We start from the raw sequence: 56983 nt of genomic DNA, 5'->3' as shown, positions 1-56983 counted from the left end.
AAAGCTGGCCAGCTGATGAGCGCCCCCTCCGTCTCGCGCCCGGTAGCGGCGCCCGTCAAGGCGTCCCGACCTCCTGGACGCACCCGGCGGCGGTTCAGCCGCCGAGACCTCACCGCGTGGCTCATCACCGCGGGGCTGGCGGTGCTGTGCTTCTTCTGGGTGTACCCGTTCGGCTGGCTGCTCTCGGCGTCGTTGAAGACCCCGCTCGAGCTGTTCGGCAAGGGCCTGAACCTGATGCCGGATGCACCCCAATGGGAGAACTACGTCCGGGCCTGGACCGACGGCGGTTTCTCCGTCTACATGATCAACTCGATCATCGTGACCGTCGGGTCGGTGGCGCTGGTCGTGATCCGCAGTGCGCTCGCCGGCTACGTGCTCGGTCGGTTCAGCTTCATGGGCCGGAAGGTGATCATCGGCGTCCTGATCGCCACGTTCTTCCTGCCCGAGGGGTACACGATCATCTCGATCACCCAGATCACCGACTCGCTCGGGCTGCTCAACACGCACCTGGGGATGATCCTCGGGCTCGGCGCGGGCGGGCACGTGCCGGCCCTGCTGCTGTACGCCGCGTACTTCCGGTCTCTGCCCAGGGAGCTGGAGGAATCGGCCACGATCGACGGAGCCGGACCGATCCGGACGTTCTTCCAGATCATCCTGCCGCTGTGCAGGCCGGTCACCGCCACCGTGGCGCTACTGCAGTTCCTGACCGCCTGGAATGCGTTCCTGCTCCCCCTGGTCTTCACGCTGAGCCAGCCGGACCTGCGACCCCTGGCGGTCGGGATGGTCGGCTTCGTGAGCCAGAACTACACCGATCACACCGGTATGGCGGCCGCCGCGGTCATCTCCCTGGCCCCGCTGGTGATCGTCTTCATCGTGCTGCAGCGGCACTTCGTCGAAGCCGTCGCTGGGGCCGTCAAGCAATAAGTTCCAGAGAAACCTACCCACCATGGAGGTGTGGCAATGCGGCCACGACGAACGCAGGATCACTCGAGTCACCCCGTCGACGTTCCGTTCTCGCGGCGACGTCTGCTTCAACTCAGCGGCGCGGCGGCATCAGGCATCTGGATCGCCGGCAACACCACTGTGCCGGCCGCGGCCGAGACACCGGAGGATTTCGCGGGTGTGCGTTCGCGCTGGCGGGACATGCTCACCGGCGGGGACGAACTCGACCCGGAGCTGCCGGAGGTCCGCGTGGTGCTGGACCGGCTCGACCGAGCCGTCGAGCGACACCTCCCCAGCATGGACCGGTCGGCGGGTCGCACGTTCCTGTGGTCCGACCGCGACTTCACCGGGACGCCCCGGAGACAGTCCATCCACTTGCGGCAGACCTATGAACGGCTCCGGCAGCTGGCGCTCGCGTACGCGACCCGTGGAGCCGCCCGCCAGGGTGACCCCGAGCTGCTCGAGGCGATCGTCGACGGCCTGGACTGGATGTACGAGCACAAGTACAACGAATCCTTCGTACGGCCCCGGCCCGGCAATTGGTACAACTGGGAGATCGGTGCACCGCTGGCGTTGACCCCGGCGGTGCTGCTGATTCTCGACCAGCTCGACGCCGAGCGTCTCGGCAAGTACATGGGCGTGGTGGATTTCATGGTCCCCGAACCCACGATGACCGGTGCGAACCTGATCTGGCAGTGCCAGATCATCGCCACCCGGGCCGCGCTCGTCGAGGACAGCACGAAGCTGACCATGGCGCGGGACGCCGTCCCGGGCGCGCTGGAGATCGTCACCGCCGGTGACGGCTTCTACACCGACGGTTCCTTCATTCAGCATCGTCACCATCCGTACACGGGCGGCTACGGCCGGGCCATGCTGAAGTCGATGTCGCGTCTGCTGTTCCTGCTGGCCGACTCACCCTGGGCGTTGCGCGGGGAGGGCCTGGCCAACCTTCTGTGGTGGGTCGAGGACGGATTCGAGCCATGGTTGCACCTGGGCGCGTTCATGAGCGCAGTGCGTGGCCGCTCCATCTCCCGGCGGAGCAGCTCCGACCACGACGCGGGGCAGACCGCCTTGCTGTCGCTGATGTGGCTGGCCCACAGCGCCGACCCGGAGCGGGCAGAGCACCTGCGTGGCGTAGTGCGACACGCCATCGCCGAGGACCACGTGGGGAACCTGTTCGACACTACGGAGCTGAGCTCGATCACGGAGGCCGTCCGGATCGCCGATGATTCGACGATCAGGCCCGAAGCTCCGGTGATGCGGAACAAGCAGTACCCCAACATGGACCGGGTGGTGCACCGCCGGCCCGGTTTCACCTTCGCCTTGGCCATGTCGTCGTCGCGGATCTACACCTACGAGTCGATCAATGACGAGAACCTCCGCGGGTGGCACACCGGCAGCGGCATGCAGTACCTCTACAACGATGACCTCGCCCACTACGACGAGGGATTCTGGGCCACGGTCGATCACACGCGACTGCCGGGAACGACCGTCCCGGTCGGGGAACTTGCGCCGGGCTCCGGATCGAACCACCTCAGCGACAAGAGCCGGGTCGGGGGCGTGTCGATCGGGACCCTCGGGGTGTCCGGCATGGAGTTCCGTACGTTCTCCGAGTCGGACTGGCAGAGCGCACCCACCGGGATGAAGTCCTGGTTCATGTTCGACGACCAGATCGCGGTGCTCGGCGCCGGGATCACCTCCTCGTCGGGACAAGTGGTCGAGTCGATCGCGGAGAACCGCCGCCTGGTCGAAGCCGGACAACGCTTCGTGCTCGACGGCGCCGACCAGGGCACTGACGACTGGGAGACAGTGGTCGACAACCCGAGCTGGGCACACCTGACCGGCTCGACGGCCACCTCCGGGATCGGATACGTCTTCACCGACGCCAGCGCCGTGCACGCCAAACGGGAGTCCCGGATCGACTCCTGGGCCGCCGTCAACACGAACTCGTCCTACGTCGACGACACCCCGATCACTGACGAGTATCTGACGTTATGGTTCGATCACGGCACCGATCCGAGCGATGCGACCTACGCTTACACCCTCCTCCCCGGCGCCGACGCCGACACCGTGCGCCGGTACGCCCGCAGACCCGATCTGGAGGTGATCGCCAACACGGCGGACATTCAGGCGGTCCGGCGAGGTGGCACCTTGGGCGCGAACTTCTGGCATTCCGGTGCGCCCGCCGTCAACGGGGTGACGTGCACCGGATCGGCCTCGGTGCTGATCGTGCAGGACGGTTCGCAGATCACCGTCGCGGTGGCCGATCCGACCCATGGAGCGATCACCATCGACAACAGCGTCGCGGAGCTCGAGCCGCGAGCGTCCTGGAGAACATCAAGGCACCTGTCCGGCTACCACGGGCGCGATTACGCCTTCGCCGAGCCCGGCCAGGACGCTCCGGTGGCCCGTTGGAACCCCGGCTCCCTCGACCCCGGGTCATACACCGTCGAGGTGTGGCTACCCGAAGGGGACGACAAGCGCTCAGCCGCCGCGTCCTACCGGGTGCACCACGGCGGCCAGGTCACCACCTTCTCGATCGATCAGCAGGCAACGGGTGGTGCCTGGGTCACCGGCATCAGCGAACTGGCGTTCACCGGCGACGGTGCGGAGTACGTCGAGCTCGTGGTCAACGACGCCGAGGCCTCCGGTGCGGACCGGACCTTCGTCGTCGCAGACGCCGTGCGCTTGCGGCGAGTGCGGACCGGCGAGAGCACGATCCAGTTGAGGCTCCCCAGGGCCGCCCAACGCGTGATCGACACCGACGACCGCATCCGGGTCGAGAGCATGCAACCGATCACACTCGGAATCGACCTCGCCGAGACCGATGGATCCACCGTGCAGGCGGTGTTGGAGATGACCCCATAGAAGGAGTTGATGGCCCCCGCAGGTGGCGCCTGCGCCTTCAGAGTGACGGCGGCAGTGGGGTGCCGTCGTCGTCGCCCCGGGAACCGGTGTTCGGGTTCGGGAGAGTCCTGGACTGTGCCTACTCCGGTCTCGGTGCGTACATGATGACGGCGACCCCCACCAGGCACACCAGGGCGCCGATCACGTCGAACCGGTCTGGGCGGTAGCCGTCCATCACCATGCCCCAGGTGAGGGAGCCGGCGACGAACACGCCACCGTAGGCGGCGAGGATGCGCCCGAAGTGAGCGTCCGGTTGCAGGGTGGCGATCAGTCCGTACAGGCCGAGCGCGATCACGCCGGCACCGATCCAGATCCAACCGCGATGCTCGCGCACCCCTTGCCAGACGAGCCACGCCCCACCGATCTCGGCGAATGCGGCGGCCACGAACAGGGCGATCGACCGTAGCGTGTCCATAGGCGCCAGTCTGGCAGCAGCGCTGGGGCTGAGCCGGATGTCGGCGTACGCCGATACGCTCGCTTTGACTGGCACAGCACGGGAGCCACCCGGTTCCCACTGACGATGGGGTGGAGAGCATGCGCAAGACCGAGCTGGCTGGAGGAGCCGGATGAGCGACGGTATGGGGCAGAACGTCCACTTCCTCACCCTCGCCACGCGTGATCTGGATGCCGCCCGGCGTTTCTACGTCGACGGGCTCGGCTGGACTGCCGTGCTGGACGTGCCGGACGAGATCCTGTTCTTCCAGATCGCCCCGGGGCTCTTGCTCGGGCTGTTCGACGCGGAGAAGTTCGACGAGGACCTGCTGCGGGGCCGCACGGTGAGCGAACCGTCCGGTGTCACCCTGGCGCACAACGTCGGCAGTGAGGATGCGGTCCGTGAGACGGTCGCCACGATGCGCGCGGCCGGTGGTGAGGTGATCACCGAGCCCGAGCCTGGGGCGTTCGGCGGCATCTTCCACGCTCATGTGGTCGATCCGAACGGAGTGATCTGGGAGATCGCCCACAACCCGGGCTGGTCGGTGGACGCGGACGGGACCGTGCGCCTGGGCTGAGGCATCAGTCCCGGGTGGCCACCACGACCGTGCTCCCCCACTGCTCCGAGGGTCGCAGTCGGACTGCCCACCCGGCAGCCTCGAAGACAGCCCGTGCGGGGGCTTCCTGGGCTCCGGCGATCTCGGTGAGCACCGTGCCGCCCGGTACCACCCAGGAGTGGGCCGCGGCGGCGAGGCGCCGTTGCACGGCGAGACCGTCGGCGCCACCGTCAAGCGCGAACGCAGGCTCGTGGTCGCGCGCCTCCCTCGGCATCATGGCCAGCTCGTCTGTCGGGACGTACGGGGTGTTCGCCACCACGACGTCGAGACGGCCGCGATCGGCGGCTGGCAGAGGCTCCAACAAGTCACCGGTGTAGACCGGGACCGAGTCCAGGTTGCGCTGCGCGCACCGGGTGGCACGTGGATCGATATCTGCCGCACGGAGCCCCACGTCGGGGCGTCGCACCCGCAGCAGTGCCGCGACGGCCCCGATCCCGCAGCACACGTCCGCGACCTGGCCACCGCGTGGTGCCAGCGCGGCCGCCACCTCCACCAAGTACATGGTGCGCGCTCGAGGCACGAACACCCCGGGCGCCATGCTCAGCCGCAGGCCACCGAACTCCACCCAACCGAGCACGGTCTCCAGCGGTTCCCCACCGATGCGACGCCGCACCAGGCGTTCGAGCCTCTCCCCTGCGGCGGTCGCCACCAGCAGCGCGGCCTCGTCCTCGGCGAAGACGCACCCCGCTGCCCGCAGGCGGGCTACCAGTGGCACCTCGGCGCCGTCAGGCAGGGGCGATCTCCTCCAGCTCCACCAGATCCGCGGCCGTGGGCTCCCACTGCGCGGCGGCTACGTTGGACCGCACCTGATCAGGCCGGGAGGCACCGGCAATCACCGACGCCACCGCCGGCTGAGCCGCGAGCCACCCGATCGCCACCTGCAGCAGCGTGAGGTCACGAGCCGAGGCGAACGCCTCGAGTGCCTCGATCCGGTCGAAGTCAGCCGCCTCGATCCGTTCCGGACGGCGCTCCAACCGGGTGCCCGCCGGAGCGCCCGCACCACGGCGGTACTTCCCGGTAAGCAGCCCGGACGCGATCGGGTAGTACGGCAGGATCGAAGCGCCCACATTCTCGACGGCGGGCACCAGCTCGCGCTCGATCCCGCGGTTGAGCAGGTTGTACTCGTTCTGGGCCGACACCATCGGGGTGTAGCCGCCGGTGCGCGCGCTCCAATCGGCGTCCACCACCTGCCAGGCTGCGAAGTTGGAGGACCCGACGTAGCGCACCTTGCCCTCGGTGACCAGCTCGTGCAGTGCTGCGAGCGTTTCCTCGATCGGCGTGACGGGGTCCGGGGCGTGCATCTGGTACAGGTCGATGTGGTCGGTGCCGAGGCGTCGCAACGAGCCTTCCACCGCCTTGCGGATGTACCGGCGAGATCCGCGTACGCCCCAGTCCGGTCCGTTCAGCCCACCGGTGTCCATCCCGAACTTGGTGGCGATCACCACGTCGTCACGCCTGCCTGCCAGCGCCTGGCCGAGCAGTTCCTCGCTCCGACCCCGGGTATACACGTCTGCGGTGTCGAATAATGTGACACCGGCCTCAACGGCAGCATTCACTACGGACGGAACGTCCCCCGCGGCCACTGTTGCCCCTAGAGTGTTGCATCCGAGGCCGACCGTCGAGACGGTCAGGCCCGACGAACCGAGCTGGCGATACGACATGTTCGTGGTCACACAACCATTTGACCACGTTCTCCCTGCGCGAACTTCACATCACCTTCACGTGAATGGCGGAACAGGACAGAGCGTTCGCCCGTTGAACCTGGTGGAGACGACCACAAGTCACGAATGAGGAGGAGTCGCGATGGCTGAACGAGCACTGCGCGGCACGCGGATCGGCGCGAACAGCATGGAGACCGAGGAGAACGTCGAGTTCGCCCCTCGGATCGAGGCAGTCTACGACTGCCCGGACGGTCGCGTGATCGTCATTCCCTTCTCCGCGGACGCCGACGTTCCTCCGGTTTGGGAGGCCCCCGGCGGCGGTGAGGCACTGCTGCGCGATGCCGACCGGCCCGATCCCAAGCCCGGTAAGCCGGTCCGCACGCACTGGGACATGCTGCTCGAGCGCCGTACGGTTGCCGAGCTGGAGGACCTGCTCACCGAGCGCCTGCAGCTCCTGCGCAGCGGTCAGCTGCGCCGCCGCAGCGCCTGAGGAACCCTGCCCCACCACTGACGCCACTGCCTGGTGCGCCGCTCGGCGCCCCAGGCAGTGGTGCGCCAGAGGGCTTCGACGACGATCTGGCGGCTCATCTTCGACACGCCCTCGAGCCGCTCGGTGAAGGTGATCGGCACCTCCACGATGATCCCGTCAAGATCACGCACCCGCCGTGTCATGTCCACCTGGAAGCAGTACCCCTGCGAGTTCACCCGAGCCAGGTCGATGCGCTGAAGCATCGCGGCCGTGAACACCCGGAATCCCGCGGTCGCATCGCGGACGCCCAACCCGATCGCACCGTTGGCGTAGGCATTCGCACCGCGGCTCAGCAGCTGCCGGTACCAGGGCCAGTTCGCGGTACGCCCGCCGGCCACCCATCGCGACCCGATCGCCAGATCAGCACCGCCCGCCACAGCAGCCAGGAGACGGGGCAGGTCCTCCGGATGATGGGACCCGTCCGCATCCATCTCCGCGATGCGGTGATACCCCCTGTCCAGCGCCCAGGCGAATCCCGCCACATAGGCACGACCCAAGCCTGCCTTTCCGGGCCGGTGCAGCACATGCACGGCCTCGTCCGCCCCGGCGTACTCGTCCGCCCACGTGCCCGTGCCGTCCGGACTCCCGTCATCGACCACCAGCAGGTCCACGTCCGGGGCGGCAGCCCGGGTACGGGCCAGCGTGTCCGGGAGCGAGTGGCGTTCGTTGTACGTCGGAATGATCACCAGGTCCCGCGTCATCGGCCCCTCCGCACCCGTCCGGTCGCCACCCCGAGAGCGAAGGCCGCGGCCGCGAGCACGGTGCCCACGATGATCGGCCAGTCCCCGAGGCGGTCCGCGACCGTCAAAGTGGTCCGCAACGGGAGTTCGGCCGTCATCGCATCGGGGGTGAACAGCTCGGTGCGCTCGAGGACCGTACCGTCCGCGGCGATCACCCCGCTCACCCCCACCGTGGAGATCTGCACGGTGGCACGCCCATGCTCCACGGCGCGCAGCTGCGACATGGCCAGCTGTTGCTCACTCTCGGCGGTATAGCCGAACGAGGCATTGTTCGTGGGCACGAAGAGCACTTCGGCGCCGCCTTGGATGGCTTCGCGGATCACCGCGTCATAGGCCACCTCGAAGCAGATCACGGTGGCGACCTCAACGGTGCGCTCGAGGCGGGGAATTTCCACCGGCACCACCGCGATCTCCGTGCCCGGCGCGATGTCAGTGCGCACCAGGTCCACCGCTGGGGAGAACATGCGAGCGATGTCCCGAATCGGGATGTACTCGGCGAACGCTGCCGGGATCTGCTTGGAGTAGGAGAAGACCGCTCCTTCACCGGGCTGCCACAGCACCATGTCGTTGAACCGGGCCCGTTCGCCGTCGGCATCGAGACCATACGAGTCCGTACCGAGCAACAGCGGGGTACCGATAGCGGTGGCGGCCTCGTCGAGCAGTTCCGCAGCATCGGCGTCCTCGCGAGGGTTGATGTCCGTGGCGTTCTCCGGCCACAGCACCAGGTCGAGCGCTTCTGGACCGATCCTCTCGCTGAGCTCGATCGTGCCGCTGACATGGTTGTTCAGCACCTCCCGCGCGTTGGCGAAGGCACCCAACCCGGGTTCGGACACGTTCCCCTGCACCGCGCCGAGCCGGAGGGAACCGGACTCGGCGGTGGTCGGGGTCGGGATCAGCAGGCCCACCGCGAGCAACGCCACGATCCCAGCCAGGGCTCCGGCCACCGTGCGGCGCCCGCCTTGCGTATGCGTCCGTGGCGTGGTGCGGATGCGACCCACCAGCGCGATCACCACAACGCCCGTCCAGAAGCCGCCTAACGCCGTCACGAAGGAGACGGCCGGAGCGCCCGCGATGGCGGCGAACGGGAGTAGCGGGCCGTCAGTCTGGGAGAACGCCAGCCGGCCCCAGGGGAATCCTCCGAACGGCCACACCTGCCGCAGCTGCTCGGTGACCACCCAGATGAGCGCGAACACCACCCCGGGCACCAGGCGCCGTCCGCGCAGCCAGGAGGCCCGCCGCGCCCAGGTCCACACAGCAGCCCCGGCGGCGACGATCCCTGCCTCGGCGATGCTCAGCGCGGCCCACGGGATCACCCCGACCGCGGCGTTCGCCCACCAGATGTGCGGGAGGAAGAAGGCGAGGCCCCAGACCCACGCCACGAGCGCGTTCCACCGCGCCGAATCTCGCTGCAGGGCCACCACGAGCAGCGCGACACCGACGAAGGCGAGGGGCCACCAGGACCGCTGTGGGAACGCGGTGTCCGTCAGGAGCCCGCCGACGACCGCGATGAGCAGCGTGAGTGCTCGGGACGGGACCCGACTGCGCACCGAATCAGGCGCCGTCGGAGCGGCAGAGGCGACAGTTGCTGACACCTCCACAGGATACGGCGTGTCACGCAGTCAGAACTCCGTGAGGCGGGCACCCGACCACGCATCCTTGCGTCGTCGGGACCCAAGCCCCACCGACCGGCTCGCGCATCCTTCGGTCCGGAACCCCTGCTCGGTCAGCCCCGTTTTCTACTGAACGCGCGAGCCTTGTCGGTGACTGCAACCCCGTTTTCCAGGAGCAGTACGAGAAGTGAACATACCCGCGTCGTCGCCTCTCGCCAAGGAGGCAAAATCGCAGGTCAGAGGTGTATGCGCAGGTCAGAGGCACCAAGACTGCGCGAAGAAAATTGGGTTCTCTCGGCGTGTCGCTCTGTGGGTCGGATACCGAGTGTGCCGTTCGTCTTCGCGCTCGGCAGACATCGTCGCCACTGTCGCCAGTCCCACCAGCCTCAGCGTGCTCGTGAGGCACGCGACCGACGGTGGCGATGCTGCGATACTGGCGGCTCCCGCGTACCGGCAAGGGCAGGAGAACAGGTGCTGGCAGCTCAGCGACGCGCTCAGGTGCTGGAGGCCGTCCGCGCTCGTGGCGCAGTCAGCGTCACCGACCTCTCCGAGGCGCTTGGCGTGAGCGCCATGACGATCCGCCGGGACCTGGACGCGCTCGCCCGGGAGGGGCACCTGGACAAGGTCCATGGCGGTGCCACCACCCGCCGTAGTGCCAGTGCTGAGGAAGTCGGATTCGACCTCAAAGCGCGCCGCGAGCGTGCAGAGAAGGACGCCATCGCGGCCCTGGCCGCCGGTCTGGTGCATCCCGGGATGGCGATCGGGCTCTCCGCCGGGACCACCACCTGGGCGCTGGCCCGCCGGCTACGGACAATCCCGCGGCTGACCGTGGTGACGAACTCGCTGCGCATCGCTGACCTGCTGCACGGTCCACCGCTCCCCGGCGAGGTCGACCCCGCGGAGGTCGTGCTCACCGGTGGGGTGCGTACGGCTTCGGACGCACTGGTCGGACCGGTCGCGGTGTCCGCGCTGGAACAGCTGCACTGTGACCTCGTCTTTCTCGGCGTGCATGGGATGGACGCGCGCGCGGGACTGACCACCCCGAACCTGCTCGAAGCCCAGACCGACCGGGCGCTCGTGGCCAGCGGACGCTCCGCCGTCGTCCTGGCTGACCACACCAAGTGGGGCACGGTGGGGCTCACCAGGATCCTCCCGCTCGCGGAGGTGGATCACCTGATCACCGACGACGGTCTCGCTCCTGAGGCCGTCGCTGCCCTGCGCGAGGTGGTCGCCGAGGTGCACCTGGCTCCCCCGCCCGGCTGAGCAGCTCTGCGGCCGCTGTGTGGCCTCAGACAGTGCCGTGCGCCACGATCCCCCGACGCACCCCCGCGATCGCCTCACGGGCCGTCTGACGCAGTTCGTGGGTGGGTGCCGCGACCGCGACCTGGTCGAGCAGGTCCAGCACCTGGCGGCTCCACCGCACGAAGTCACCCGCGGCCAGGTCTCCGGCGTCCAGCACGCCCGAGAGCGATCCACCCCGAGCCCAGGCGTACATCGGGCGCACCAGCCCCAGGTCCACCGGGTCGGCCGGGCTGAGCCGATGCTCGCGCTCCAGGTTCTCCAGCCGTCGGGACGTGCGGGTGGTCTCGCGCACAGCGACGGCGAGCGGCCCGTCCGGAGGCCCCGGCGGCGTCGGTGGCACGGCGGGATCGTCTCCGCGGGACTGGTACAGCACGATCGAGGCCACGGCCGCCAAACCGGGGGCGTCCAGCTCCGCCCATGCGCCCGAACGCAGACACTCGGCGAGCACCAGATCCTTCTCGCAGTACAGTCGCCGCAACCATTGCCCCTGCTCGGTGACTGTGGCATCCGCACCGGCGCCGTCCAGGTAGCCGAGCGAGTCGAGCACCTGGCAGACCTTGTCGAAGTCGCGCGCGATGGATGCCGTGCGGCCTTCGATCCGCCGCAGCAACGCGCGGTGCTCCGACTCCAGCGTGGAGCGGCGCTTGGCCCACCGCGCATGATCCTCGCGGTCCGCGCAGCCGTGGCAGGGGTGGTGCCGCAAGGCATCGCGCAGCTCGTTCAGCGGGCCGTCCGTGGCGGCCGCCGAGGGCGGCTTGGACCGGGCTGGTGCGTCGTTCGCCTGCGCACCGAGCGCGTTGCGCATCGTGGACGCCAGGTCGCGCCGTTCGGCCGGGCGCCGGGCGTTGAAGTGCTTCGGGATACGCACCCGGGTGACGGCCTCCGTGCCATACGGCAGGTCCGTCGGAGGGAGCCGCACCAGGCGTGGCTCGGCCGTGAGCAGGCTCAGCGGAGGGCCGTCCAGGCCGGCCGGGGTCGGGTTCTCCAGCACGACGGCGAAACCGGCGCGGCGTCCGCTGGGGATCTGCACCACGTCACCGCGACGCAGGCCGGCGAGCAGCTTGTCCGTCGCCTCCCGAGCGCTCCGGGAACGGCTGCGGGAAAGTTCGCGCTCTCGGTCCCCGATCGCGGAGCGGATCTGCAGGTACTCCTCGATGTCCCCCAGGTGGCAGGTCATGGCGTCGGTGTACCCGTCCAGGGCCTCACTCATGGAGCGGGCCTGCCGAGCCAGCCCCACCACGCTGCGGTCGGCCTGGAACTGGGCGAAGGACGTCTCCAGCGTCTCCCGCGCGCGGGACCAGCCGCTGGTCGCGATGAGGTTCACGGCCATGTTGTAGGTGGGACGGAAGCTCGAGCGCAGTGGGTAGGTACGCCGGCTCGCGAGACCGGCCAGGGCGACCGGGTCGATCCCCGAGGCGTACAGCACGACGGCATGCCCCTCGACGTCGATGCCACGCCGCCCGGCACGGCCGGTGAGCTGGGTGTACTCCCCCGAGGTCACCTCCGCATGTCCGCGGCCGTCCCACTTCGTCAGCTTCTCCAGCACGACGGACCGGGCCGGCATGTTGATCCCGAGTGCCAAGGTCTCCGTGGCGAAGACCACCTTGACCAGGCCTGTGGCGAACAGCGCCTCCACGGTCTCCTTGAACACCGGCAGGAGCCCCGCGTGGTGGGCGGCCACCCCGCTCAGCAGCGCCTCCCGCCATGCCCAGAAGTCGAGCACCTGCAGATCTTCGGGCGGAAGGTTCGCACACCGGCGCTCCACCTCGGCATCGATCTGCGCACGCTCGGCTGGAGAGGTGAGCGCGATCCCCGATCGCGCCACCTGTTGCACGGCACCCTCGCAGCCCGCCCGGGAGAAGATGAACACGATCGCCGGGAGCAGCCCGGCCCGGTCCAGCTGGTCCACCACGAGGAACCGTGGCGGCACCCGCACCTGCTGGCGACGGTCGTTGCGGTAGCGCCCTCGCCCCTTCCGCCGGCCACCGCGCCCCGCGTTCCCCCGGGACGGACCGGACCGCTCGGCCACGCGGATGGCCTCCACCAGGTCCGGGTTGATCGGCGGGCTCACCCCGGGGTCGGTGGGGTCCACGTCCGAGCCATACAAATCCAGCACGTCCCGGCCGACCATCACGTGCTGCCACAGCGGCACCGGGCGCCGCTCGGAGACCACCACGGAGGTGTCCCCGCGCACTTCGGTCAGCCACTGCCCGAACTCCTCCGCGTTCGACACGGTGGCGGAGAGGGAGATTACCTGCACGTCCCGGGCCAGGTGCAGGATGACCTCTTCCCACACGGGCCCGCGGAACCGGTCGGCCAGGTAGTGCACTTCGTCCATCACCACGAAACCCAGGCCCTGCAGTGCCGGCGCCTCGTTGTAGAGCATGTTGCGCAGCACCTCGGTGGTCATCACCACCACCGGCGCGTCACCGTTGATCGTGGTGTCACCGGTGAGCAGCCCGACGGCGTCCGCTCCGTGCACCCGGCGCAGGTCCTGGAACTTCTGGTTGCTCAGGGCCTTGATGGGTGTGGTGTAGAACGCCTTCCGCCCCTGTTCCAGGGCCAGGGCGACCGCGAACTCCCCGACGACGGTCTTGCCGGCACCGGTAGGCGCTGCCACGAGCACACCGTGGCCGTCCTGCACGGCCCGGCACCCCTGCACCTGGAAGTCGTCGAGGGTGAAGTCCTGCTGCTCACGGAACCGGCCGAACGGTGAGTCGTCCTCGGTCTGTTTGCGGCGGAAGGCAGCGTATCGCTCGGCCGGGCTGGACATACCTCCAGGCTACGCGGTGCCCGCGCGCTGCTCAGCCGGTGCCGAGCAGCTGCAGCGCCCCCGGACGCAGTCGTGCCCGAATAGGCAGGCGCCCCAGGAGCTCGCCGTCGGCGTACACCGGCGGCGGCGGACGGCGTCCCGGGAGCGCCTCCAGGATCACCTCCCGTGCCCGGATCACGTCCACCCGGGCCGAACCCACGTGCCGGCCGGAGTAGACCTGGGGGAACAGGCGCAGCAGCGCGCCGCGGCCCATCGCATGTCCGATCACCACGTCCATCAGACCGTCGTCCAGCTGCGCGTCCGGGGCGATCCGCATCCCCCCACCGAAGGACGTGGCGTTGGCCAGCGCGACGAGGGTGGCGGGCAGCTCGCGCACGACGCCGTCGATGGTGATCCGATACCCGTACGGGCGGAACCCGGCGAGCTCACCGAGCACCCCGCGCACATACCGGCCGCCGCCGCGTGGCCAGCGGTAGTGGTTCGCCCGGTCGTTCACGGCGGCGTCGAAGCCGGCGGAGAGGACGCAGGCGGTCCATTCGAGGGTGGTGTCGTCGGTGTCGTCGCCGGGTTCACCGGGCTGATGCACCTGGGTAGCGATGGCGTCCAGGTGGCGTGGCTCGGTGTGCAGGCCGGCCAGCAGGTCCGCCACCGCACGGGACACGTCGTGCACCGCCAGGCCGAGATTGCGGGCCAGGTCGTTCCCGCTGCCCACCGGCACGAGCCCGAGCGGCACGGTGGTCCCGGCCACGGCGTTCACCCCAAGGTGGGCCATCCCGTCTCCACCGACGGCCACCAGCGCATCGAGCTCCCACATCGCTTTGCGGGCACGCCGGAGTGCATCGTCGGCGTCACTGCCGGTCAGATCGAGGATCTCGTGTTCGCTGCCACCGAGCGCGGAGAGGGCTTCGCGGCCGGCGAGGGCGCCGCGGCCGTGGCCGGCAGCGGGGTTGACCAGCACCCCCAGCCTGCTCACCGGGCGGTCACGTCTCGTCGGAGTCTTTGGAGCCTGCGGTCGAGGTGCCCTCACTGAGCGCTGCGTCGAGCTCGGCGTCCTCGATGGCGTTCTTCTTCGCCACCCGGCGGTCGTTCAGCATGCTCAGGCCGACGGCGAGGAAGTACAGGGCCACGATCGGCAGTGACATCAGGACGAAGGTCACCGGGTCGGCGGTCGGTGTGGCCAGCGCGGCGAGGATGAAGATGATGATGACGGCCCAGCGCCAGCCCTTCAGCCAGGTGATGCCCTTGACCACGCCGAGGAGATTGAGCGCCACGAGCACCATCGGCAGCAGGAACGCGAAGCCGAAGATGAGCAGGAACTGCACCACGAACTTCAGGTAGGTGGTCGCGTCGATGAACAGCGAGGACTCCGTGCCCTCCGGGACGAACTGGGTGAGGAGGAAGAAGGTGTTCGGCAGCGCGACCCAGGCCATCCAGACACCACCGGCGAACAACGGCACCCCGGTGGCGAGGAACACGATCGCGGACTGGCGTTCCTTCGTCGTCAGCCCCGGCGCGAGGAATGCCCAGAGCTGGTACATCCACCACGGGCTGGAGGCGAGCACACCGAGGAAGGCGGACACCCGCAGCTGCACGTCGAAGGAGGAGGCGATGCTTCCGAAGTTGATGCTGGCGTTGACCCCCTGCGCCACCAGCTCCGCGACAGGCTCCTGCAGCAGCTCGAAGACCGGCTTGTACAGGAACCATCCCCGATGGTGCCGACCACCAGGCCGGCCATCGCGAGCAGCAGGCGCTTGCGCAGCTCTCGCAGATGCTCCCCGAGGGGCATCCGCCCCTCAGGGTTCGTTCGTGAGACCACCTGAGGTCAGGTATACCGCGGGTCGTCGTGCTTCTGGTCGAAGGACGGCGACGAGGGCGAATCGGTGGACGGGCTCGAGGCCGAGCCGGTAGTGCCGGTTTCATCCTTGCGCTGACCGGTCACGTCGTCGACCGAGATGTCGGTGTCCTCCTGCAACTCCTTGATCTCCTTCTTGAAGACCTTGAGCGACTTGCCCACGTTGCCGGCGATGTCGGGCAGGCGGCTGGCCCCGAACAGCAGCAGCACAAGGCCGATGATCACGATCCAAAAGACAGGATTCTTGAGCATGATGGTTCCTCCGTCGGAATGGTCATGGCGGTCGGTGGTCTCACACGTCACAGGGGCATGCCGATCGCCCGCCACCTCTCCAGGGTACGCGATCGGCGTTCACGCACGCGCATTGCACGCGCGGCCAGGTTCGCGGCTCGTGTCTGCCGCCACTGTTCCCGTTGGCTCTCCGTCGCAGCGAGGTGCGGACGGAATGTCTGTGCCTGCGCCTCCAGCTCAGCCACGGCGGCATTGAGGCGTTCCATCGCCTCGGCGCTGTGCCGCGCTTGAGCCATCAGCGCCGTGAACTGACGCCACAGATGGCGAGCGATCAGGAACCCCACGACGCACGCACCGAGGACGAGCACCGCCCAGACCACCAGCCAGATCATAGGATCAGCCTAGGGCACATCGACATCGTCGAGCAGACCGGCCGCAGCATAGGCCGCCAGTGCGGCCCTGCCCCGGGCAGCGATCCCGTCGGCCACGTCGGCCGGCTCCACCTCATGCACGTCAGGTCCCAGACCGAGCACCAGGTTGTGCAGCCAGGCGAGGTCCACCACATCCAGCACGACGGCGAAGCGTCCGTCGTCGAGGTCGGTCACTGTGCTGACGGGGTACTGCTCGGCCACCCATCGGGCGCGCGAGGAGAGGACCAGCCGGACCTGCCAGCGGGCCGCCGTCAACGGTGGCTCCGCCGATCCCGGGAGGGTCACGTGCGGGTGCTCGCCCACCGGGGCGTCGAGCGGGGTCGCCTCCAGCATCCGGTCCAGCCGGAACTGGCGCACGTCGGTGGCGCGATGGCACCAGGCGAGCAGGAACCACTGGTCCGAGTCGGTGAGCAGCTGAAGGGGATCGACGGTGCGTTCGCTGACCGTGTCGGCGGCGGAGACGTATCGCAACCGCAGCTGCCGTCCGGCACGAAGCGCGTCCCGGACCAGGCTCAGACGCGCCGAGACATCCGGTCGGGAGGTATCCCCGACGCGCACATCCACCGATTCGGCGGCCTGTGCCGCCGCACCTGCGGCGCGGGCGAGCTTGTCCGCGGTGCTCGAGAGGACGGCGTCATCAGCCAGACCGGGAGTCTCCTGCAGCGAACGCAGCGCCGTCAGCAGGGCGAGTGCCTCCTGCGGGCCCAGCCGCAGCGGCTGGTCCATACCGCGGGCGTCGGTGAGGGTGAGGATGTTGCGCTCGTGATCATCGGCCGCGAAGTCGATCAGGTCGTCGTGCATGTATCCGGGCGTGCCGGAGACCCAGAGCGTATCCACGTCCATCAGCACCTGCCCGACGCTGACCCCGAAGTGCTCGGCCACCTGCTCCACCGGCACACCGGGGTGGTCGTCCAGATAGGCGATCAGGGCGAGCATGCGCACCACCCGGTCACCGGCAGTCTCGGCCATCAGCCCCTCCCCCACGTCTGCGCGGCACGGAGCCGCTGGATGACCGCCTGCCGAAGCTCGGCGGGTTCGAGCACCAGCACGTTCTCGCCGTATCCGGCGAGTTCTTCGGCGAACCTGCCGGTGTCGGTCACCTCCAGGCGCACCACGTCACGATCGGCCACTGCGGCCGGGTGCTCGGCGGGCTCCGAGCGGGCCCGCACCGCTGAGGCACGCTCGGGGACGAGGGCGAGCACCACCTCGGTGGTGTGTACCGGGTGCGGTGCCACCTGCTGCGGGATCTGCACCTCCCCGGGCCGGCCAACCCGGTGAACCCGGCCGATGATCCGGGACAGACGGAACGAGCGTTGCGCCTGCCGGTCGTTGTCGAACCCGATCAGGTACCACCCGCGGTCCTTCGCCACCAGCCGCCACGGCTGGACCGACCGGTCCCCCGTCGTTCCCGTGTTGGCGGCACGGTAGGTGAACTGCACACCGATCCGGTCGGTGATCGCCTCCAGCAGGTCCGGAAAGGCCGCGTCCGGTCCGCGCACCCGTAGGGCGAGGCCGGTGTGTTCGGCAGGATCGCTGAGATCGCTCACGGCGCGCAGCTTGGTCAGGCCGCGCCGGGAGTCCGCAGCGAAGGCGGAGTCCTGCCAGACCTGTGCCGCCAGCGAGAGCACCCCCACCTCGGCCGCGGTGAAGTCCACGGGCGGCAGCCGGTACTCGGCCATGTCGATCCGGTACCCCACGTCGTCGGCGTGCGCGGAGTCGGTCAGTGTGACGATCGGGATGCCCAGCTCCCGCAACTGGTCCTTGTCCCGCTCGAACATGCGGTCGAAGGACTCGTCCGAGGCAGCGTCGGCGTACCCGTTCACCTGGCGGCGGATGTCCCCCTTGGTCATCCGGTGCCGGGTGTGGCTCAGGGCGATCACCAGGTCGAGCAGCCGCTCAGCAGCGGGCACGCGCTCACTCCTCATAGGAGAGCACGCTACCCGCGATAGGTTGCCGGAGTGATGACGTGGCGGGACGGCGTGGTGCAGGCCGTGCGAAAACAGTGGTCAGGCGCGGTCGAGCTCGAGGTCGTCCTGACGGCGGCTGCGGGCGGGCAGGAGCAGGTGCGGGCGCTGGCGTACCCGGAGCTGGTCGGCCATCCGCAGGTCGGCGAACGGGTACTGCTCTCGACCACAGCGTTGACGCGGGGCCTGGGTACCGGCGGGTACGCATTCGTGGTGGCCCGCCCCGACAACCTGCCGGCCGACCCGCCCACCAGCCCTGGCCACATCATGAAGGCGCGGTACACGCCGCTGCAGACGATGGTGCTCGGCGTCGACGAGCAGGAGTCCCCGGACCACGACCTGCTCCGGGATGCTGACGATCTCGGCGGGCTGCCCGTGGTGGTCGCGGACCTGCACTCCGCGGTGCCGGCGATCATCGCGGGAGCCCGGCACGAGGCGGTACGGCTGGGCCGGCCGGCCCCCGTGGTGGCGTACCTGATGACGGACGGCGGTGCGCTGCCGGCGTGGTTCTCTCGGTCCGTGGCGACACTCCGTGCCCGCGACTGGGTGCAGTCCACCATCACCGTCGGTCAGGCCTTCGGCGGCGATCTGGAAGCGGTCACCGTGCACTCCGGGCTGCTCGCGGCGCGGCTGGTCGCCCGTGCCGACATGGTCGTGGTGGCGCAGGGGCCGGGCAATCTCGGCACCGGGACGCGGTGGGGATTCTCCGGGGTGAGCGCCGGTGAGGCGGTGAACGCGACCGCCACGCTGGGCGGACGTCCGGTGGCCAGCCTCCGGGTCTCCGGTGCCGATCCTCGAGCACGCCACCGAGGGATCTCGCATCACAGCCTGACGGCGTACGGCCGGGTGGCGTTGTGCGCGGCGGACGTCGCCGTACCTCAGCTGGACGGCGACCTGGCTGAGCTGGGGGCACAGGTGAAGGAGCAGGCGCGTGCACTGGCGGATCGGCACCAGCTCGTGCCGGTGGCGACTGACGGCCTGCTGGACGCTCTGCAGGAGTCCCCCGTGCAGTTGTCCACCATGGGACGTGGCCTGGCTGACGACCCGGGAGCCTTCCTAGCCGCCGCTGTCGCCGGCATCCACGCCGCCCGGCTCGTGGCGGGCGACGAGGGTGGCCAACCGGCGTGAGTCGCGACGGGCACGGTCGCCGTCCACGCGCTGGATCGCCATCACGGCGAGCACACGGCCGTCGGTGAGATCGAGGGACACCCAGTCCCGCTCCCCGAACCGCACGTCGACGATCTGCGCCCAGTCCAACCGCCGGCTCGAGACCACGTTGCGGACGAAAAGCCCGTCCTGGTCCGGCACCGCCACCAGGGTCGCCAGTCGCACCAGGAGCGCCACGATCAGGGCGAGCAGCACACCCGAGCCGACGTATGTCGCCGCATCGGCGAGGTCCCGGGCGACCAGCACGAAGACGATCCAGCCGCCGACCAGCCACACGATCACGCCGATGCTGACCAGGCGGGTGGCGCGCGGCCGGAACGGCGCGTACAGATCTGGTGCGTGCTCGGCCGGGGCCATCAGTGTCAGAGCCTGCTGGCGTGGATCCCGGTCACGATGATGGCGCGCGCGCCGAGCTCGTAGAGCTGATCCATGATCGGGTTCGTCTGGTTCCGCGGCACCATGGCGCGCACGGCTTTCCACCCGGTGTCGTGCAACGGGGAGACGGTGGGCGACTCCAGGCCGGGGGTGACGGCGACACAGGCCTCCACGTGCTCCACGGGGCAGTCGTAGTCCATCAGCACGTACTTGCGTGCCACCAGCACCCCGTTCAATCGGCGATCGAGGGTCTCCAGTCCGGGCTGGGGCTCGGCGCCGCTGGGCCGGATCAGCACGGCCTCCGACTGCAGGATCGGTTCACCGAAGACGTGCAGGCCGGCGGCGCGGAGGGTGCCGCCGGTCTCCACCACATCGGCCACCAGGTCCGAGACACCGAGCCGCACGGTGGATTCGATCGCGCCGTCGAGCCGCACCACATGAGCGTCGATCCCGCGCTCGGCCAGGTACGTGCCCACCAGGTGCGCATAGCTGGTGGCCACCCGCTTGCCCTGGACGTCGGCGAGGGAGGTCACCGTCTCCGGCGGTCCGGCGAAGCGGAACGTGGAACCGGCGAAGTCGAGGGCGCGATGTTCGATGGCGTCCACACCGGAGTCGAGCAGCAGGTCACGGCCGGTGATCCCGGCGTCGACCACACCTTCGCCGACGTAGACGGCGATGTCGCGCGGGCGCAAGAAGAAGAACTCGACGTCGTTCTCGACGTCGGGCAGTACCAGCTCGCGGCCGTCGCGGCGCTGCCGGTATCCGGCCTCACGCAACATCTGGCTCGCGGGCTCGGAGAGGGAGCCCTTGTTGGGCACGGCGATACGGAGCACGGGGGTCCTTCGGGGTCGTGATGTGGGGGTAGGGGCAGGCACCTCACAGGTGCGCGTAAACGTCCTCGAGGCTGAGACCGCGGGCGAGCATCATCACCTGCAGGTGATACAGCAGCTGGGAGATCTCCTCGGCCGCTTCGGCGTCGCTCTGGTACTCCGCCGCCATCCACACCTCGGCGGCCTCCTCGACGATCTTCTTGCCGATCGTATGGACGCCGGCATCGAGCTCGGCGACGGTTCCGGAACCGTCGGGGCGGGTCTGTGCCTTGTGCTGGAGCTCAGCGAAGAGGTCGTCGAAGGTCTTCACGTAGCAAGAGCCTACTCGTCATCGGTGAACGCGTTGTTGTACGCCTCATCTGCTGGGACGATCGCGGAGGTGAGGCCTGCCTCGGCAAGGAACGCCGACATCTCCTGCCACGGACCCGTGTGGGCGCCCCAGCCCGGTCCGGGTTCCCCGTACAGCGGGACGGTGGCCTCCATCGTGGCGTGCATGATGGCCTCCTGCTCGGCATCCACAGTGCCGGGGATCTCCTCGACCGCCGCGTCCACGCCGAGCTGTGGGTCGGCCACCAGGTCGGCAACGGCCCGCTCGACGGCGGCGACCACACCCCGCAGCGCCTCGGTCTCGGTCGTGGTGAGCTCGTCGGTGGTGCCGAGGCCGATCCCGACCAACGGCACGTCCCCGATCGGCACCGCACGCACCTCCAGCCCCGTCGCGGCGAACTGAGGGACGTCATTGTTCTGGTAACCCATCACGGCGTCCACATGTCCCTCACTGAGCGCGGACTGTTGAGTGAACCCGATGTGCTCGATGGAGACGTCGTCCTCGGTCAGGCCCGCTTCCTGAAGCATGGCGAGCAGCCCGAAGTAGGTCTCCCCGAACGGCCCCGGCACCCCGACGGTGTGCCCGGCCAGGTCGTCCGGGGACTGGATCTCGGAGTCGGACGGCACGATCAACGCGACCGGGTAGGAGGTGTACAGGGTGGCGATGCTCACCACGGGGACACCCTGGTCGCGGGCCTGCATCATCTCGTCGCCACCGGCGACCACCACGTGCTCGGTCCCGTCCGTCAGGGCACCGAACAGGTCCTCGGCCTCCCCGTGGTGACGCAGCGTCACATCCACCCCGGCCTCGTCGAAGTACCCCTGCTGCTCGGCACGGTAGAACGGGGCGAACTGCACGTTCGGCACATAAGTCAGGCCGATGGTCAGCGAGCTCGACTCGGCGGCGGACGTACCGCCGTCAGTGGGATCGCTGGTGGAACTGGTGCACGCACTCAACGCGGCGGCCACGGTGACGCTGGCAACGGCGAGCAGCGCGCGCCGTCGGGGGTGGGATCTCACCATCGGACTCTTCTCTCCAGGGCTCGCACGAGCAGGTAGAACCCGACCGCACACGCGGCCAGGACGATCAAGGTGGCGAACATGCCGGTGGTGTCCGACCGATCGCGATAGATGGACAGCAGCAGACCGAGGCCCTGCCCGCCCATCACGAACTCCCCCACCACGGCCCCGGTGATGGAGAGCACGAAACCGTTGCGCACACCGGCCAGCACCGATGGCATCGCCAGCGGGCCCTCGATGTGCAGCAGCATCCCCCAGCGTCCGGCGCCGTCGAGCTGGGCGGCACCGAGGACCTCCTCGTCCAGCCCGGACAGGCCCAGGGCGGTGTTCACCACGATCGGGAAGAAGACCAGCAGGGCGCACAGCAGAGCCACGGGGACGAGGCCATAGCCGAACCAGAGCACGATCAGCGGGGCCAGCGCCACCGCCGGGATCGCTTGAGTGGCGGCCAGATAGGGACCGAGAGCCGCTGAGGCGGCCGATGAGCGGGCGATCAGGTACCCGAGCGGCAGGGCGACGACCAGGGCGATCAGGCACCCGAGCAGACTCTCGGCCAGGGTGGCGCCGGCGTAGGTGAGGATGTCACCGTCGCGCAGCTCGGCGACGAGGCGGACCATCAGCGTGCTGGGGGCCGGGAGCACACGCGAGGGGGTGAGCCCGGCGGCGATCTCCCAGAGCAGGAGGCCGGCCACGCCGAGCACGACGGGCGGGAGCACTGAGGGGCCGACGAGATCAGCGGCGTCGGCGATCCTCGCGGAACTGCCGCGGCGGGGCCTGGACATCGCGGGTGTTCCCTTCCCCAGGTACTCCCGGGGTCGGGCCGTCGGGCACCGCGCCACGGACGACCCTCGACGTCACGCTCGTTGCGTGCGCCGCGTGCTTCCTCCCATCCGGACTTTCACCGTCGGTCCTGGAGTTTCACCAGGTCAACCGACCGCCGAGGCGGCCGGGTCGCGGACTGTCACCGCCGGTTCGGACTTTCACCGACCCCGGAGCACGTTGGACTCTGCGAGCATTCTCGCATATCGACGGCTAAGCACTGCGGTAGGCGGCGGTGGCCGTCTCGCGCAGGGCGCCGATCTCGGCGTTCGGGTCGTCCGCGGAGTAGACGGCCGATCCGGCGACGAACATGTTCGCTCCGGCGGCGGCCGCTGTCGCAATCGTGTCGCGCGAGATCCCACCGTCCACCTGCACCCAGATGTCCCGGCCCAGTGCGGTGATCGCCTCCCGGGTGCGGCGAATCTTGGGCAGGGTGCCGGTGATCAGCGACTGGCCGCCGAACCCTGGCTCGACGGTCATCACCAGCACCATGTCGAACTCGTCCAGCAGGTCGAGATAGCCCTCCACACCCGTGGCCGGTCGTAGGGCGATACTTGCCCGGGCACCCTTCGCGCGGAGCTCGCGGGCGAGGCGAACGGGTGCGTTGGACGCTTCGGCGTGGAAGGTGACGGAGGCGGCACCGGCCTCGGCGTACGCGGGCGCCCACTCGTCCGGGTGGTCGATCATCAGGTGCACATCGGCCGGGACGTCGGTGGTGGCGAGGATACGTTCGACCACCGGAAGCCCGAAGGTCATGTTCGGGACGAAATGGTTGTCCATGACGTCCAGGTGCACATAGTCGGCGTGGGTGATCCGGCCGATTTCGTCGGTGAGGTTGGCCAGGTCCGCGTTCAGCACGCTGGGTGAGATCAGGATCGGCACATCGGGCACTGTCGTCATGGTTGCCAGCCTATCGAGAGCCAGGGCGGCACAGCCTCGGACCAGGTCAGCGCCGGATCAGCGCCAGGAACATCGCGTCGGTGCCGTGCCGGTGTGGCCACAGCTGCAGGAACGGGCCGTCTTGCGCAGGCAGTGGGGTGGTGGTCACCTGGGCAGCGATCTCGACGGCGTTCAGCAGCTCGGCGTGTTCGGTGCGCTTGAGCACGTCCTGGACCACCGTGCGGGTTTCGGCCACGTGCGGGGAGCAGGTCACGTAGGCGACCACTCCCCCGGGCCGGGTGGCCTGCAGGGCTGCCGTGAGCAGTTCCCGTTGCAGTGGGCCGAGGGTGGCCAGGTCCTTCGGGGTGCGGCGCCAGCGCGACTCGGGGCGGCGGCGCAGGGCGCCGAGACCGGTGCACGGGACATCCACCAGGACACGATCGAAACCGTCCGGATTGCCCGCGTCCTCCGGACCGACTTCGCGGCCGTCCCCGGTGCGGACGTCCAGCCCAGGCAGGATTTCTCTCAACGCTGCCGTGGACTGCTCGACGAGCCGGGTGCGGTGTGGCGAGAACTCATTCGCGATGAGCACCCCGCCGGGGGCGCGCTCGGCGAGCAGGGCGCCGAACAGTGCTGCCTTGCCGCCGGGGCCGGCGCACAGGTCGAGCCAGGTGGTGTCCGGGCCGTCCACCTGTGCGGCCGCGGCGGCGAGGGTGACGAGCTGGCTGCCCTCGTCCTGGACGCCGGCACGTGCGTGACGAACCACGTCGAGCGCGGCAGGGTCACCGTGGGTGAGGACGCGGGCGGTACTCGTCCACCTGCCGGGCTCGGCATCGGGCACATCCTCTGTGGTCGCCAGTCCGGGGCGAAGCACCACGGTGACGGCGGGGGCGGCGTTGTCCGCGTCGAGCAGGGCGGGGAGGTCGTCGGCACCCTCGGGCGTCTCACTGAGCGCGTGACGGAGTGCACGCACGATCCAGGAGGGGTGGGAGGTGGTGACGGCGAGTCGTTCGGTCTCGTCCGCGGTCTCGGCACCGATGATCTCGAGCCACTCCTCCAGGGGGCGGCCGGTGACCTGGCGCAGGATGGCGTTCACGAACTGGGCAGAACCGGCCCCGACCGTGCCGCGGGCGAGGCCGACCGTGGCGGAGACAGCCGCGTGGTCGGGTACCCGCATGGCCAGTACCTGGTGCACACCGAGCCGGAGTACGTCCAGCACCGGTGGGTCGAGCTGCGCGAGCGGACGGGCCGAGACGGTGGCGATGACGGCGTCGTAGCGGTCGCGATAGCGCAAGGTCCCGTAGGCGAGCTCGGTGGCGAAGGCCGCGTCGCGACCGCGGATGCCGCGCTGGCGCAGCAGGGGCGGCAACGTGAGATTGGCGTAGGAGTCGGAGTCGGCCACGGTACGCAGGGTGTCGTAGGCCGCGCGGCGTGCCGGGTCGGCGTCCCGGGCCCGGTCGGCGGGACGCTGTGCGGTGCGTTGCCGGGCGGGACGCCCGCCGTTGGGTCGGTCGCGGACTGGGCGACCGGCCCTCGGTCGGCTGTCACCACCTCGGCCATCACCACCTCGACCATCACCGGGCTGGCCGTCGCCGCGGCGGGCACCCCCGTGCTGGTGACCACCGCCGGAGGTGCGCCGCCCTTCGCGATCCGACCGTCCGCCGTCGGCGCTGGAGTCCTCGTTCATCGGATCGTCCCCTCCGAGTCTCCGGTCACGTCGAAGGCGGCTGCTGCGTCCAGCCGGGCCCCGCGGGCCCAGTCGGCGGCGGCCATCCAGCTCTTACCGGGTGGTGCAATCTCGCCGAGGCGGACGGGGTGGGTTCCTGTGCCCACGAGCACACCATCGTTGGTGACGGCGAGTTGACCCGGCGCCAGCGTGGTGGCGTCGGTGGCGATGCCAACCGGACCGAGCTTCACCCGAGAGCCGTCACGGGTGGTCCATGCGCCGGGTGCCGGTGTGCACCCGCGGATCCTGCGGTCGATGGCAACGGCGGGGTGTTGCCAGTCGATGTGGCCGTCAGAGGCAGCCAGGCGGGGGGCGAGGCTGACGCCGTCGTCGGGCTGCGGCTGCGGACGTGCCGAACCGTCGGCGATCGCGTCCAGGGAGGAGACCAGAAGCGGAGCACCAGCGGCAGCGAGCCGGTCGAGGAGTGTGCCGCTGGTGTCGGTGGGCCGGACCGTCTCGGTCATGGTGCCGAGCACGGGGCCGGTGTCCAGGCCTGCCTCGATCTGGAACGTGCTGGCACCAGTGATCTCGTCCCCGGCGATGATCGCGTGCTGCACCGGGGCCGCACCACGCCACGCCGGCAGGAGGGAGAAGTGCAGGTTGATCCACCCGTGCGTAGGCAGGGAGAGTGCGGGTTCACGCAGCAGCGCTCCATAGGCCACGACGGCGCATACATCCGGTTCCAGGGCGTGAAGCGCGGTGAGGATGTCATCGGCATGCGGGCGGTCTGAGGTGAGCACCGGGAGGCCGGCATCCTCCGCGGCACGGTGCACCGGGCTGGGGGTGAGAACGCGCTTGCGTCCGACCGGAGCCGGCGGTCGAGTGAGGACACCAACGACCTCGTGGTCCGAGGCGAGCAGCGCGTGCAGGGACGGGACGGCGACGGCGGGCGTCCCCGCGAACACAACACGCATGGGTCCCAGTCTAGGTGGGTGGGGAGCCTCTCCTGCGCTCGTTCTCCGCTGGCCTGACGGGGAGGCAGCGGAGCGCGGGTTTCCGCGGGTACCCGGCAATGCGGGCGCTACCTGAGGGCACCCGGACATGCCGAGGTCCCCGTCGACGGGTGGTGTCGGCGGGGTTCGGGGCGGGGTAGTCAGTCTGGTGGTGGGTCGGTGTGGCCGGGTGGATCCGAGTGTGTGGAGTTGCCGGCGTGGCGGCCGGCATCACCGAGACCACCGGGATCACCGGGATCACCGGGAGGTTCAGCCGCACCATGTGGGGGATGCCTGTGACCACCGGGCGGACTGCTCCCTGGTTGACGGGCCGACCCAGCGCTCGGGATGGGATACGTGCCGGTGGGCGTGACCAGGTACAGCACACCATCGGGTGCAGCCCAGTAATACACGCCCGGCGTGATCATCGAATACGACCACCCGGCGTGAGTCTTCGCCCGGTGATGACGTCGACACAAAGCGGCCATATTCACCGAACTGGTTCGGCCGCCCTGATCGAAGGGAACACTATGATCCTGATCGGCAGAACGCGCGGAGCGATTGCAATAGGGAAACCGGCACCGTCCATCACGAAGAATGACCTGCTCGCGCAGTGTCGGGCTGGCCTCATACGTGGACGCGGAGGTGAAGCCTGCGAGATCGATCACCGGACGCACCAGGATTCGTCCAGCGGTACCGCACCAGTGGCGAATCTGTTCTTTCGAGACCGGGGAGCGAGTGTTTTCGCACCGGCCCACGACCCCGCATCCGAACTCAGGGCCCGTTTCACCAGAGTTACCCGCACCCTCACCGGTACCGGAGCTCTCACCGGTGCCGGCTTCGGCGTGGTCGTTGAGGGCGTCAGCGGGCAGGTGCAGGTAGAGCATCACAGTCCGACCCATCCCACCCGCACCACCGGGTGTCCCCGTCGGGGAGGTAGGCCCGGTCATCGGGTCGAGACCCGCGCCGCTCACGCTGGTCTCGGTCGCGCTGGGCCCGGCGGTCGCGGTCGGCCGTGCGCCGGCGGCGCCAGCAGCCCTTCCACCGCCACCGCCACCGCCGCTGGTGTCAGCGGTGGGGATGGGCAAGGTGATGTGTCCGCGGGCGAGGAACGACGCACATCCTCACTGGTGCCGGGAAGGAACCCCGCCAGCGCACGTGCCTGGTCGGACACCGCAGCCTCAAGATCCAACGCGTCAGCCTGGTCGAGGCCTCCTTCGACCCGCACCACCGACCCCACACCCAATCCTGCTCCTGGTCCCGGTGCTGCGGTGGTGCCTGCCTCATCGAGGCGGATGTCGAAATGGCGCCCCTCCAACGCCGCTTCCTCATCCTTCGCGGCTTGGTCGGGATCAAAAGACACCATCGCGGCGGTCACGGTCCGCTCGATCTGCGCGACCGTGCAGGACCCGATCGTCCACGCCACCTGCGCATCCACCCAGGCCGCACCCGCGAACGGGAGGCGTTTCGTCATCCGGGTCACTGCCCGTGCCCGGTGGACACTCACCTGCCCGGCCCGCACCCGTTCCCAGAGTTGGGGCAACCGGTAGGCCAGTTCCACGATGGCGCCCACATATCCCAGTGCGGCCTCGTTCGACTGCCCCAACGCCGTCGCCAACCGGGTGAACTCCAGATCCGACACCAACGGGGCACCATCCCCAGCCAACCGCATCGGCTGCGCAGTTCCCGGCAACCCCTCATGTTCGCCCGGCAACCCGGCCCGCTCCAGCGTCTCCGGTAGTCCGGCATGTTCATCCGGAACCGGTAGGCCCGCGTGTTCGTCCGGGTCGAACACCGGCCCACCAGCCGTGGTGTCCCGGGTGGCCGGGTCGATCGCTCGTTCACCCACCCAGGCGATCACCAGCTCAGCACGCTCGACATCGACCGCCCGAGCCGTGGTGACGTTCTCCCGCAGGGCAGCCAGCACCGCGTTTCCGGCCGGGGCCGAGAATGCGGGACCAGTGGCTGTCGAGGTCATGGCTTTATTCTCCCAGGAAGCACTGACATTGCGCCGGACAGCATCGGCACCTGTGGAAAACTCCCGCAATGACCGGCACATCGGCCAGACGCATCTGAAAGACCCGCGTGGCATCGGTCAATTCGCAGCCCAGGAACAGCCGGACAGACAATTGCTGCCCTTATCCTGGCCAGGGCCGAGAATGTCGTGTCAGCAACTATCGACGTCATCTCCGTATTCTCTCCGACGGCACTGACACTGATGATGGTTGAAGGCTCCCGGGAGTCCCACTCACCGACCGGGCGGACATGAACTCAGACGCGTCGAGCGAAGCCCCGCCGGCTCTCTCAACGCAGGACCGCGAGCGTGACCGTCTCTGCTTGCCCTTGCCACACGCCACGCAACGCCGCTCGCACACCGTCCGAGGGCGATGCGACGAGCGGGCGCCGGTACGTCACGAGGAACTCACCGTCGGCAGTGGTGGAGACCGACTGGTTCGTGCGTTGGTCCGGTTCGTAGCGATCAGGAGCAACAGGTCGGGACCGCAGTGCCCCTGTCCCATGGACCTCGGCCTGGGTATCTCGGACGATCCGCTCGCCCGACTCGTCAACCAGCTCGGCGCCGCTCCCTCCATCACGCATCACCGCCGTCAGCGCAGCGATATGCACGGGGTCCCGCGGGGCGTCGTAGACCCACCGGGTTCCGAGTGCCGAGTGCTCCATCGTGCCGATCAACGCCTCACCGGCACCGGCGAGTTCAGCAGCACGATACGTCAGCGGCAGCTGCACCAGTCCGCCGTCGGCCGTCCGTACCAGCAGCGTCTCCAGACCGACCTGACCATCCGGGTCGTCGAAGCGATATGCGGCCACCACCTCGGTCGGCTCCGCCCCGGACGCCCACGGCTGCTGGGGCACCCAGCCAGCCACGAGCTCCAACTTGGTCGGATGCAGGGTTGCCCGGTGCAGGAGTGCCATGGCGCCATCGTATGGTGTCGTGCCCCCAACGCCCAGGCCCACGTTAGACAGTGACTCCCCACGCCTGCAGCGCCTCCCGCCACCGCTCGGCCGAGGTGAACACCTCTGCGCGTAGCCCGGCGGCGCGGGCGGCCTCCACGTTCGCGGGACTGTCATCGATGAATGCCGTCCGCCCCGGATCGAGCGAGAACCGCGAGATCAGCAGCTCGTAGATCGCCGGGTCCGGTTTCACCATCCCGACCTCCCCGGAGACCAGGACCGCTTCCAATCGCCCGATCGCCGGCGCCGCAGCTACTCCATGATGGAACGTCTCCGCCGACCAGTTCGTCAGACCAAGGGTCCGCACACCCGCCGACTGCAGATCGTCCACGAGCTGCGCCATCCCCGGCACCGGACCGGACAAGGCCAGATCGAACCGGGCCAGATAGGTGTCCATCTGGCGCACCACATCGCCGGCCCGTGCCGCCACCTCCGGGCGGATGTCCGCCCACCGCTCCCCCGCGTCCAGCCGTCGGTTCAGTGCAAAGAAGTCCAGTGCGTCGAGCACGTCCTCGGTCCCCCGCTCCCCCAGCTCCTCGACCCAGACGCGCCGCGGGTCCCACCTGACCAGCACCTGTCCCAGGTCGAAGACCACGGCCTCTACCGGAGCGTCTCGATCCACCTGCACCATCACCCTCGTCTCCTCATCATCCGGCGGATCAGCGCCGGGTCTGTCACAGGCGATCCGGATCGACCCGTACCCGGACCGTACCGGCGTCCTTGCGCGCGCTTCGTACCGCAGCAGCCTGCCCCAGCGCACGCCCCAGCACGTCCGCCTGCGCCCGCGGAGCCCGCACCAACAACCGCACCAACAAGCCCCCGTCAGGGCCGCTCTCCTCCACCGGCACCGGGCCCAGGGTGACGGCACCGTCGGGCAGCGTCAGCATCCCTTCGAAACGCCGGATCGCCGCCGGATCCCCGGTGACCGCCGCCAGCTGCACCACCGGTGGGAAGTCGAGCTCGGCTCGTTCGCCCAGCTCTCGTTCCGCATGCCCCACCGGATCCCACCGCACCAGTGCCTGCACAGGAACCGGTGCACCATGGCCCAGCAGCATCACCTCACCGGAGGCACGCACCAGCGCCGCCGCACGCATCCACCGTCGTAGCGCCTCGACCGAGGCACCGAGCTCCGGCCGGCCGGTGAGCACCGCGGCATCCAGCAACAGCCCGGCCTGGTAACCGCCGTCGGCGATCGGCTCCGCACCAGGGGTCGCCACCACCAACCGCGGCCGGTCGTCCACTCGGTCCGTCACGCCGGTATCGCCCCCGGAAACGAGCACCGGTACGCCGGGAAAGGCCCGGCCCAGTTCCTCCGCTGTACGGTCCGACCCCACCCGGACCGCCCGCATGACTGTGCCGTCACATACCCGGCACTGCCACCGAGTCTGCAGCCGTCCGCACCACCGGCACGTCGGTGTCGCGTCGGGACGCGACATCCCCAACGGCCCGTGGCACTGGTCGCACTGCGCCGGGGTCCGGCACGTCTGGCACGCCACCACCGGCAGGTATCCCGACCGCGGCACCTGGACGAGCACCGGCCCCTCCGTGAGCCCGCGGCGCACGGTCTGTACCGCGATCCCGGGGATGCGCGCCCTGCCCGCCGCGCCCTCACGATCGAGGTCCACATCACCAGGCGCCACCACCCGTGGCGTCCGCTCGCGCACCACCGCACGTGGCGCATGCACCGAGCGCGCCCAGCCCTCGCGGACCAGCGCCTGCGCGTGCGGGGTCCGGTTGAAGCCCGCAATCAGCGCACCCGCCCCCACCGACGCCGCACGAATGGCCAGCACGTCCCGGATGTGCGGGTACGGAGCACGCTGCTCGGTGTGCAGATCGTCCCCGTCGTCCCAGCACACCACCAGGCCGAGGTTCCGCACCGGGGCGTAGGCCGCCGAGCGGGTGCCCACCACGACGTGCGCCTGCCCGGTCAGCGCCAGCAGGTAACGGCGGTACCTGGCGGACGCCCCCTGGTCCGCAGTGAGCACCACGTGCTCCACCTCGGCATCATCCATCGCCTGGCTCAGGTCGGCGACATCCCGTTGGTCAGGCACACACACGACGGCGTCCCTCCCGCCGGCACGGACCGCCTGCACCGCGGCCGTGATGGCCGCTGCCCAGTGCGCGCCGCCCAGGCGGTCCTGCACACCAGCCGTACCGTCCTGCGCGGGCGAGCCTGCGCCGTCGGGTACTGACGACCGAGGCCCCCAGGGCAGAGCCGACCACACCGCCCGGGGTGACTGCCCGCCGGCCAACCGACGCAGGAACGCCTCTCCCCCGGCGTACCCGGCCCACCGCAGCACCGCGCCCGGAGGCACCTCACCGGGCGTGGCGTCGGTGTGCGGGTCCGGCAGGCGGGTGTCGCCACCGTCCGTGCCGTCCTCGTGCCACGGCACGCGGTTGTCCCGGTGCTCATCGAGCGCCGCCAGAACCGCCTTCTCGGCCGTGGCGTGGCGGGGTGGGACGGCCAGGCGCAGCACATCGGTGACCGTTCCCGCGTAGCGGCGCGCGACCGCTCGGGCCAGCTCGAGCACCTCGGGGGTGAGCACCGCCACCGGTGAGACCACCTTGCGCAGCGGCGCTAGCGTGCCGTGGTGTGTCGAGGCCGTGGTCCGGCCCACCACGTACCCGTCCCGTTCGGTGCCGGCGAACCGCACCTTCACCCGCACACCGGGGTGCACGTCGTTGTCCATCGCGTCCGGGATGCCGTAGTCGAAGGTGTGGTCCAGGTGCGGCAACGGCACGTCCACGTAGACCTGTGCCACGGCCGCGAACGCAGGCCGGGCCGCCGGGGCAACGCTCCCCGGATCGAGCAGGCTCGGCTGTTCGGTCTCCACAGCACCAGATCCCATCACGAGCAGGCGACATCGCGCACAGTCACCGGCCACACGCCGGTCGCTCCGCCGAGATCAGGAGGACCCGGCGACGGCGGCTCGTAGCGCCTCGACGCGATCGGTGCGCTCCCAGGTGAACTCCGGCAGCTCTCGGCCGAAGTGACCGTAGGTGGAGGTGAGCGCGTAGATCGGGCGCAGCAGGTCCAGATCGGCCACGATCGCCGCGGGGCGCAGGTCGAAGACCTCGGTGATTGCGCGCGAGATCTGATCGGTCGGCACCGTCTCGGTCCCGAAGGTCTCCACGTACACCGCGATCGGGCGCGCCCGGCCGATCGCGTAGGAGACCTGCACCTCGCATCGGCGTGCGAGTCCGGACGCCACCACGTTCTTCGCCACCCAGCGCATCGCGTAGCTCGCCGAGCGGTCCACCTTCGAGGGGTCCTTCCCGCTGAACGCGCCACCGCCGTGACGGGACATCCCACCGTAGGTGTCGACGATGATCTTGCGGCCGGTGAGCCCGGCGTCGCCCATCGGGCCCCCGATCACGAAGGTGCCGGTCGGGTTCACCAGAAGCGTGTAACTGGAGACGTCGATGTTCAGCTCGGCTGCCACCCGGGCCAGCTCGTGCTCGATCACGTGCTCCCGGATCGCCGGCTCGAGGTCGTCCGCGAGCCGCACATCCGCCTCGTGCTGGGTGGACAGCACCACCGTGTCCACGGCCACCGGCCGGTCGCCGTCGTAGGCGATCGTCACCTGTGTCTTCCCGTCCGGGCGCAGTCCCGGCACGATGTTCTCCTTGCGCACCTGGGTCAGGCGTGCACTGAGCCGGTGCGCGAGCAGGATCGGCAGCGGCATCAGCTGGGGCGTCTCGTCGGTGGCGTAACCGAACATCAGGCCTTGGTCGCCGGCGCCCTGGTCGTCGTATCCGGACGCGTCCGCGCCGGAAGCGCCATCATCGTGGCGCAGCTCCCATGACTTGTCCACACCCTGGGCGATGTCCGGGGACTGCTGCCCGATGGACAGGGAGATCCCGCAGGAGTGTCCGTCGAAGCCGATCTCCGAGGAGGTGTACCCGATCGCGCCGACGACGTGGCGCACCAATCGCGGAATCTCCACATAGCTGTCCGTGGTCACCTCGCCGGCCACGTGCACCAGGCCGGTGGTCACGAGTGTCTCCACCGCCACCCGGGACTGCGGGTCCGCGGCGAGCATCGCGTCCAGGATGGAGTCGGAAATCCGGTCGGCCACCTTGTCAGGGTGTCCCTCGGTGACGGACTCGGAAGTGAAGAGGCGGATAGTCACCCGCCGAGCCTATCGCTCCGTCCGGGCGCTCCCCGCACCGCTATGTGCCGGATCCCGCTGGGTGAGAAGGCGCACGACGGCGTCCCACACCACCGTCGCGACGTCGTCCTTGGAGCCGCTCCCCTGAGCCACGTCGGTGCCGCCGGCGTCCAGCAGGTGCACCGCGTTGGGCACGTCTCCGAATCCCCGATCCGTGCCGACGGCGTTCACGGCAAGCAGGTCAGCACCCTTGCGTCGGGCTTTCGCCCGCCCGTGCTCCAGCACGCTGCCTTCGGCGTCACCGGTCTCGGCAGCGAACCCGACGACGACCTGTCCGGACGCCTTCTGCTGCACCAGCGAGGCGAGGATGTCGGGGTTCTGCACCAGCTCGATCGGGGCGACCGCTCCGTCCCCCCTCTTCTTCGTCTTCGTCTCGTTCGTCGTTGCCGGCCGGAAGTCGGCCACTGCGGCTGCCATCACCAGCACGTGCGCACGCTCAGCGCTACGATGCATCGCCTCGTCCAACTGTGCCGTGGTCTCCACGGCAGTGACCTGCACGCCTTCGGGCAGCAGCGAGGCATCGACGTTCGCCGCCACCAGTTCCACCTCGGCGCCACGATCGGCCGCGGCCCGGGCCAGCGCGATTCCCTGCCGCCCGCTCGACCGGTTCCCGAGGAAGCGAACCGGGTCGAGGTACTCCCGGGTCCCTCCGGCGCTCACCGTGACGCGCAGCCCAGCCAGGTCCTGTGCGCCCGGTCGCGTCCGCGCCGCCATGAGCCCCATGGCGGCGTGCACGATCTCCTCCGGCTCCGGCAACCGGCCGGGTCCGGTGTCGGCACCGGTGAGCCGTCCGACCGCGGGATCGAGCACCTGCACGCCACGCTCACGCAGGGTGGCCACGTTCGTTCGGGTCGCCGGGTGCTGCCACATCTCGGTGTGCATCGCCGGCGCCATCAGCACCGGGCAGGTGACGGTGAGCAGGGTGGCGGTGAGCAGATCGTCGGCGATCCCGGACGCCGCGCGTGCCAGCAGGTCGGCGGTCGCCGGAGCCACGATCACCAGGTCCGCCTCTCGGCCCAACCGCACGTGGTCAACAGTGTCGGCGCCGTCGAAGACCGAGTTCGTCACCGGTTCGCCGCTCAATGCCTCCCAGGTGGGTGCCCCCACAAACTGCAACGCCGTCCGGGTAGGGATCACCCGGACGGCGTGACCGTCTTCCCGCAACGAGCGCAACACGGCGGGGACCTTATAGGCGGCGATCCCCCCGCTCACTCCGAGCAGGACACGCATGAGAGCGGTTCAGTCCTCGGTCTTCTCGGCCGTGAGCAGGCCGTCATTGATCTCCCGCATGGCGATCGAGAGCGGCTTCTCCTGCGGCTTCGTCTCCACCAGCGGACCCACGTACTCCAGCAGGCCTTCGTTGAGCTGGGCGTAGTAGGCGTTGATCTGACGGGCGCGCTTGGCCGAGTAGATCACCAGCGAGTACTTCGAGTCGACCGCCTCGAGGAGGTCGTCGATGGGCGGGTCGGTGATGCCCTCGGGCGCGGCAACGATTCCTGACATTGTGGTCCTTCGCATTCGTCGGTCTGGCTCAGGTGCGCATCTCGGCCGTCGGCGTGACGGCGAGGTCGATGACAGGCGTTCCCCACCTGCGGCGCACCGCCAGCCCTCCATGCTACCCGTTCTGTCACGACCGGGCGTCGACCGGCGCGCAGAGCCCTGGACCGGCTCGTGGGTCAGCTGGGTGTGCAGCCCATCAGCGCCACCAGCTCATCGGTGGCGCGGCGTACGTCGTCGTTGATGATCGTGTGATCGAACTCGGCCGCGGCGGCCAGCTCCACCTGTGCCGTGACCAAGCGCCGCTCACGTTCCTCGGCATCCTCGGTGCCACGTCCCTCGAGCCGGCGCACCAGCTCTTCCCAGCTGGGTGGGGCGAGGAACACGAACTGCGCCTCCGGCATCGTCTGACGCACCTGCCGGGCCCCCTGCAGATCGATCTCCAGCAGCGCCGGACGACCGACAGCGAGCCGATCCTCCACCGGTCCGCGCGGCGTGCCGTAGGAGTTGCGTCCATGCACGACCGCCCACTCGAGGAGTTCGCCGTCACTGACCATCTGGGAGAACTGGTCCGCGTCGAGGAAGTGGTAATGGACGCCGTCGATCTCCCCCGGGCGAGGCGGCCGGGTGGTCGCCGAGACGGAGAGCCAGACATCGGGGTAGCGCGCACGCACATCAGCCGAAACCGTGCCCTTACCGACCGCGGTAGGACCGGCCAGGACCGTCAGACGGGCACGCCGAGGAGTGTCCTCAGCCAAACCGCGCAACCAGCTTGGCAATCTGCTGCGGACCGAGGCCACGCACGCGACGAGACTCCGAGATGCCCACCTCCGTCATCACAGTCCGGGCAGTCACCTTGCCCACGCCCGGCAACGACTCCAGGAGGGAGAGCACCTTCAGCTTGCCGATTGCGTCGTCCTCCTGCCCCTCACTGATCACCTCGGAGAGCTTGCCGCCTGAGTACTTCAGACGGTTCTTCACCTCCGCACGTGTCGCGCGGGCCTCAGCAGCCTTCTCGAGCGCTTTCGCACGCTGCTCGGGCGTGAGTGGAGGAAGAGCCACAGTCGTCACCTCGCCGATCGGGAACGGATAAACACGTATGCCTGGCAACGTAGCGAGCCGCCGGGCGCAAATCAATCACAGCTGCTGGTCGCACCTTCCGCCACGAAGGTCCTGCAGCCCGGCTTGCACACGACGTGCCGCATCAGCAAGGTTCTCACGATCGGGGCCGGCCGACAGAATCTCGCGGGAGCTGGACGGCAGGACGGCACGTTCGGCACCCGCGAACACGGACCGGATCTCGGTGATTCCCGCCCCCTGAGCCCCGAGCCCGGGAGCCAGCATCGGACCTCCCACTGCGGCGAGATCCATCCCCAGATCCCGGGGCGCTGACCCGACCGTGGCACCCACGACCAGCCCCACACTCCCCAGTGGCTCCCCCGCCGCGAGCTCGTCGGCATTGGCCGCGGCAGCCGATGCAGCGATCTGAGCGGCCACGCTCATCCCGTCCCGGTCGCGAGCGTGCTGTACCTGCGCGCCCTCCGGGTTGGACGTCAGCGCCAGCACGAAGACACCTCGCCCGGTACTGCGAGCGTCCGCGATCAACGGGTCCAGCGAGCCGAATCCCAGGTAGGGCGTCACGGTCACCGCGTCACCGGCGAGCGCGGAGTCCTTGCCCACGAAGGCCTGGGCATAGCCCGCCATGGTGCTGCCGATATCGCCACGCTTGGCGTCCACCACGCACACCAGGCCGGCAGCCCGGCACGCGGCCACCGTCTCCTCCAGGGCTGCGACCCCGGCGCTGCCGAACTGCTCGAAGAAGGCGGCCTGGGGCTTGACCACACCCACCACACCGGTGAGTGCCTCCACGGTGCGCAGGGAGAACTCGCGCACCCCGGAGGCGTCCTCGGGTAGACCCCACCGCGCGAGCAGGCTGGTGTGCGGGTCGATCCCCACGCACAACGGGCCGTAGCGGTCCATGGCCGCGGTGAGCCGCCGCCCGAAGGGTTCCGGACCAGCGGCCGTCACGCCGTCTGTCCCACGGTCGCCTGACGGCTGCGCACCACACGCTCCTTGTCGTGATCCTGCAGGGGCCGCACGGAGAACGGACCGCGCCGCAGCGCCTCGATCGCCTGCACCGCCGCGGTGAACTGCTGCATGGTCGTCACGATCGCACGGTCGGCGGCGGTGGTGGCCGCCCGGATGTCGTACCCGTCCGCTCGGGCTCCCTTGCTGCCGGGGGTGTTCAGCACCATGTCCACGCCACCGCTGGTGATCAGGTCGATGATGGTTCCCTCACCGTTCGGACCGGGCCCGTCGGAGGCCTTACGGACCACCTCTGCGGCGATGCCGTTGCGGCGCAGCACGCTCGCTGTGCCGGAGGTGGCCAGAATCCGGAAGCCGAGCTCGACCAGCCGGCTCACCGGCATGGTCAGCGACCGCTTGTCCCGGTCCGCGACCGAGACGAACACCGTGCCACCGGTGGGCAGTCCACCGAACGCAGCCGCTTGCGACTTCGCGAACGCCAGCGGGAAGTCCACGTCGTAACCCATTACCTCACCGGTGGAGCGCATCTCCGGACCGAGCACCGTGTCCACGACCTGCCCGGTGGCCGTCCGGAACCGCTTGAACGGCAGCACGGCCTCCTTCACCGCGAGCGGCGCCTCCAGGTCGGTCACCGAGGCGTCGGTGGCCGGGAGCACTCCCGCGGCGCGCAGATCCGCGATCGACTCGCCGCTCATCAGCAGCGCCGCCGCGCGTGCTAGCGGAACGCCGGTGGCCTTGGCCACGAACGGGACGGTCCGGGACGCGCGCGGGTTCGCCTCGAGCACGTACAGCACGTCGGAAGCGAGAGCGAACTGAATGTTCAGCAGCCCACGCACCCCCACGCCGTCGGCGATCGCTTCGGTGGAGGCGCGGATCCGCGCGATCATCGAGTCCGAGAGCGTCACCGGGGGCAGCACACAGGCCGAGTCCCCGGAGTGGATCCCCGCCTCCTCGATGTGCTCCATCACACCGCCCAGGTACAGTTCGGTGCCGTCGTAGAGCGCGTCCACGTCGATCTCGATGGCCTGGTCCAGGAAGCGGTCCACGAGCACCGGCGCGGGGAGGATCGCGCGTTCGTCGTGCGTGCCGGTCGCGCGGGAGACGTAGTCGACCAGCTGGGACTCGTCGTAGACGATCTCCATGCCGCGCCCACCGAGCACATAGGAGGGGCGCACGAGCACCGGGTAGCCGATCCGGTCGGCGATCTGCTTGGCCTCCACGAGGGTGGTGGCGGTGCCGAAGGCCGGGGCCGGCAGGCCGGCCTGCACGAGAACCTGGCCGAACTGGCCACGGTCCTCGGCGGCGTCGATGGCCGACGGCGGTGTACCCCAGATGGGCAGGCCCGCCTCGGCGAGGCGGTCGGCCAGGCCCAGCGGGGTCTGCCCACCCAGCTGCACGATCACCCCGGCGACCGGCCCGACGGCGAGCTCGGCCTGGTACACCTCGAGGACGTCCTCGAAGGTGAGCGGCTCGAAGTAGAGCCGGTCCGCGGTGTCGTAGTCGGTGGAGACCGTCTCCGGGTTGCAGTTGATCATGACGGTCTCGTAGGTGTCCTTGAGCGCCAGCGCCGCGTGCACGCACGAGTAGTCGAACTCGATGCCCTGCCCGATCCGGTTCGGTCCGGACCCGAGGATGAGCACCGCCGGACGGTCCCGGCCCTCCACCTCGGTCTCGGAGTCGTAGCTGGAGTAGTGGTAGGGGGTGCGGGCCGCGAACTCGGCCGCGCAGGTGTCCACGGTCTTGTACACCGGGCGCAGGTCGTAGGCGTGCCGCACCTCCCGCACGGTGTCCTCCCCCAGCCCGCGGATACCGGCGATCTGCTCGTCGGAGAAGCCGTGCCGCTTGGCGGTGCGGAGCACGTCCGCGGTGAGTGCGGGGGCGGACCGGACCTGCTCGGCCACCTCGTTCAGCAGCTGGAACTGGTCCAGGAACCACGGGTCGATCCAGGTGGCGTCAAACAGTTCAGAGAGCTCGGCACCACCCCGGATCGCGCGCATCAGGTCCAGCATGCGGTGGTCGGTGGGCGTGCGGATCGACTCCAGCAGCGAAGCGGTCTCCTCCGCGTCCGGGGCCGCGGAGGTGAAGTCGAAGCTGGACCCGGCATAGTCGATCGAGCGCATCGCCTTCTGCAGCGCCTCGGTGAAGTTCCGGCCCAGGGCCATCGCCTCCCCCACGCTCTTCATCGTGGTGGTCAGCGTCGGATCGGCGGCCGGGAACTTCTCGAACGCGAACCGCGGCACCTTCACCACCACGTAGTCCAGGGTCGGCTCGAAGGAGGCCGGGGTGGAGGCGGTGATGTCGTTCGGGATCTCGTCCAGGGTGTAGCCGACGGCGAGGCGTGCGGCGATCTTCGCGATCGGGAAGCCGGTGGCCTTCGAGGCGAGCGCCGAGGAGCGGGACACGCGCGGATTCATCTCGATGACCACCACCCGCCCGGTGTCCGGGTGCACGGCGAACTGGATGTTGCAGCCGCCGGTGTCCACGCCCACCTCGCGGATCACCGCGATGCCGACGTCCCGGAGCTTCTGGTACTCCCGGTCGGTGAGGGTCAGCGCGGGAGCCACCGTGGTCGAGTCACCGGTGTGCACCCCCACCGGGTCCACGTTCTCGATGGAGCAGACCACGACGACGTTGTCCGCCTTGTCGCGCATCAACTCGAGCTCGTACTCCTTCCAACCGAGGATCGACTCCTCCAGGAGCACCTCGGTGGTCGGTGAGTAGTGCAGCCCGGCGCCGGCGATCTGGCGGAGGTGCTCCTCGTCGAAGGCGATGCCGGAGCCGAGCCCACCCATGGTGAACGAGGGGCGCACCACCAGCGGGTATCCGAGGTCCTCGACGGCGTCGAGCACCTCCTCCATGGAGTGGCAGATCGAGCTACGGGCCGATTCCGCGCCGCACCGCTCGACCACTCCCTTGAACTGCTCACGGTCCTCGGCGAGGTGGATCGCCTCGATGTTTGCCCCGATCAGCTCCACACCGTGCTCGGCGAGCACCCCGGCCTCGTGCAGCGCAATCGCGGCGTTCAACGCGGTCTGGCCGCCCAGGGTCGGCAGCAGCGCGTCGGGCTTCTCCCGCTCGATGATGCTGGCGACCACCTCGGGCGTGATCGGCTCGACGTAGGTGGCGTCGGCGAACTCGGGGTCGGTCATGATGGTGGCCGGGTTGGAGTTCACCAGGATGACCCGCAGGCCTTCCTCGCGGAGCACCCGGCATGCCTGTGTGCCCGAGTAGTCGAACTCGGCGGCCTGCCCGATGACGATCGGGCCGGACCCGATGACGAGGACGCTGGAGATATCGGAACGGCGGGGCATCAGGCGTTGTCCTTCACAGTGGTGAGCAGGTCGACGAACCGGTCGAACAGGTAGGCGGCGTCGTGCGGCCCGGCGGCCGCCTCGGGGTGGTACTGCACCGAGAACGCCGGGATGTCCAGGCACTGCAGGCCTTCCACGACGTTGTCGTTCAGGCCCACGTGGGAGACGATCACGCGGCCGTAGCGCTCGTCGTGCGGGGCGGTGGTCTCGGCGCCGATCGGGGCGTCGACGGCGAACCCGTGGTTGTGCGCGGTGACCTCGACCTTTCCGGTGGTCACGTCCTGCACCGGCTGGTTGATCCCGCGGTGGCCGTAGCCGAGCTTGTAGGTGCCGAACCCGAGCGCCCGGCCGAGGAGCTGGTTGCCGAAGCAGATCCCGAAGAACGGGATCTTCGCGTCCAGCACACCGCGGAGCACCTCGATGGCGTGCTCGGCGGTCTTCGGGTCCCCGGGGCCGTTGGAAAAGAACACGCCGTCCGCTCCCGTGGCGCGGATGTCGGCGAGCGTGGCCGAGGCCGGCAGCACGTGCACGCGCAGGCCGCGCTCGGCCATGCGCTGCGGTGTCATCGCCTTGATCCCCAGGTCAACGGCGGCGACCACGCCCACCGGCTCCCGCCCGGCGAATTCTCCGGTCGGCTCGACCACGTACGGCTCCGCCGTGGTGACGGCAGCGGAGAGGTCCGCCCCCTCCATCGGCGGTGAGGCGAGTACCTGGTCGAGCAGGTCCTGTTCGGCGCGAGGGCCGGAGGTCTCCGGCAGGGAGTCGCCGGAGAAGATGCCGGCCCGCAGCACCCCGCCTTCGCGCAGATGACGCGTGAGGGCACGCGTGTCCACCTCGGCGATCGAGACGATGCCCTGCGCCTCCAACTCGGCCTCCAGGCTCCGCTCGGAGCGCCAGTTCGAGGCACGGCGGGCAGGGTCACGCAGCACATACCCGGAGACCCAGATCCGATCGGACTCGGCATCCTCGTCGTTGACGCCGGTGTTGCCGATGTGCGGGGCGGTCATCACCACGATCTGCTGGTGGTAGGACGGATCGGTGAGCGTCTCCTGGTAGCCGGTCATCCCGGTGGAGAAGACGATCTCGCCGAACGTGGCGCCACGCGCCCCGTATGCTCGGCCGCGCAGCACGGTGCCGTCCTCGAGCACCAACCACGCGCGGTCGTCGCCGCCCTGGGTAGGAGATGTCGATCCAGAGGGTGAGTGCGTCACGGGCACGGTGTGATCCTTCGTCAGCGGCGGGGTCGTCATGCGGTGGGGGTCCGGTCTCCGGAGCGCTCGACGGGCTCGCCGTCCAGCACGGTGGCTCTGCCGCGGTAGAACGTGGCGCGCACGCTCCCGGGGAGCTCGCGCGCCGCGAACGGCGTGTTCTCGCTGGCCGTGCGCAGCGCGGCGGGGTCCACCGTCCACCGGGCGGTCGGGTCCACCAGGGTCAGGTGGGCGGGCTCGCCGACGGCGATCGGTCGGCCCTGGTCAGCCACGCGCCCGATCCGGGCGGGTGCCGTGGACATGGTGCGTGCCACGTCGGCCCAGTCGAAGTCGCGTGCGTCGTCGTTGACCATCGTCTCGATCACGACCGAGAGCGCGGTCTCCAGTCCGGTCATCCCCATGGCGGCGGCGGCGAACTCGCAGTCCTTGTCCTCGCTGGGGTGCGGGGCATGGTCGGTGGCGACGATATCGATGGTGCCGTCGGCCAGGCCTGTGCGCACCGCGTCGACGTCCTCGGCGGTCCGCAGCGGCGGGTTCACCTTGAACTGCGGGTCGTAGTCGCGGATCTTCTCGTCGGTGAGCACCAGGTGGTGCGGGGTGACCTCAGCGGTCACGTTGATCCCTCGCGCCTTCGCCCACCGCACGATGTCCACCGAGCCGGCGGTGGACAGGTGGCAGATGTGCACCCGCGATCCGACATGTTCGGCAAGCAGCACGTCCCGCGCGACGATCGCCTCCTCGGCCACGGCCGGCCACCCGGTGAGGCCGAGCTCGGCGGAGACGATCCCTTCGTGCATCAGTGCGCCCTCGGTCAGGCGAGGCTCTTGCGCGTGCTGGGCCACCACGCCGTCGAAGGACTTCACGTACTCGAGCGCGCGGCGCATCAGCACCGGGTCGTGCACACAGATGCCGTCATCGGAGAACACACGGACTCGGGCGGCGGACTCGGCCATCGCACCCAGCTCGGCGAGCTGAGTGCCCGCCAGGCCCACGGTGACCGCGCCCACCGGGCGCACCTCGGCCCAGCCGGCGTCCCGGCCCAGCCGCCAGACCTGCTCCACCACACCGGCGGTGTCGGCCACCGGGGTGGTGTTCGCCATCGCGTGCACACAGGTGAAACCGCCGACGGCGGCCGCCCGGGTCCCAGAGGCGACCGTCTCGGCGTCCTCGCGGCCCGGTTCGCGCAGGTGGGTGTGCAGATCGACCAGCCCGGGCAGGGCGATCAGCCCCTCCCCCTCGACGGTGACCAGTTCGGCCACACCGTCGGCGGCAGCTGCAGCGCCGGTACCGATCGCGGCGATAGCGCCATCGGCCAGGAGCAGGTCGGTGGTCGTGCCGTCCGGCAGCGTGGCCCCACGGATGAGGTAGGCGGTCATCGAGAAGTCCTCTCTGTGGTGGAGCTGTCGGCGCCGGCCAGCAGCAGGTACAGCACGGCCATTCGCACGGCGACCCCGTTGGAGACCTGCTCGACGATGGTCGAGTTCGCGGAGTCGGCGGCCTGTGCAGAGATCTCCAGCCCGCGATTCATCGGCCCCGGGTGCATGATCAGGCAGTGGTCGGGCAGCACGGCCAGCCGAGGGGCGTCCAGTCCGTAGCGGCGCGAGTACTCCGCTGCCGAGGGGAAGAACCCACCTCCGGCGGCCGACATCCGTTCGCGTTGCACCCGCAGCATCATCACCGCGTCCGGAGCCACGGCGGTCAGTGTGGCGTCCAGGTGGTACGAGACCTCGCACGGCCAGGTGTGCACCCCGACCGGCAGCAGCGTGGGCGGGGCGACCAGGGTGACCTGTGCACCGAGCGTGTGCAGCAGATCCACGTTCGAGCGCGCCACGCGGGAGTGCAGCACGTCCCCGACGATCACCACCCGCTTACCCTCGAGGCCCATCCCGGTGCCTTCGTCGGGCATCAGGTGGCGGCGCATCGTGAAGGCGTCCAGCAGTGCCTGGGTGGGATGCTGGTGCATCCCGTCCCCGGCGTTGACGACCGGGGCGTCGATCCAGCCGGAGGTCGCCAGCCGTAGCGGCGCTCCGGAGGCCTGATGCCGGATGACCACGGCGTCGGCGCCCATCGCCTGCAGCGTCTGCGCCGTGTCCTTCAGGGACTCCCCCTTGGAGACCGAGGACCCCTTCGCGGCGAAGTTGATCACGTCTGCAGACAGCCGTTTCGCAGCGGCCTCGAACGAGATGCGGGTCCGGGTGGAGTCCTCGAAGAACAGGTTCACCACGGTGAGGCCGCGCAGCGCGGGGAGCTTCTTGATCTCGCGGGACTGCGTGGCCGACATCGTCGCGGCCGTGTCGAGGATGCGGACAGCCTCGTCCTTGCTCAGGTCACCGGCGGAGAGGAGGTGCTTCATGAGAGCACCACCTCGTCGGCGTCATCCAGCTCGGCGAGCCGGACACTGACCCGCTCGCTGCGAGATGTGGGCAGGTTCTTGCCGATGTAGTCGGCGCGGATCGGCAGCTCGCGGTGCCCCCGATCCACCAGCACGGCCAGCTGCACGGCCCGCGGGCGTCCGACGTCGGAGAGGGCGTCCAGCGCGGCACGGACGGTGCGGCCGGAGTAGAGCACGTCGTCGACGAGCACCACCACCGAGTCCTCGAGTCCGGCGGTGGGGATCCGCGTCGGTTCCAGACCGCGGGTGGGCTGGCGGCGCAGGTCGTCCCGGTACATGGTGGGATCAACGGTGCCGACGAGCTCGTCGATCGTGCGGTCACCGCCCTCGGCGGCCAGGATCCGGGTGCCGATCCGGGTGGCCAGCGGTGCGCCGCGCGTCGGAATACCGAGCAGCACGACGTTGTCGGCGCCCTTGTTGCGTTCCACGATCTCGTGTGCGATCCGGGTCAGAGCCCGGGAGATGTCGCTCTCGGTGAGAACTACCGTTCTCGGGGCGCCAGAAGTCACCGGCGGATGCCTCCTTCTCCGCCTCACGGGACGGGATTAAAGGGTTGCGTGCCGAGTGACCACTCTAGCGGTCACCGGGAGGTCCGGCGCCCTCGCCCCGCCCGGATGTGCCGAAGACCACGTCAGGGTCGATCACGGAGGCGAGCAGCCCGACCAGTGCCTCGGGTGCGGCCGTGCTGTCCATCGCCTCCAGAGTGGCCAGCACCGGTGCCATCTCGTCGGGGAGGCCGTCAGCGGCCACCCGCCCGACCAGGTCAGGATCGGGCGGTCGCGGTGACAACCCGCGCACCTCGTCAGCGCCGGCACGCAGCGCGGCCACCAGGTCCCGGGTGACATGGTCGGTCACCGGCGTCAACGTCAGGTGCGCAGTCCGCGGAAGCGTCGTGCCGTCCTCCTGCCGGAACGCCGGCTGCGCCTGGAGCAGGAAGCCGCGCCGTCGCACCGCGTCCACCAGGGCGAACGGGTCCACCTGGTGGGCGGGTGCCCGATCCGGATCGGCCGCCACGGCGAGCAGGGCGGCAGCGGGGCGACCCACCACGGACAGGCCGCTGATCCCGCTGAGCGCCTTGCGCACGGCCGCAGTAGCGTGGGCGGTCTGCTGCACGAGCTCGGCATACCCGGAGGTGCCGAGTGCGCGGGTCACCGCCCAGGCGGCGGCGAGCGAGGTGGCCGAGCGGGAACCGAGCACAGTCGGGTTCACCACTGGATAGCCGGGCCACTCGGTGGTGGCGTAGTACTGCGCCCGATGCCGGTCCCGGCCGCGGTAGAGCACCACCGAGGCTCCCTTGGGGGCGTAGCCGTACTTGTGCAGGTCGGTGGAGATCGAGGTGACCCCAGGAACGGCAAAATCCCACACCTGCTCCTGGCCGGGCCACCACGGCAGCAGCCAGCCGCCGACGCAGGCGTCCACGTGCAGGGGGACGTCGCGTTCGGCGAGCGCGGGGGCCACCTCAGCGATCGGGTCCATGGTGCCGAACGGATAGTTCGGTGCACTCAGCACCACCAGCGCCGTGGATTCCCCGACGGCGGAGAGCATGGCCTGGGCGTCCACCGCACCAGTGCTGGGGTCGACCGGGACGTCGGTGCGCGTGAGGCCGAGATAGTGCGCCGCCTTGCGGAACGCCGGGTGCGCGGTGCTCGGCAGGACGAGGTGGGGCATGCCGGCCTCCGGGTCGCCCTGATGGGCTGCGACCCAGCGGTCCCGCGCGGACTTCACGGCGAGCAGGCAGGACTCCGTGCCCCCCGAGGTGACCGAGCCGACCACAGTCTCGTCGCCGTGCAGCACCGCACGTGTGAAGGCGACCAGCTCACGTTCGAGCACCGCCACCGAGGCGAACGTAGTCGGATCCAGTCCATTCACCGGCAGGAACATCGTCGCCGCCCGTGCGGCGAGCTCGTCCAGCTCGGGTCGGCCGTGGTCGTAGACGTAGGAGAGCACCCGCCCACCGTGCGTCGGCGGGTCGGTGGCCCGGATCTGGGTGAGCGCGTCCAGCACGGACGCCGATGACTGCGGCTCGATCATGAGGTCTCCCCATCGGTGAGACGGTAACGGGACAGTGGAATCAGCGAGCAGAGGGCCAGTGCGGCCGGGAGCACGCTGAAGATGAGGACTACGCCCAGCAGGGCGCTCGCGGGTTGGGGCAGCGGGGCGCCACCGGTGCGGGAGACGAAGCCACTCACCGCCAGCACCACGAGGGCGAGTGTGGGTCCTAGGGCGAGGCCACCCGTCTCCCCTGCTGTCCAGATCCCGGCAATCACCCCGGCACGTTCGGGTCCGTCCTCGCGCACGGCCCGGTCCGCTGCGATGACGTCCGGCAGCATCGCCAGCGGGTAGAGCTGCATCCCGGCATAGGCGATGCCGGCGAGTCCGACGGCGGCATACACCCACCACCCCACGTGCACGCTCATCAGCGTCAGCGATGCGGTGGCTGCGGCGAACAACACCGTGCTGGCGACGAACGCGGTCCGCTTGCCAATCCGGTCGGCCACCCGGCGCGCGGGCACCATCACCAGCAGCGCCGGTGCCACGAGCGCCACGAACAGGAACGTGACGGCGGACTCCTCACCCAGCACGTAGGTCGCCACGTACTGGGCCGCGGCGAGCATCGCCCCGGTGGCCAGCGCTTGCAGCACGAAGGTGCTCAGCAGTGCGCGCAGCGGGGCCGACTCGCGGAGCGCGGCCAGTCCCGCCCGGGCCGCCCCCGGTGCGGGTGCGGCCCCGGCCACCTGCCGCGGCTGTGTTCGTGCTCCGGCTCGACCGGCGCCGAGCGCGGCCACCAGCATGCCGACGCCCATCACGAGCCCGCACACCACCGCCATCACCAGGTATCCGGTGCGTCCGGACCCCGCCGCGTCGCGCACCATCGGCCCACCCGCACCGAACGCGAGGATCGCCAGCGCGAGCACCGCGATCCGGGGAGCCAGCAGGCGGGTGCGCGCCTGCGGCGTGTGCGCCAGCTCGGCCGGAAGAGCGATGTAGGGCACCTGGAACAACGAGAAGGCGGTGGTGGCGAGCAGGAAGGCTGCGACCACCCAGGCGGCAGCGGGCACCCCGGTGCCCGGCGCTGCGAACAGCAGTACGAACGCCACCGGCAGCGTGAGTGCCCCGGCGAGCATGAACGCAGTTCGCGAGCCCCGCCGTCGGGCACTGGTATCACTGAGGCGACCCACGAACGGGTCCACCAGCACGTCCCACACCTTCGGCACGGTGACCATCAGCGAGGCGATCCCAGCACCGATGCCGAGCGTGTCGGTCAGGTAGTAGCTGAGGACCAGCCCCGGCAGGGTGCCGAACCCACCGGTACCGACCGAGCCGATCGCATAACTCGTCCGCACCCCGCGCGGCAGCGTACCGACGGCGGGTGCGGACGGGGAGGCCACGTCAGTCCACCAGGCTCGGTCCCAGCTCGGAGATTCGTCCGAGCAGTCCGTTCACGAACCCTGGGGATTCGTCGGTGCTCAGGCTGCGGGCCAGGCCCACCGCCTCATCGATCGCGACGGCGTCCGGGACGTCGTCGTTGTAGAGGACCTCCCAGGCACCCACCCGCAGGATGGCACGATCCACGGTCGGCATCCGTTCCAGCGTCCAGCCTTGGGAGAAGCTGGACAGCACCTCATCGATCCGCTCCGCGTGCGCAGCGAACCCTTCGACGATCTCCACCGCGTACTCGGGCAATGCGGCCTGCGTGCCCGGGTCGGTGATCCGTTCGGCGAGCACCGAGACCGGGGTGGGCCGCCCAGGGTCGGTACCGGCCACGACGGCGCGTTGGTCAGCCTCGTATAGGACGTCGACCGCGCGTTTGCGCGCTTTGGTGCGTGCGGGCATCGGGGGTGCCCTCAGTCGTTGACGCGGCCGAGGTAGTCACCCGACCGGGTGTCCACCTTCACCTTGGTGCCGGCCTCGACGAACAGCGGCACCTGGATCTGGTAGCCGGTCTCGATCGTGGCGGGCTTGGTTCCGGCGGAGGAGCGGTCCCCCTGCAGGCCTGGCTCGGTGTAGGTGATCTCCATGACCACCGAGGTGGGCAGCTCGACGTACAGCGGCGTCTCTTCGTGCAGGGCCACGATCGCCTCGGCACCCTCGAGGAGGAAGTTCGCTGCATCCCCGACGATGTCGGCGGGCAGAATGAGCTGCTCGTAGTCGCTGGTGTCCATGAAGACGTAGCCGGTGCCGTCGGCGTACAGGTACTGCATGTCGCGGCGGTCCACGTTCGCCGTCTCGACCTTCACGCCCGCGTTGAACGTCTTGGAGACGACCTTGCCGGACAGCACACCCTTGAGCTTGGTCCGCACGAACGCCGGCCCCTTGCCGGGCTTGACGTGCTGGAACTCCACGACGGACCAGAGCTGTCCGTCGAGGTTGAGCACGGTGCCGTTCTTCAGGTCGTTGGTCGTTGCCACGCGGGTTCCTCTGCTGTGTTCGGTGGGGCGTCGGGAGTCGGCGAACAGCACGAACTCCTCATGTGCGCCCGCTCAGGGTAACGTGCCCGCTCGGCTGCCAGCACCAGGACCGGCACCAGGCTCGCAGGTCAGGAGATCAGCCCCAGCAGGCCGACACCCCCGATACCGATGCCGCACGCCCACAGGAACGACGTCAGCGTGCCGACCAGGAATCGCTCAGAGACGCCGGCCTCCCCGCCCCGGACGCCGGACTGCCCGCCCAGCGTGCGAAACCGACCGAGGCCTTTGATCGCCACGACGACGGCGATTCCGGCAGGGTAACCGACCAGGATGCACCCGGTGATGGCGAGGCGTTCCAGGATTCCGATCCAGAGGCCACCCCGCAGCGCCTCCTCCGGGGTACGCGGATCGGAGGGCGCGTCCGCCCCTTCCTCGCCGCCCTCGTCCGGGGCGTGTGTTCCGTTGGACTGTGCTGTGCTGCCGCGAGTCATCCGTGCGAGCAGCCAACTGGTCAGTGGCGCCCCGAGCGCAGCGGAGAGTGCGAGGGCGCCGAGGACCACCGCGATCGTGAGGAGTACCTGTGTGACCGACATGGTGATCATCCTGCCGTGGCGGAGTCCAGATCAGCGAGGAGGCGCACCGCGAGCGGGTGCACCGCGCGCTCCTCTTCCCACATCGCGGTGCGGAGCCGGCTACTCACTGCCTGGGGACTGATCCCGAGCTCCTCCGCCACGTCCTTGGCTGTGCGGCTGCCCGAGGCGAGCAGATCGACGGCCTCCCACCCGGCGTCAGAACGGCGTCGCACCACGGTCGTGATCAGGTGCAGCAGCGCCTCGCACTCCGCTGCGGGTGCGGGATCGGCCGCAGCGAGGGCGATCGGGACCGGGACAGTCCGGCCCTTGGCTCGCTCCACGGCGTCCCGGGCGTGCAGGAACGCGGGCCCGGTGGAGGCTCGTGCCGTCTCTGCGAGCGGAGTGTGCACAGTACCCACTCCGATGCCCACACTCCACTCCTGCCGTCGCTGCAGCGCGAGGGCAATCGTCAGTGTGGTGCCTGCATCGGTGAGCACACCCTGGACCTCGTCGCCGACCGTCCGCTCGAACGGGAGGGCGACTCCATCGACGTCGTGGGTGAGGTCGACGAGTGCGGCGAGCAGGGCCGGCACTCGATCGCTACTGCGTCGCGAGTCGTCCTGGTCAGCGGTGATGACGAACATGGATCAATGGTATGTGCTTGATCTCTATCTATCAATGCCTAGGGGTTGATAGGAGGGGATCAAGTCCCTGTCATTCCCCAGCGAGCGCGTGTAGCGCCAGTCGGTAGGAGGCCACCCCGAAACCGGCGACCGTGCCTGTCGCGACGCCCCCGATCACGCTCGTGTGCCGGAACCGCTCCCGTGCCGCGGGGTTGCTCAGATGCACCTCGATCAGCCGCAGACCGCCCGTGGTGACCTGCGCAGCAGCGTCCCGCAGTGCGTAGGAATAGTGCGTGAAGGCCGCAGGATTGAGTACCACATCACGCCGGGAGTCCACGGCCTCGTGCAACCAGTGCACCAGCTCGGCCTCGTCATCGCTCTGACGCACCTCCACGCGCAGTCCGAGCTGACCGGCCCATCCGCGCACTCGGTCCACGAGAGCGGCATGGTCGAGATGGCCGTATACGTCCGGCTCCCGACTGCCCAGGCGGCCCAGGTTCGGCCCGTTCAGCACCAGCACCTCAGTCATCATCGCTCCCCTCGCTGATCGCGGCGTAGCTGGCCTCCAACAGGGCCGGGTCCGGGCCGGTCAACCGGGTCGGCCGAGCCAGTCCTTCCAGCACCACGAACCGTAGCGTCGCCCCCCGGGTCTTCTTGTCCCGGCTCATCGCGGTGCGCAGCGCATCCCATGTACCTGCCCGGTAGCGGGTCGGCAGTCCGACCAGGTCCAGCACATGCCGGTGCCGCTCGGCGAGCTCGGCGTCGATCAGCCCGGCCCGATGGGCGAGCTCGGCGACGAACACCATGCCGACCGCCACTGCTTCGCCATGGCGCCACCGAAAGCCCTCGTGCAGCTCGATCGCGTGGCCGAACGTGTGCCCGTAGTTGAGTACCTCGCGCAGCGAGGACTCCTTCAAGTCAGCCGAGACCACCTCTGCCTTCACCCGGACGGCCCGCTCCACCAGTTCGGTCAGCACCGGGCCATCAGGTACCAGTGCAGCCTCCGGGTCGGACTCGACGAGCTCCAAGATCCGCGGATCGGCGATGAAGCCGCACTTGATCACCTCGGCCATCCCCGCGCGCAGGTCTACCGCGTCGAGCATGCGCAACCAGGTGAGGTCACAGACCACGGCGGAGGGTGAGTGGAACGCCCCGACCAGGTTCTTGCCCTCAGCGGTGTTGATGCCCGTCTTGCCTCCCACGGCAGCGTCGACCATCGCCAGCAACGTGGTGGGCACCTGGATCACTCGCACGCCACGCAACCACGTGGCTGCCACGAAACCGGCCAGATCGGTGGTGGCACCGCCGCCGAGCCCGATCACCACGTCGGTGCGGGTGAACGCGGCCCGCCCGAGCGAGGCCCAGCACCGGGCAGCGGTCTCGGCCGTCTTGGCCTGCTCGCCGTCGGGAAGTTCCTCGGTGACCACCTGATAACCGGCCTCGGTGAGAGTGCCGGCCACCTCGCGGGCCCGCGCGCTCAGCGAAGGCGGGTGCATCAGGAACACCCGCGCCGCCTCGCCCACCAGGGCGGGGAGCTCGGCCAGCAGATCGGTGCCGATGAGCACGTCGTACTCGTGCTCGGCACGCACCGGTACCCGGGCGTGCACCTGGCTCGCGGTGGTCATGCCGACACCGCCTCGAGCACGGCGTCGCGCACCTGCTCCGGGCTAAGCCGGTCGGTGGGCACGACGGAGGTCGCGAGCCGTTCGTAGGTCCCTCGCCGCGCGTCCATCAGCTGCTGCCACTGACGGCGCGGGCTGCCCAGCAGCAGCGGGCGGGAGGTGGTCAGGCCCACCCGTCCGGCGGCATCGGCCAGGCCGACCGAGAGGAACACCACGGTGTGGGTGGCCAGGTCCGCCTGGGTGTCCGGGTCGAGCACCGCTCCCCCGCCCAGGGCGAGAACGCCGTCGTGCTCGGTCAAGGCGTGAGCCACGGCGGCGCGTTCGACGCCCCGGAAGTAGTCCTCACCGTCATCGACGAAGATGTCCGGGATGCTGCGCCCCTCGGTGGCTTCCACGTCGGAGTCGGTGTCACGGAAGGTGACGCCCCAGTGCTCGGCCAGCAACCGGCCCACGGTCGACTTCCCGGCACCGGGTGGGCCGATCAGGACGAGGCGCGGACGGGTGCCCGTCATCGATGTCCTCTGGTCTGATCGGTCCGGTGCCTCGGGGCTCCTACCGCTCATCGATGTCTTCTGGTCTGATCGGTCCGGTGCCTCGCTCCGGCGGGTCTCGTTCCTCGCCCCACCTACGCGGGGGCTCCTCCCGCTCATCGCATGGTCTCCGGGATCGCGTCCAGGTATCCGCGCACGTTCCGCGCGGTCTCCGTGATCGAGTCGCCGCCGAACTTCTCCAGCAGCGTCTCCGCGACCACGAGCGCGACCATCGCCTCGGCCACCACTGCAGCCGGTGCGATCGCGCACACATCGGACCGCTGGTGCAGCGCCGTGGTGGCTTCCCCGGTGGCCACGTCCACGGTGGCCAGTGCCCGGGGCACCGTGGAGATCGGCTTGAGCGCCGCGCGCACGCGCAACACCTGGCCGTTCGTCATCCCACCCTCGACTCCACCGGCGCGGTTCGTCTGCCGGCTGAGCCGCCCGGAGTCATCGCGCACGATCTCGTCGTGCGCCACCGATCCGCGGCGTGCTGCGGTGCGGAAGCCGTCCCCGACCTCGACTCCCTTGATGGCCTGGATGCTCATCAGTGCACCGGCCAGCCGGGCATCCAGGCGTCGATCGGCGTGCACATAGCTGCCCACACCCGGCGGTACGCCATAAGCCAGCACCTCGACGACGCCACCGAGGGTGTCCCCGGCCTTCTTCGCATCATCGATCTCGGCGACCATCCGCTCCGATGAATCGGCGTGGAAGCAGCGCACCGGGTCGGCGTCGAGCGCACCGACGTCGTCCGGCCCTGGCGCCGGGGCGTCGTCCGGCGCCTGCACCGGGCCCACCTGCACCACGTGCGAGACCAGCCGGATCCCGGCCGCCTGCTCGAGCAGCGCCGCAGCCACGCGGCCCAGGGCCACCCGGGTGGCCGTCTCTCGTGCCGAGGCGCGCTCCAGCACGGGGCGTGCGTCGTCGAGGTGGTACTTGGCCATCCCGATCAGGTCGGCGTGCCCGGGGCGCGGGCGGGTCAGCGGCTTGTTCCGGGCCTGCTCACGTGTATCGCCGGTACCGGCGTCCACGTCGAGCACACTGGCCTCGACCGGGTCGGCCGACATCACCTGTTCCCACTTCGGCCATTCGGTGTTGCCGATCTCGATCGCGACCGGGCCACCCATGGTGGACCCGTGCCGCACCCCGCCGAGGAGGCGCACCGCGTCCTGCTCGAACTTCATCCGGGATCCACGGCCATAGCCGAGTCGCCGCCGGGCGAGGGCGTCGGCGATGTCGTCGGTGGTGATCTCCACCCCGGCCGGAACGCCCTCGAGGATCCCCAGCACCGCTGGTCCGTGCGACTCGCCTGAGGTCAACCATCTGAGCATGGCGTCATCCTCCCACGCCTGCACCGGGGCTTGTCCGAGCAGTCCGTGCTGCGAGCAGCGGGGTCACGTGCCTCCGGCGATCCGGTCGCCGAGGGCGAGGGCGAGGGCCGCCCCCGCTGCCAGCCATGGTCCGAACGCCACCGCTGTGCGGCGGGTGGCCCGCCGCGTGAGGAGCAGCCCGACGGCGAACAGTCCCCCGAGCAGGAACGCCAGCACCACCGCCCCCACCACCGGTGTCCACCCGAACCAACCGAGTGCGAGAGCCAGCACGGCGCCGAGCTTCGCATCCCCCAGGCCCAGCCCGGACGGGGTGAGCAGACACAGTACGAGCAGCCCGCTGCCCACGGCCAGCGCAGCGAGCACCGCGCGACCCAGGTCGCTCCAGCTGCCGGCGCCGACCAGGGCGCCGATGAACCAGCCGAGCACGAGGAGTCCAGCCGTGGGGAAGGCCAGGGCGTCCGGCAGCCGGTGGACGGCCAGGTCCACCGTCACCAGCAGGGCGACCAGCACGGCGACGATGGCCAGGGTGGCCAGCTCCACCGGGTGCAGGTCGAGCCACGGCAGGCTCGCTCCGGCCACCGCGGCAAGCACCACGTGAGTGCGGCGGCGTAACCACCGTGAGGTGGCACCGGGTCCGGCGAGCGTGCGTACCCGCGGGGTAGCGACCCAGGCGGCCGCCCCCAGGACGACGGCACCGAGCACGGCGATCGCGATGGCGGCAAGCGGGGTCTCGGCCCAGAGGGTGCTCAGCTGCATCGCCCCCATCATTCCAGCAGGACGACCGATGTGCGGGGGCCTGTGGACTCAGCCGCGTGCAGCGAGAGCCTCGGTGAGGGCGGTGCGCATCGCCTCGACAGGTGCGTCGCGACCGGTCATCAAACGGACCTGCTCGCATGCCTGGTGCAACAGCATCAGGTATCCGGGCGCGATCGCGCCACCCGCGCCTGACCACGCGGAGGCAGCGGTGGTCGGCCATCCCGCGTAGACGGCGTCGAGCAGCACCTGCCCCGGCCGCAACCGGGTACCCGCCACCCACTCGGCGAGCGGGTCGGCGGCGTGCTGCGGCAGGGTCAGCACCACCACGTCGGCCGCTGCGAGCAGCTCGGGTGCCTCGGGGGCGTCCAGTGCGATGTACTCCGGGGACACGCCCATCCGGGAGGCGGCGCGCCGCACCGTTCCGACCCGGGCGAGGGAGCGTGCGAGCACTGTCGGGTGGGTGATTCCGAGCTCGCCGACGGCGGCCACCGCCGAGGACGCGGTCGCCCCGCCTCCGACGATCACGGCACGAGATGGCGCCCACTGCTCGGGCGCCACCTCGCGCAGCGCGGCGGTGAGCCCGTGCACGTCCGTGTTCGCAGCCACCAGCAGGCCGCCTGGTTGCCGCAGCAGGGTGTTCGCGGCGCCCACCACTTTGGCCAACCCGTCCACGTGGTCGGCCAAGCGGAGTGCCTCGTGCTTGAGCGGCATGGTGAGCGAGAGACCCGCCCAGGAGTCGTCCAGAGTTGCCACGAAGTCGGCCAACTCGGGCTCGTCGACGTCGTGGAGCTGGTACTCCCACGCGTTCAGCCCGAGCGCCTCGTAGGCGGCCTGGTGCAGGACCGGGGAGAGCGAGTGCGCCACGGGGTGGCCGAGGACTGCGGCGCGGCGACCCATCGAAGTCTCCTGGGAGACGTCACCCCTCATCGTTGCTGTTGCGATTGTTGATAGTTTCTCGGTTCTCGTTGTGCTCTTCTAGTGTCGCGGCGAACAGCGACTCTCCGGTCTCCAGGTCGCTCACGAAGTAGCACAGATCGCCCGCGGCCGGCGCCAGGACAGCCTCGATCGAACCTTGGCTTGGGGAACTGATAGGTCCGGGTGGCAATCCGGGGTTCAGTCGAGTGTTGTATGGCGTGTCTTCCCTCAACCGCTCCTGCGTCAGAGCCTCACCCAAAGTAATACCGAGGCCGTAGGCGACTGTAGAGTCCATTCCTAGTCGGCCGTCACCACTGCAGTTGTCAAGGCGGTTCTCGATCACGAGCGCGACCCGAGCTCGTTCGTCGTCCCGAATGACTTCGGCCTCGACGATCGATGCCTTGATGAGGACGTCCTGCCGGTCCGCGGCGGGGACGTCCATCGAGTCCAGAAGTTCGATGGTCCGATCCACCATGCCCTCGAGAACATCGGTCGCTGTGTCGTCCGGATGCACGTTGTACGTGCTCGCCGCCAACCAGCCCTCCATCTCGCCGCCTGCCACGTCCGGCAGATAGTCGGCAGCGACGGCATCCGCCGCTTCCTCGACTTCGCTGACGTCAACGTCGAGTCGTTGTGCAACGCGGTCGTAGATCTGGGTCGCTCGCCACTGCTCGGGGATCGTGATCCGTGTGTCCGAAAGCGTCGACCCATCAGCCATGACTGCCACCGCGTCCTCGGCACGCATCTGCTGCGCCAGCACGTGCGTGCCCGGCTGGATCCCTGCAGCGTCCGGGTTCGCGTTGAAGGCATTGATGAACGCGGTCCGGCTCGCCACCACGTCTGCTTCCAGCAGCACCGAGGCCATCTCACCGCCGCTGGCGCCCTCCTCGATCACCACCTGCACCTCGCCGGTGCCCGGGCCGGGATAGTCGGTGGGCTCCTCGGAGACCTGTTCATTGCCGTCCAGCAGCGGGCGCACCAGCACCCAACCGCCGCCCACCAGCAGCGCGAGTGCCACCAGCATCACCACGAAGGAGATGAAGTTCCGGCGCCGCTGCGCCCGCCGCTTCGCCTGGCGCAGGCGCGCGGACGAGCGGCGGGCCCGTGAAGACTGAGGTTCGTCGCCGAACAGGTCCGTCACGTGCCCTCCTGGTCCGAATGGTCTGGGTCCGGCGCCTTGATGAGCTCCCCCGGCGGCGTGCCCTGCTGACGCTCCGCGTCCAGGGCCGCCTCCAAGATCGTCACCGCAGCCACCTGGTCCACCACCTCACGATGGCGGCGACTGCTCCGACCGGCGGCGTGCAACACCTGATGGGCTGTCACCGTGGTCAGTCGCTCGTCCACCATGCGCACCGGCACAGGCCGGATGGTGCGGACCAGGTGACCAGAATACGCCCGCACGGCACGTGCTGCGGGTCCTTCACCACCATCAAGACTGCGCGGCAGCCCGACGAGCACCTCGATCGGGTCGTACTCGTCCACCAGCTCGGCGAGCTCGCGCAGGCCCTGCCGCTCACCTTTGCGGGAGACGGTCCGCACCGGTGTGGCGAGGATTCCGTGCAGGTCACAGCGGGCCACGCCGATGCGGACCGTGCCCACGTCGATCGCGAGCCGGACCCCGGTGCGGAACCCGTCAGGCACCCAGGCCGTCCAGGTCAGCCACCACCGCACGGAGCGCCTCCTCGAGCGCTCCGGCGTCCGTTCCGCCCCCCTGGGCGATGTCGTCCTTGCCCCCGCCACCTCCACCGAGACGGGTCGCCGCCACCCGGACCAGGGCGCCGGCCTTCGCACCAGCCGTGCGGGCGGCGTCGTTGGTGGCGACCACCACCACCGGACGTTCCTTCACCACGGCGCCGAGGGCGATCACGGCCGGGGCGGACGAGCCCAGACGGTCCCGCACATCCAGCACCAGCGAGCGGACGTCGTCGGCGGACGTGAGTTCCCCCAGGGAGGCGGTGACCGCGCGGACACCCCCATGCTCGGTGGCCGAACCGGCGAGCTCACCGGCACGCGCGAGCAGCTGCCCCTGCCGGAGCGTGGCGAGTTCACGCTCGGCGTCCTTGAGGCGGCCCAGGATGCCGGAGATCCGATCCGGGAGCTCCTCCCCGCGGGCACCGACCAGCTGGGAGATCTGCCCGACCAGGGCATGCGCCTTGGCCTGGTTGTCGTAGGCACCCTGGCCGACCAGCGCGTCGATGCGGCGCACCCCCGACCCGATCGAGGACTCCCCCAGCACGGTGACCAGACCGAGGTCGCCGGAGCGCGGCACGTGCGTACCCGCGCACAGTTCCTTGGACCAGTCGCCGCCGATCGAGACCACCCGGACACGATCGCCGTACTTCTCCCCGAACAGGGCCATCGCGCCCTGCGCACGGGCCTCGTCCAGGCTCATCGTCTGATCGGTCACGTCGAGGTTCTCCGCGAGCCGCTCGTTCACCCGCTGATCGATCTCGGAGATCACCGAGGCCGGCACGGACGAGCCGTGCCGGAAGTCGAACCGCAGCCGCGAGGGGGCGTTCTCCGAGCCGGCCTGGGTGGCCTGTTCGCCGAGGAACTCGTG

General features: G+C 69.8%; 57 protein-coding genes, 1 pseudogene and 1 riboswitch (2 of these 59 only partly in view). Of the genes and pseudogenes, 7 read left to right on the top strand and 51 right to left on the bottom strand.

Going from position 1 to position 56983, the window contains the following annotated elements:
- The 3 genes in view from BLU77_RS07350 to BLU77_RS07340 are tightly spaced (at most 36 nt apart) and all read left to right on the top strand, a layout consistent with a single transcriptional unit that may run on beyond the window.
- Positions 1–16 carry the end of a carbohydrate ABC transporter permease gene (locus BLU77_RS07350; protein ID WP_089772334.1) on the top strand. Its footprint begins 950 nt before the window's first position, so only the last 16 of its 966 coding nucleotides appear in the window; the start codon falls outside the window, past its left edge; the stop codon is at positions 14–16.
- Positions 16–924, top strand: a complete 909-nt coding sequence (locus BLU77_RS07345; RefSeq protein WP_089772333.1) for a carbohydrate ABC transporter permease — start codon at positions 16–18, stop codon at positions 922–924. Before BLU77_RS07350 ends, BLU77_RS07345 begins: the two co-directional genes overlap by 1 nt.
- 36 nt (positions 925–960) lie before the next feature.
- Entirely contained in the window at positions 961–3810 is a 2850-nt protein-coding gene (locus BLU77_RS07340; RefSeq protein ID WP_089772332.1) for a polysaccharide lyase family 8 super-sandwich domain-containing protein, read from the top strand.
- A gap of 118 nt (positions 3811–3928) precedes the next feature.
- Here BLU77_RS07340 and BLU77_RS07335 read toward each other — a convergent pair whose 3' ends face one another.
- Entirely contained in the window at positions 3929–4264 is a 336-nt protein-coding gene (locus BLU77_RS07335) for a YnfA family protein (protein ID WP_089772331.1), read from the bottom strand.
- 151 nt (positions 4265–4415) lie between these two features.
- On the opposite strand from BLU77_RS07335, the gene BLU77_RS07330 reads away from it, so the two are divergent.
- The gene (locus tag BLU77_RS07330) at positions 4416–4859 is read left to right on the top strand and encodes a VOC family protein (RefSeq protein ID WP_245708714.1); all 444 of its coding nucleotides are present in this window, start codon (positions 4416–4418) and stop codon (positions 4857–4859) included.
- Between the two features lie 4 nt (positions 4860–4863).
- Here the strand turns inward: BLU77_RS07330 and BLU77_RS07325 are convergent, their stop codons facing one another.
- Entirely contained in the window at positions 4864–5613 is a 750-nt protein-coding gene (locus BLU77_RS07325) for a putative protein N(5)-glutamine methyltransferase (RefSeq protein ID WP_089772330.1), read from the bottom strand.
- Between the two features lie 10 nt (positions 5614–5623).
- A complete protein-coding gene (locus BLU77_RS07320; RefSeq protein WP_089773059.1) occupies positions 5624–6559 on the bottom strand; it encodes an aldo/keto reductase in 936 nt (311 codons plus the stop codon).
- Between the two features lie 142 nt (positions 6560–6701).
- Between BLU77_RS07320 and BLU77_RS07315 the strand changes: the two genes are divergently transcribed.
- Positions 6702–7049, top strand: a complete 348-nt coding sequence (locus BLU77_RS07315) for an RNA polymerase-binding protein RbpA (RefSeq protein ID WP_089772329.1) — start codon at positions 6702–6704, stop codon at positions 7047–7049.
- On the opposite strand, the gene BLU77_RS07310 is transcribed toward BLU77_RS07315, so the two are convergent.
- Positions 7025–7789 carry a polyprenol monophosphomannose synthase gene (locus tag BLU77_RS07310; protein ID WP_089772328.1) on the bottom strand — a complete coding sequence of 255 codons (765 nt, stop codon included), beginning with the start codon at positions 7787–7789 and terminating at the stop codon, positions 7025–7027. The genes BLU77_RS07315 and BLU77_RS07310 overlap by 25 nt on opposite strands.
- Positions 7786–9420 (bottom strand): apolipoprotein N-acyltransferase, encoded by a 1635-nt coding sequence (gene lnt, locus BLU77_RS07305; RefSeq protein ID WP_245708713.1) that lies wholly within the window; start codon positions 9418–9420, stop codon positions 7786–7788. The genes BLU77_RS07310 and lnt overlap by 4 nt, the downstream gene beginning before the upstream one ends.
- A gap of 489 nt (positions 9421–9909) precedes the next feature.
- On the opposite strand from lnt, the gene BLU77_RS07300 reads away from it, so the two are divergent.
- Positions 9910–10701, top strand: a complete 792-nt coding sequence (locus tag BLU77_RS07300) for a DeoR/GlpR family DNA-binding transcription regulator (protein WP_089772327.1) — start codon at positions 9910–9912, stop codon at positions 10699–10701.
- 25 nt (positions 10702–10726) lie between these two features.
- On the opposite strand, the gene BLU77_RS07295 is transcribed toward BLU77_RS07300, so the two are convergent.
- From BLU77_RS07295 to BLU77_RS07265, 7 genes are all read right to left on the bottom strand, one after another.
- Positions 10727–13513 carry a DEAD/DEAH box helicase gene (locus tag BLU77_RS07295; protein WP_089772326.1) on the bottom strand — a complete coding sequence of 929 codons (2787 nt, stop codon included), beginning with the start codon at positions 13511–13513 and terminating at the stop codon, positions 10727–10729.
- Positions 13514–13544: 31 nt separating this feature from the next.
- Positions 13545–14486, bottom strand: coding sequence for a diacylglycerol/lipid kinase family protein (locus BLU77_RS07290; protein WP_089772325.1), 942 nt, complete (start codon positions 14484–14486; stop codon positions 13545–13547).
- A 7-nt stretch (positions 14487–14493) separates the two neighbouring features.
- Positions 14494–15162 (bottom strand): twin-arginine translocase subunit TatC, encoded by a 669-nt coding sequence (gene tatC / locus BLU77_RS07285; RefSeq protein WP_245708712.1) that lies wholly within the window; start codon positions 15160–15162, stop codon positions 14494–14496.
- A 173-nt stretch (positions 15163–15335) separates the two neighbouring features.
- Complete coding sequence (gene tatA / locus BLU77_RS07280; protein ID WP_245708711.1) at positions 15336–15692, bottom strand: twin-arginine translocase TatA/TatE family subunit; 357 nt, start codon at positions 15690–15692, stop codon at positions 15336–15338.
- Positions 15665–15988 carry a hypothetical protein gene (locus tag BLU77_RS07275; RefSeq protein WP_089772324.1) on the bottom strand — a complete coding sequence of 108 codons (324 nt, stop codon included), beginning with the start codon at positions 15986–15988 and terminating at the stop codon, positions 15665–15667. The genes tatA and BLU77_RS07275 overlap by 28 nt, the downstream gene beginning before the upstream one ends.
- 9 nt (positions 15989–15997) lie before the next feature.
- A complete protein-coding gene (locus BLU77_RS07270) occupies positions 15998–16996 on the bottom strand; it encodes a helix-turn-helix transcriptional regulator (RefSeq protein ID WP_089772323.1) in 999 nt (332 codons plus the stop codon).
- Complete coding sequence (locus BLU77_RS07265) at positions 16996–17937, bottom strand: helix-turn-helix transcriptional regulator (protein WP_245708710.1); 942 nt, start codon at positions 17935–17937, stop codon at positions 16996–16998. Before BLU77_RS07265 ends, BLU77_RS07270 begins: the two co-directional genes overlap by 1 nt.
- A 48-nt stretch (positions 17938–17985) precedes the next feature.
- Here BLU77_RS07265 and BLU77_RS07260 point away from each other — a divergent pair, with 48 nt between their 5' ends.
- The gene (locus BLU77_RS07260) at positions 17986–19119 is read left to right on the top strand and encodes a DUF3866 family protein (protein ID WP_089772321.1); all 1134 of its coding nucleotides are present in this window, start codon (positions 17986–17988) and stop codon (positions 19117–19119) included.
- Here BLU77_RS07260 and BLU77_RS07255 read toward each other — a convergent pair.
- The 39 genes and pseudogenes from BLU77_RS07255 to alaS form a co-directional block, all read right to left on the bottom strand.
- Positions 19048–19515, bottom strand: coding sequence for a PH domain-containing protein (locus BLU77_RS07255; RefSeq protein ID WP_089772320.1), 468 nt, complete (start codon positions 19513–19515; stop codon positions 19048–19050). The genes BLU77_RS07260 and BLU77_RS07255 overlap by 72 nt on opposite strands.
- 5 nt (positions 19516–19520) lie before the next feature.
- A complete protein-coding gene (gene hisG / locus BLU77_RS07250) occupies positions 19521–20366 on the bottom strand; it encodes an ATP phosphoribosyltransferase (protein WP_089772319.1) in 846 nt (281 codons plus the stop codon).
- A 43-nt stretch (positions 20367–20409) separates the two neighbouring features.
- Positions 20410–20673: a phosphoribosyl-ATP diphosphatase gene (locus BLU77_RS07245; RefSeq protein ID WP_089772318.1), complete on the bottom strand. Its 264-nt coding sequence runs from the start codon at positions 20671–20673 to the stop codon at positions 20410–20412.
- Between the two features lie 11 nt (positions 20674–20684).
- Positions 20685–21710 carry an ABC transporter substrate-binding protein gene (locus BLU77_RS07240; RefSeq protein ID WP_175476968.1) on the bottom strand — a complete coding sequence of 342 codons (1026 nt, stop codon included), beginning with the start codon at positions 21708–21710 and terminating at the stop codon, positions 20685–20687.
- A complete protein-coding gene (locus BLU77_RS07235) occupies positions 21707–22492 on the bottom strand; it encodes an ABC transporter permease (RefSeq protein ID WP_089772316.1) in 786 nt (261 codons plus the stop codon). Before BLU77_RS07235 ends, BLU77_RS07240 begins: the two co-directional genes overlap by 4 nt.
- A 91-nt stretch (positions 22493–22583) precedes the next feature.
- A riboswitch (FMN riboswitch) is annotated at positions 22584–22711 on the bottom strand.
- A 31-nt stretch (positions 22712–22742) separates the two neighbouring features.
- Complete coding sequence (gene rpe, locus BLU77_RS07230) at positions 22743–23429, bottom strand: ribulose-phosphate 3-epimerase (protein WP_425441211.1); 687 nt, start codon at positions 23427–23429, stop codon at positions 22743–22745.
- A gap of 46 nt (positions 23430–23475) precedes the next feature.
- Complete coding sequence (locus BLU77_RS07225; RefSeq protein WP_089772315.1) at positions 23476–25095, bottom strand: RsmB/NOP family class I SAM-dependent RNA methyltransferase; 1620 nt, start codon at positions 25093–25095, stop codon at positions 23476–23478.
- Entirely contained in the window at positions 25092–26048 is a 957-nt protein-coding gene (gene fmt / locus BLU77_RS07220) for a methionyl-tRNA formyltransferase (RefSeq protein WP_089772314.1), read from the bottom strand. The genes BLU77_RS07225 and fmt overlap by 4 nt, the downstream gene beginning before the upstream one ends.
- Positions 26049–26227: 179 nt before the next feature.
- Positions 26228–26953, bottom strand: a complete 726-nt coding sequence (locus BLU77_RS23170; protein WP_425441219.1) for an HNH endonuclease — start codon at positions 26951–26953, stop codon at positions 26228–26230.
- Between the two features lie 83 nt (positions 26954–27036).
- A complete protein-coding gene (locus tag BLU77_RS07215; RefSeq protein ID WP_089772313.1) occupies positions 27037–28044 on the bottom strand; it encodes a DUF222 domain-containing protein in 1008 nt (335 codons plus the stop codon).
- 326 nt (positions 28045–28370) lie between these two features.
- Complete coding sequence (locus BLU77_RS07210; protein ID WP_089772312.1) at positions 28371–28997, bottom strand: CG0192-related protein; 627 nt, start codon at positions 28995–28997, stop codon at positions 28371–28373.
- A gap of 43 nt (positions 28998–29040) precedes the next feature.
- Positions 29041–29667: an HAD family hydrolase gene (locus BLU77_RS07205; RefSeq protein ID WP_089772311.1), complete on the bottom strand. Its 627-nt coding sequence runs from the start codon at positions 29665–29667 to the stop codon at positions 29041–29043.
- Between the two features lie 43 nt (positions 29668–29710).
- Positions 29711–31885 (bottom strand): primosomal protein N', encoded by a 2175-nt coding sequence (locus tag BLU77_RS07200; protein WP_089772310.1) that lies wholly within the window; start codon positions 31883–31885, stop codon positions 29711–29713.
- 57 nt (positions 31886–31942) lie between these two features.
- Positions 31943–33169, bottom strand: a complete 1227-nt coding sequence (metK, locus tag BLU77_RS07195; RefSeq protein ID WP_089772309.1) for a methionine adenosyltransferase — start codon at positions 33167–33169, stop codon at positions 31943–31945.
- A gap of 9 nt (positions 33170–33178) precedes the next feature.
- Positions 33179–34438 (bottom strand): bifunctional phosphopantothenoylcysteine decarboxylase/phosphopantothenate--cysteine ligase CoaBC, encoded by a 1260-nt coding sequence (coaBC, locus tag BLU77_RS07190; RefSeq protein ID WP_089772308.1) that lies wholly within the window; start codon positions 34436–34438, stop codon positions 33179–33181.
- A 9-nt stretch (positions 34439–34447) separates the two neighbouring features.
- Positions 34448–34711 (bottom strand): DNA-directed RNA polymerase subunit omega, encoded by a 264-nt coding sequence (gene rpoZ / locus BLU77_RS07185; protein ID WP_089772307.1) that lies wholly within the window; start codon positions 34709–34711, stop codon positions 34448–34450.
- 173 nt (positions 34712–34884) lie between these two features.
- Positions 34885–35424, bottom strand: a complete 540-nt coding sequence (gene gmk, locus BLU77_RS07180; RefSeq protein ID WP_217632411.1) for a guanylate kinase — start codon at positions 35422–35424, stop codon at positions 34885–34887.
- Positions 35425–35455: 31 nt separating this feature from the next.
- Complete coding sequence (gene mihF, locus BLU77_RS07175) at positions 35456–35767, bottom strand: integration host factor, actinobacterial type (RefSeq protein WP_089772305.1); 312 nt, start codon at positions 35765–35767, stop codon at positions 35456–35458.
- Positions 35768–35842: 75 nt separating this feature from the next.
- Complete coding sequence (pyrF, locus tag BLU77_RS07170; protein WP_281242057.1) at positions 35843–36733, bottom strand: orotidine-5'-phosphate decarboxylase; 891 nt, start codon at positions 36731–36733, stop codon at positions 35843–35845.
- Positions 36730–40062, bottom strand: a complete 3333-nt coding sequence (gene carB, locus BLU77_RS07165; protein ID WP_089772304.1) for a carbamoyl-phosphate synthase large subunit — start codon at positions 40060–40062, stop codon at positions 36730–36732. Before carB ends, pyrF begins: the two co-directional genes overlap by 4 nt.
- Complete coding sequence (carA, locus tag BLU77_RS07160) at positions 40062–41312, bottom strand: glutamine-hydrolyzing carbamoyl-phosphate synthase small subunit (RefSeq protein WP_089772303.1); 1251 nt, start codon at positions 41310–41312, stop codon at positions 40062–40064. Before carA ends, carB begins: the two co-directional genes overlap by 1 nt.
- Entirely contained in the window at positions 41309–42646 is a 1338-nt protein-coding gene (locus BLU77_RS07155; protein WP_089772302.1) for a dihydroorotase, read from the bottom strand. The genes carA and BLU77_RS07155 overlap by 4 nt, the downstream gene beginning before the upstream one ends.
- The gene (locus BLU77_RS07150) at positions 42643–43623 is read right to left on the bottom strand and encodes an aspartate carbamoyltransferase catalytic subunit (protein WP_089772301.1); all 981 of its coding nucleotides are present in this window, start codon (positions 43621–43623) and stop codon (positions 42643–42645) included. The genes BLU77_RS07155 and BLU77_RS07150 overlap by 4 nt, the downstream gene beginning before the upstream one ends.
- Positions 43620–44171 (bottom strand): bifunctional pyr operon transcriptional regulator/uracil phosphoribosyltransferase PyrR, encoded by a 552-nt coding sequence (gene pyrR / locus BLU77_RS07145; protein ID WP_139177649.1) that lies wholly within the window; start codon positions 44169–44171, stop codon positions 43620–43622. Before pyrR ends, BLU77_RS07150 begins: the two co-directional genes overlap by 4 nt.
- Positions 44172–44235: 64 nt before the next feature.
- Complete coding sequence (locus BLU77_RS07140) at positions 44236–45693, bottom strand: pyridoxal phosphate-dependent decarboxylase family protein (RefSeq protein WP_089772299.1); 1458 nt, start codon at positions 45691–45693, stop codon at positions 44236–44238.
- Complete coding sequence (locus tag BLU77_RS07135; RefSeq protein ID WP_245708708.1) at positions 45690–47051, bottom strand: MFS transporter; 1362 nt, start codon at positions 47049–47051, stop codon at positions 45690–45692. The genes BLU77_RS07140 and BLU77_RS07135 overlap by 4 nt, the downstream gene beginning before the upstream one ends.
- Position 47052: 1 nt before the next feature.
- A complete protein-coding gene (nusB, locus tag BLU77_RS07130) occupies positions 47053–47496 on the bottom strand; it encodes a transcription antitermination factor NusB (protein WP_089772298.1) in 444 nt (147 codons plus the stop codon).
- An 11-nt stretch (positions 47497–47507) separates the two neighbouring features.
- Positions 47508–48071, bottom strand: coding sequence for an elongation factor P (efp, locus tag BLU77_RS07125; protein ID WP_089773053.1), 564 nt, complete (start codon positions 48069–48071; stop codon positions 47508–47510).
- Between the two features lie 128 nt (positions 48072–48199).
- On the bottom strand, positions 48200–48664 hold the full coding sequence (locus tag BLU77_RS07120; RefSeq protein ID WP_089773052.1) for a hypothetical protein: 465 nt from the start codon (positions 48662–48664) through the stop codon (positions 48200–48202).
- 5 nt (positions 48665–48669) lie between these two features.
- Complete coding sequence (locus BLU77_RS07115; protein WP_089772297.1) at positions 48670–49287, bottom strand: hypothetical protein; 618 nt, start codon at positions 49285–49287, stop codon at positions 48670–48672.
- Between the two features lie 70 nt (positions 49288–49357).
- Entirely contained in the window at positions 49358–49795 is a 438-nt protein-coding gene (locus tag BLU77_RS07110) for a type II 3-dehydroquinate dehydratase (RefSeq protein WP_089772296.1), read from the bottom strand.
- A complete protein-coding gene (gene aroB / locus BLU77_RS07105) occupies positions 49788–50891 on the bottom strand; it encodes a 3-dehydroquinate synthase (RefSeq protein ID WP_089772295.1) in 1104 nt (367 codons plus the stop codon). Before aroB ends, BLU77_RS07110 begins: the two co-directional genes overlap by 8 nt.
- Positions 50888–51400: a shikimate kinase gene (locus BLU77_RS07100; RefSeq protein WP_089772294.1), complete on the bottom strand. Its 513-nt coding sequence runs from the start codon at positions 51398–51400 to the stop codon at positions 50888–50890. The genes aroB and BLU77_RS07100 overlap by 4 nt, the downstream gene beginning before the upstream one ends.
- Before the next feature lie 134 nt (positions 51401–51534).
- Positions 51535–52752 (bottom strand): chorismate synthase, encoded by a 1218-nt coding sequence (aroC, locus tag BLU77_RS07095; protein WP_089772293.1) that lies wholly within the window; start codon positions 52750–52752, stop codon positions 51535–51537.
- Positions 52753–52815: 63 nt separating this feature from the next.
- A complete protein-coding gene (locus BLU77_RS07090; protein WP_175476967.1) occupies positions 52816–53508 on the bottom strand; it encodes a prepilin peptidase in 693 nt (230 codons plus the stop codon).
- A 48-nt stretch (positions 53509–53556) separates the two neighbouring features.
- Complete coding sequence (locus tag BLU77_RS07085; RefSeq protein ID WP_089772291.1) at positions 53557–54405, bottom strand: shikimate dehydrogenase; 849 nt, start codon at positions 54403–54405, stop codon at positions 53557–53559.
- A 19-nt stretch (positions 54406–54424) separates the two neighbouring features.
- Positions 54425–55564 carry an endolytic transglycosylase MltG gene (gene mltG, locus BLU77_RS07080; RefSeq protein WP_089772290.1) on the bottom strand — a complete coding sequence of 380 codons (1140 nt, stop codon included), beginning with the start codon at positions 55562–55564 and terminating at the stop codon, positions 54425–54427.
- Complete coding sequence (ruvX, locus tag BLU77_RS07075) at positions 55561–56094, bottom strand: Holliday junction resolvase RuvX (RefSeq protein WP_245708707.1); 534 nt, start codon at positions 56092–56094, stop codon at positions 55561–55563. The genes mltG and ruvX overlap by 4 nt, the downstream gene beginning before the upstream one ends.
- A pseudogene (gene alaS / locus BLU77_RS07070) lies at positions 56057–56983 on the bottom strand (alanine--tRNA ligase); it runs 1772 nt beyond the window's last position. Before alaS ends, ruvX begins: the two are co-directional and overlap by 38 nt.

Source organism: Ruania alba (assembly GCF_900105765.1).
In the GTDB taxonomy this organism is placed as follows: domain Bacteria; phylum Actinomycetota; class Actinomycetes; order Actinomycetales; family Beutenbergiaceae; genus Ruania; species Ruania alba.
This window is presented reverse-complemented; position numbering and strand designations above follow the sequence as displayed.

What these genes read in the sequence shown, in the direction of transcription:
- BLU77_RS07255 (WP_089772320.1), bottom strand. Translation starts at nt 19,515, where the DNA reads ATGGCCCCGGCCGAGCACGCACCAGATCTGTACGCGCCGTTCCGGCCG.
- rpe (WP_425441211.1), bottom strand. Translation starts at nt 23,429, where the DNA reads ATGACGACAGTGCCCGATGTGCCGATCCTGATCTCACCCAGCGTGCTG.
- BLU77_RS07155 (WP_089772302.1), bottom strand. Translation starts at nt 42,646, where the DNA reads ATGACCGCCTACCTCATCCGTGGGGCCACGCTGCCGGACGGCACGACC.
- BLU77_RS07085 (WP_089772291.1), bottom strand. Translation starts at nt 54,405, where the DNA reads ATGGGTCGCCGCGCCGCAGTCCTCGGCCACCCCGTGGCGCACTCGCTC.
- BLU77_RS07090 (WP_175476967.1), bottom strand. Translation starts at nt 53,508, where the DNA reads ATGCAGCTGAGCACCCTCTGGGCCGAGACCCCGCTTGCCGCCATCGCG.
- BLU77_RS23170 (WP_425441219.1), bottom strand. Translation starts at nt 26,953, where the DNA reads ATGCTCTACCTGCACCTGCCCGCTGACGCCCTCAACGACCACGCCGAA.
- BLU77_RS07295 (WP_089772326.1), bottom strand. Translation starts at nt 13,513, where the DNA reads ATGTCCAGCCCGGCCGAGCGATACGCTGCCTTCCGCCGCAAACAGACC.
- BLU77_RS07315 (WP_089772329.1), top strand. Translation starts at nt 6,702, where the DNA reads ATGGCTGAACGAGCACTGCGCGGCACGCGGATCGGCGCGAACAGCATG.
- BLU77_RS07100 (WP_089772294.1), bottom strand. Translation starts at nt 51,400, where the DNA reads ATGACGGGCACCCGTCCGCGCCTCGTCCTGATCGGCCCACCCGGTGCC.
- BLU77_RS07340 (WP_089772332.1), top strand. Translation starts at nt 961, where the DNA reads ATGCGGCCACGACGAACGCAGGATCACTCGAGTCACCCCGTCGACGTT.
- aroC (WP_089772293.1), bottom strand. Translation starts at nt 52,752, where the DNA reads ATGCTCAGATGGTTGACCTCAGGCGAGTCGCACGGACCAGCGGTGCTG.
- aroB (WP_089772295.1), bottom strand. Translation starts at nt 50,891, where the DNA reads ATGACCACCGCGAGCCAGGTGCACGCCCGGGTACCGGTGCGTGCCGAG.
- BLU77_RS07330 (WP_245708714.1), top strand. Translation starts at nt 4,416, where the DNA reads ATGAGCGACGGTATGGGGCAGAACGTCCACTTCCTCACCCTCGCCACG.
- BLU77_RS07310 (WP_089772328.1), bottom strand. Translation starts at nt 7,789, where the DNA reads ATGACGCGGGACCTGGTGATCATTCCGACGTACAACGAACGCCACTCG.
- BLU77_RS07150 (WP_089772301.1), bottom strand. Translation starts at nt 43,623, where the DNA reads ATGAAGCACCTCCTCTCCGCCGGTGACCTGAGCAAGGACGAGGCTGTC.
- BLU77_RS07215 (WP_089772313.1), bottom strand. Translation starts at nt 28,044, where the DNA reads ATGACCTCGACAGCCACTGGTCCCGCATTCTCGGCCCCGGCCGGAAAC.
- BLU77_RS07345 (WP_089772333.1), top strand. Translation starts at nt 16, where the DNA reads ATGAGCGCCCCCTCCGTCTCGCGCCCGGTAGCGGCGCCCGTCAAGGCG.
- BLU77_RS07235 (WP_089772316.1), bottom strand. Translation starts at nt 22,492, where the DNA reads ATGTCCAGGCCCCGCCGCGGCAGTTCCGCGAGGATCGCCGACGCCGCT.
- BLU77_RS07140 (WP_089772299.1), bottom strand. Translation starts at nt 45,693, where the DNA reads ATGATCGAGCCGCAGTCATCGGCGTCCGTGCTGGACGCGCTCACCCAG.
- BLU77_RS07120 (WP_089773052.1), bottom strand. Translation starts at nt 48,664, where the DNA reads ATGTCGGTCACACAGGTACTCCTCACGATCGCGGTGGTCCTCGGCGCC.
- BLU77_RS07115 (WP_089772297.1), bottom strand. Translation starts at nt 49,287, where the DNA reads ATGTTCGTCATCACCGCTGACCAGGACGACTCGCGACGCAGTAGCGAT.
- carB (WP_089772304.1), bottom strand. Translation starts at nt 40,062, where the DNA reads ATGCCCCGCCGTTCCGATATCTCCAGCGTCCTCGTCATCGGGTCCGGC.
- BLU77_RS07270 (WP_089772323.1), bottom strand. Translation starts at nt 16,996, where the DNA reads ATGGCCGAGACTGCCGGTGACCGGGTGGTGCGCATGCTCGCCCTGATC.
- nusB (WP_089772298.1), bottom strand. Translation starts at nt 47,496, where the DNA reads ATGCCCGCACGCACCAAAGCGCGCAAACGCGCGGTCGACGTCCTATAC.
- fmt (WP_089772314.1), bottom strand. Translation starts at nt 26,048, where the DNA reads ATGCGTGTTGTGTTCGCGGGGACGCCCGCCGTCGCCGTCCCGTCCCTG.
- rpoZ (WP_089772307.1), bottom strand. Translation starts at nt 34,711, where the DNA reads ATGTCAGGAATCGTTGCCGCGCCCGAGGGCATCACCGACCCGCCCATC.
- BLU77_RS07225 (WP_089772315.1), bottom strand. Translation starts at nt 25,095, where the DNA reads ATGAACGAGGACTCCAGCGCCGACGGCGGACGGTCGGATCGCGAAGGG.
- BLU77_RS07335 (WP_089772331.1), bottom strand. Translation starts at nt 4,264, where the DNA reads ATGGACACGCTACGGTCGATCGCCCTGTTCGTGGCCGCCGCATTCGCC.
- BLU77_RS07210 (WP_089772312.1), bottom strand. Translation starts at nt 28,997, where the DNA reads ATGGCACTCCTGCACCGGGCAACCCTGCATCCGACCAAGTTGGAGCTC.
- carA (WP_089772303.1), bottom strand. Translation starts at nt 41,312, where the DNA reads ATGACGACCCCGCCGCTGACGAAGGATCACACCGTGCCCGTGACGCAC.
- BLU77_RS07110 (WP_089772296.1), bottom strand. Translation starts at nt 49,795, where the DNA reads ATGACTGAGGTGCTGGTGCTGAACGGGCCGAACCTGGGCCGCCTGGGC.
- BLU77_RS07275 (WP_089772324.1), bottom strand. Translation starts at nt 15,988, where the DNA reads ATGATCTGGCTGGTGGTCTGGGCGGTGCTCGTCCTCGGTGCGTGCGTC.
- BLU77_RS07205 (WP_089772311.1), bottom strand. Translation starts at nt 29,667, where the DNA reads ATGGTGCAGGTGGATCGAGACGCTCCGGTAGAGGCCGTGGTCTTCGAC.
- coaBC (WP_089772308.1), bottom strand. Translation starts at nt 34,438, where the DNA reads ATGCGTGTCCTGCTCGGAGTGAGCGGGGGGATCGCCGCCTATAAGGTC.
- BLU77_RS07320 (WP_089773059.1), bottom strand. Translation starts at nt 6,559, where the DNA reads ATGTCGTATCGCCAGCTCGGTTCGTCGGGCCTGACCGTCTCGACGGTC.
- BLU77_RS07200 (WP_089772310.1), bottom strand. Translation starts at nt 31,885, where the DNA reads ATGGGATCTGGTGCTGTGGAGACCGAACAGCCGAGCCTGCTCGATCCG.